General features: G+C 66.6%; 53 protein-coding genes and 1 tRNA gene (2 of these 54 cut by a window edge). 30 read left to right on the top strand and 24 right to left on the bottom strand.

Annotated features, from left to right (window positions below; genetic code table 11):
• From rplD to rpsL, 7 genes are all read right to left on the bottom strand, one after another.
• A protein-coding gene (gene rplD / locus ACWPWT_RS08935; protein ID WP_261269269.1) for a 50S ribosomal protein L4 crosses the window boundary here: on the bottom strand, window positions 1-18 show its 5' end (the start). Its footprint begins 609 nt before the window's first position; the window shows 18 of its 627 coding nt (coding positions 1-18); the start codon lies at window positions 16-18; the stop codon falls past the left edge of the window.
• A 3-nt stretch (window positions 19-21) separates the two neighbouring features.
• Window positions 22-756 carry a 50S ribosomal protein L3 gene (rplC, locus tag ACWPWT_RS08930; RefSeq protein WP_056430750.1) on the bottom strand — a complete coding sequence of 245 codons (735 nt, stop codon included), beginning with the start codon at window positions 754-756 and terminating at the stop codon, window positions 22-24.
• A gap of 284 nt (window positions 757-1040) precedes the next feature.
• Window positions 1041-1349, bottom strand: coding sequence for a 30S ribosomal protein S10 (rpsJ, locus tag ACWPWT_RS08925; protein WP_007406109.1), 309 nt, complete (start codon window positions 1347-1349; stop codon window positions 1041-1043).
• A gap of 561 nt (window positions 1350-1910) precedes the next feature.
• A complete protein-coding gene (tuf, locus tag ACWPWT_RS08920) occupies window positions 1911-3101 on the bottom strand; it encodes an elongation factor Tu (RefSeq protein ID WP_230481231.1) in 1191 nt (396 codons plus the stop codon).
• Between the two features lie 135 nt (window positions 3102-3236).
• Window positions 3237-5312 carry an elongation factor G gene (gene fusA, locus ACWPWT_RS08915; RefSeq protein ID WP_042491194.1) on the bottom strand — a complete coding sequence of 692 codons (2076 nt, stop codon included), beginning with the start codon at window positions 5310-5312 and terminating at the stop codon, window positions 3237-3239.
• A 147-nt stretch (window positions 5313-5459) separates the two neighbouring features.
• Window positions 5460-5930, bottom strand: a complete 471-nt coding sequence (rpsG, locus tag ACWPWT_RS08910; RefSeq protein ID WP_007406077.1) for a 30S ribosomal protein S7 — start codon at window positions 5928-5930, stop codon at window positions 5460-5462.
• A 66-nt stretch (window positions 5931-5996) separates the two neighbouring features.
• Complete coding sequence (rpsL, locus tag ACWPWT_RS08905) at window positions 5997-6368, bottom strand: 30S ribosomal protein S12 (RefSeq protein ID WP_007406072.1); 372 nt, start codon at window positions 6366-6368, stop codon at window positions 5997-5999.
• A gap of 306 nt (window positions 6369-6674) precedes the next feature.
• Here rpsL and ACWPWT_RS08900 point away from each other — a divergent pair.
• Window positions 6675-6750, top strand: a tRNA-Trp gene (locus ACWPWT_RS08900).
• A gap of 183 nt (window positions 6751-6933) precedes the next feature.
• Here the strand turns inward: ACWPWT_RS08900 and ACWPWT_RS08895 are convergent.
• From ACWPWT_RS08895 to ACWPWT_RS08880, 4 genes are all read right to left on the bottom strand, one after another.
• Window positions 6934-7254: a hypothetical protein gene (locus tag ACWPWT_RS08895; RefSeq protein ID WP_454279375.1), complete on the bottom strand. Its 321-nt coding sequence runs from the start codon at window positions 7252-7254 to the stop codon at window positions 6934-6936.
• A gap of 116 nt (window positions 7255-7370) precedes the next feature.
• Window positions 7371-8054: a DUF1013 domain-containing protein gene (locus tag ACWPWT_RS08890; RefSeq protein WP_261269271.1), complete on the bottom strand. Its 684-nt coding sequence runs from the start codon at window positions 8052-8054 to the stop codon at window positions 7371-7373.
• A 167-nt stretch (window positions 8055-8221) separates the two neighbouring features.
• Window positions 8222-8929 carry a hypothetical protein gene (locus ACWPWT_RS08885; protein WP_454279374.1) on the bottom strand — a complete coding sequence of 236 codons (708 nt, stop codon included), beginning with the start codon at window positions 8927-8929 and terminating at the stop codon, window positions 8222-8224.
• Window positions 8930-9025: 96 nt separating this feature from the next.
• Window positions 9026-10009 carry an NAD(P)H-quinone oxidoreductase gene (locus tag ACWPWT_RS08880; RefSeq protein WP_454279908.1) on the bottom strand — a complete coding sequence of 328 codons (984 nt, stop codon included), beginning with the start codon at window positions 10007-10009 and terminating at the stop codon, window positions 9026-9028.
• A gap of 127 nt (window positions 10010-10136) precedes the next feature.
• Here ACWPWT_RS08880 and ACWPWT_RS08875 point away from each other — a divergent pair, with 127 nt between their 5' ends.
• From ACWPWT_RS08875 to ACWPWT_RS08810, 14 genes are all read left to right on the top strand, one after another.
• Window positions 10137-10331: a DUF1192 domain-containing protein gene (locus tag ACWPWT_RS08875; protein WP_261269365.1), complete on the top strand. Its 195-nt coding sequence runs from the start codon at window positions 10137-10139 to the stop codon at window positions 10329-10331.
• 179 nt (window positions 10332-10510) lie between these two features.
• Entirely contained in the window at window positions 10511-12829 is a 2319-nt protein-coding gene (clpA, locus tag ACWPWT_RS08870; protein ID WP_261269273.1) for an ATP-dependent Clp protease ATP-binding subunit ClpA, read from the top strand.
• 188 nt (window positions 12830-13017) lie between these two features.
• Window positions 13018-14778: a sensor domain-containing diguanylate cyclase gene (locus ACWPWT_RS08865; protein ID WP_454279373.1), complete on the top strand. Its 1761-nt coding sequence runs from the start codon at window positions 13018-13020 to the stop codon at window positions 14776-14778.
• On the top strand, window positions 14778-14954 hold the full coding sequence (locus ACWPWT_RS08860) for a hypothetical protein (protein ID WP_261269275.1): 177 nt from the start codon (window positions 14778-14780) through the stop codon (window positions 14952-14954). Before ACWPWT_RS08865 ends, ACWPWT_RS08860 begins: the two co-directional genes overlap by 1 nt.
• 71 nt (window positions 14955-15025) lie before the next feature.
• A complete protein-coding gene (locus ACWPWT_RS08855) occupies window positions 15026-15265 on the top strand; it encodes an exodeoxyribonuclease VII small subunit (protein WP_007406073.1) in 240 nt (79 codons plus the stop codon).
• Window positions 15266-15269: 4 nt separating this feature from the next.
• Window positions 15270-16169: a polyprenyl synthetase family protein gene (locus tag ACWPWT_RS08850; protein ID WP_454279372.1), complete on the top strand. Its 900-nt coding sequence runs from the start codon at window positions 15270-15272 to the stop codon at window positions 16167-16169.
• The gene (coaD, locus tag ACWPWT_RS08845; protein ID WP_261269277.1) at window positions 16166-16669 is read left to right on the top strand and encodes a pantetheine-phosphate adenylyltransferase; all 504 of its coding nucleotides are present in this window, start codon (window positions 16166-16168) and stop codon (window positions 16667-16669) included. The genes ACWPWT_RS08850 and coaD overlap by 4 nt, the downstream gene beginning before the upstream one ends.
• A gap of 97 nt (window positions 16670-16766) precedes the next feature.
• Window positions 16767-17543, top strand: coding sequence for a peptidylprolyl isomerase (locus ACWPWT_RS08840; RefSeq protein ID WP_454279371.1), 777 nt, complete (start codon window positions 16767-16769; stop codon window positions 17541-17543).
• A complete protein-coding gene (queA, locus tag ACWPWT_RS08835) occupies window positions 17540-18577 on the top strand; it encodes a tRNA preQ1(34) S-adenosylmethionine ribosyltransferase-isomerase QueA (protein WP_454279370.1) in 1038 nt (345 codons plus the stop codon). Before ACWPWT_RS08840 ends, queA begins: the two co-directional genes overlap by 4 nt.
• Window positions 18574-19071, top strand: a complete 498-nt coding sequence (locus ACWPWT_RS08830; protein WP_454279369.1) for an EF-hand domain-containing protein — start codon at window positions 18574-18576, stop codon at window positions 19069-19071. The genes queA and ACWPWT_RS08830 overlap by 4 nt, the downstream gene beginning before the upstream one ends.
• Window positions 19068-20198: a tRNA guanosine(34) transglycosylase Tgt gene (gene tgt / locus ACWPWT_RS08825; protein WP_454279368.1), complete on the top strand. Its 1131-nt coding sequence runs from the start codon at window positions 19068-19070 to the stop codon at window positions 20196-20198. Before ACWPWT_RS08830 ends, tgt begins: the two co-directional genes overlap by 4 nt.
• 23 nt (window positions 20199-20221) lie before the next feature.
• Entirely contained in the window at window positions 20222-20434 is a 213-nt protein-coding gene (locus tag ACWPWT_RS08820) for a hypothetical protein (RefSeq protein ID WP_454279367.1), read from the top strand.
• A 25-nt stretch (window positions 20435-20459) separates the two neighbouring features.
• Window positions 20460-23312 (top strand): M16 family metallopeptidase, encoded by a 2853-nt coding sequence (locus tag ACWPWT_RS08815; RefSeq protein ID WP_454279366.1) that lies wholly within the window; start codon window positions 20460-20462, stop codon window positions 23310-23312.
• A 172-nt stretch (window positions 23313-23484) separates the two neighbouring features.
• Window positions 23485-24513 (top strand): cell wall hydrolase, encoded by a 1029-nt coding sequence (locus ACWPWT_RS08810; RefSeq protein WP_454279365.1) that lies wholly within the window; start codon window positions 23485-23487, stop codon window positions 24511-24513.
• Here the strand turns inward: ACWPWT_RS08810 and ACWPWT_RS08805 are convergent.
• The 3 genes from ACWPWT_RS08805 to uvrA form a co-directional block, all read right to left on the bottom strand.
• Entirely contained in the window at window positions 24501-24833 is a 333-nt protein-coding gene (locus tag ACWPWT_RS08805; protein ID WP_454279364.1) for a hypothetical protein, read from the bottom strand. The genes ACWPWT_RS08810 and ACWPWT_RS08805 overlap by 13 nt on opposite strands.
• A gap of 299 nt (window positions 24834-25132) precedes the next feature.
• Window positions 25133-25534, bottom strand: a complete 402-nt coding sequence (locus ACWPWT_RS08800) for a glycine zipper 2TM domain-containing protein (RefSeq protein ID WP_261269286.1) — start codon at window positions 25532-25534, stop codon at window positions 25133-25135.
• 227 nt (window positions 25535-25761) lie between these two features.
• The gene (gene uvrA, locus ACWPWT_RS08795; protein ID WP_454279363.1) at window positions 25762-28662 is read right to left on the bottom strand and encodes an excinuclease ABC subunit UvrA; all 2901 of its coding nucleotides are present in this window, start codon (window positions 28660-28662) and stop codon (window positions 25762-25764) included.
• A 191-nt stretch (window positions 28663-28853) separates the two neighbouring features.
• On the opposite strand from uvrA, the gene ACWPWT_RS08790 reads away from it, so the two are divergent.
• On the top strand, window positions 28854-30362 hold the full coding sequence (locus ACWPWT_RS08790; protein WP_454279362.1) for a S10 family peptidase: 1509 nt from the start codon (window positions 28854-28856) through the stop codon (window positions 30360-30362).
• Window positions 30363-30490: 128 nt separating this feature from the next.
• Entirely contained in the window at window positions 30491-31693 is a 1203-nt protein-coding gene (locus ACWPWT_RS08785; protein ID WP_454279361.1) for a M24 family metallopeptidase, read from the top strand.
• 228 nt (window positions 31694-31921) lie between these two features.
• On the opposite strand, the gene ACWPWT_RS08780 is transcribed toward ACWPWT_RS08785, so the two are convergent.
• Window positions 31922-32935, bottom strand: coding sequence for a 4-hydroxyproline epimerase (locus tag ACWPWT_RS08780; RefSeq protein ID WP_261269290.1), 1014 nt, complete (start codon window positions 32933-32935; stop codon window positions 31922-31924).
• Between the two features lie 45 nt (window positions 32936-32980).
• Here ACWPWT_RS08780 and ACWPWT_RS08775 point away from each other — a divergent pair, with 45 nt between their 5' ends.
• Both ACWPWT_RS08775 and ACWPWT_RS08770 read left to right on the top strand, forming a co-directional pair.
• Entirely contained in the window at window positions 32981-34246 is a 1266-nt protein-coding gene (locus tag ACWPWT_RS08775; RefSeq protein WP_454279360.1) for an NAD(P)/FAD-dependent oxidoreductase, read from the top strand.
• A gap of 435 nt (window positions 34247-34681) precedes the next feature.
• A complete protein-coding gene (locus ACWPWT_RS08770) occupies window positions 34682-38068 on the top strand; it encodes a chromosome segregation SMC family protein (RefSeq protein ID WP_454279359.1) in 3387 nt (1128 codons plus the stop codon).
• A gap of 219 nt (window positions 38069-38287) precedes the next feature.
• Here the strand turns inward: ACWPWT_RS08770 and ACWPWT_RS08765 are convergent, their stop codons facing one another.
• Genes ACWPWT_RS08765 through pdxH form a run of 3 tightly spaced genes read right to left on the bottom strand, consistent with a single transcriptional unit; the run spans window position 38288 to window position 40619 of the window.
• Window positions 38288-39091 (bottom strand): PhzF family phenazine biosynthesis protein, encoded by an 804-nt coding sequence (locus ACWPWT_RS08765; protein WP_454279358.1) that lies wholly within the window; start codon window positions 39089-39091, stop codon window positions 38288-38290.
• On the bottom strand, window positions 39091-40041 hold the full coding sequence (locus ACWPWT_RS08760; RefSeq protein ID WP_261269294.1) for a cation diffusion facilitator family transporter: 951 nt from the start codon (window positions 40039-40041) through the stop codon (window positions 39091-39093). Before ACWPWT_RS08760 ends, ACWPWT_RS08765 begins: the two co-directional genes overlap by 1 nt.
• A complete protein-coding gene (gene pdxH / locus ACWPWT_RS08755) occupies window positions 40038-40619 on the bottom strand; it encodes a pyridoxamine 5'-phosphate oxidase (RefSeq protein ID WP_454279357.1) in 582 nt (193 codons plus the stop codon). The genes ACWPWT_RS08760 and pdxH overlap by 4 nt, the downstream gene beginning before the upstream one ends.
• 163 nt (window positions 40620-40782) lie before the next feature.
• Here pdxH and ACWPWT_RS08750 point away from each other — a divergent pair, with 163 nt between their 5' ends.
• Complete coding sequence (locus ACWPWT_RS08750; protein WP_454279356.1) at window positions 40783-43251, top strand: circularly permuted type 2 ATP-grasp protein; 2469 nt, start codon at window positions 40783-40785, stop codon at window positions 43249-43251.
• The gene (locus ACWPWT_RS08745; RefSeq protein WP_454279355.1) at window positions 43248-44141 is read left to right on the top strand and encodes a transglutaminase family protein; all 894 of its coding nucleotides are present in this window, start codon (window positions 43248-43250) and stop codon (window positions 44139-44141) included. Before ACWPWT_RS08750 ends, ACWPWT_RS08745 begins: the two co-directional genes overlap by 4 nt.
• 64 nt (window positions 44142-44205) lie before the next feature.
• Here the strand turns inward: ACWPWT_RS08745 and ACWPWT_RS08740 are convergent, their stop codons facing one another.
• Entirely contained in the window at window positions 44206-44436 is a 231-nt protein-coding gene (locus ACWPWT_RS08740; protein ID WP_454279354.1) for a hypothetical protein, read from the bottom strand.
• 99 nt (window positions 44437-44535) lie between these two features.
• On the opposite strand from ACWPWT_RS08740, the gene ACWPWT_RS08735 reads away from it, so the two are divergent.
• The 6 genes from ACWPWT_RS08735 (at window position 44536) to ACWPWT_RS08710 (ending at window position 49545) form a co-directional block, all read left to right on the top strand.
• A complete protein-coding gene (locus ACWPWT_RS08735) occupies window positions 44536-45483 on the top strand; it encodes a DnaJ C-terminal domain-containing protein (RefSeq protein WP_454279353.1) in 948 nt (315 codons plus the stop codon).
• A gap of 7 nt (window positions 45484-45490) precedes the next feature.
• Window positions 45491-46462 (top strand): YihY/virulence factor BrkB family protein, encoded by a 972-nt coding sequence (locus tag ACWPWT_RS08730; RefSeq protein WP_454279352.1) that lies wholly within the window; start codon window positions 45491-45493, stop codon window positions 46460-46462.
• Between the two features lie 8 nt (window positions 46463-46470).
• Entirely contained in the window at window positions 46471-47262 is a 792-nt protein-coding gene (gene fabI / locus ACWPWT_RS08725; RefSeq protein WP_454279907.1) for an enoyl-ACP reductase FabI, read from the top strand.
• Between the two features lie 200 nt (window positions 47263-47462).
• Window positions 47463-48008 carry a GNAT family N-acetyltransferase gene (locus tag ACWPWT_RS08720; RefSeq protein ID WP_454279351.1) on the top strand — a complete coding sequence of 182 codons (546 nt, stop codon included), beginning with the start codon at window positions 47463-47465 and terminating at the stop codon, window positions 48006-48008.
• The gene (gene aroC, locus ACWPWT_RS08715) at window positions 48005-49072 is read left to right on the top strand and encodes a chorismate synthase (protein ID WP_454279350.1); all 1068 of its coding nucleotides are present in this window, start codon (window positions 48005-48007) and stop codon (window positions 49070-49072) included. Before ACWPWT_RS08720 ends, aroC begins: the two co-directional genes overlap by 4 nt.
• Before the next feature lie 62 nt (window positions 49073-49134).
• Entirely contained in the window at window positions 49135-49545 is a 411-nt protein-coding gene (locus ACWPWT_RS08710; protein ID WP_454279349.1) for a hypothetical protein, read from the top strand.
• A 153-nt stretch (window positions 49546-49698) separates the two neighbouring features.
• Here the strand turns inward: ACWPWT_RS08710 and ACWPWT_RS08705 are convergent, their stop codons facing one another.
• The 5 genes from ACWPWT_RS08705 to ACWPWT_RS08685 all read right to left on the bottom strand — a co-directional run bounded on the left by ACWPWT_RS08705 (window position 49699) and on the right by ACWPWT_RS08685 (window position 55592).
• Entirely contained in the window at window positions 49699-50988 is a 1290-nt protein-coding gene (locus ACWPWT_RS08705; protein ID WP_454279348.1) for an adenylosuccinate synthase, read from the bottom strand.
• Between the two features lie 113 nt (window positions 50989-51101).
• Window positions 51102-52208: an ATP phosphoribosyltransferase regulatory subunit gene (locus tag ACWPWT_RS08700; RefSeq protein WP_454279347.1), complete on the bottom strand. Its 1107-nt coding sequence runs from the start codon at window positions 52206-52208 to the stop codon at window positions 51102-51104.
• A complete protein-coding gene (locus ACWPWT_RS08695) occupies window positions 52205-52546 on the bottom strand; it encodes an endonuclease domain-containing protein (protein ID WP_454279346.1) in 342 nt (113 codons plus the stop codon). Before ACWPWT_RS08695 ends, ACWPWT_RS08700 begins: the two co-directional genes overlap by 4 nt.
• A gap of 162 nt (window positions 52547-52708) precedes the next feature.
• Window positions 52709-54286: a phosphoglycerate dehydrogenase gene (gene serA / locus ACWPWT_RS08690; RefSeq protein ID WP_454279345.1), complete on the bottom strand. Its 1578-nt coding sequence runs from the start codon at window positions 54284-54286 to the stop codon at window positions 52709-52711.
• Between the two features lie 151 nt (window positions 54287-54437).
• Window positions 54438-55592 (bottom strand): phosphoserine transaminase, encoded by a 1155-nt coding sequence (locus tag ACWPWT_RS08685; RefSeq protein WP_454279344.1) that lies wholly within the window; start codon window positions 55590-55592, stop codon window positions 54438-54440.
• Between the two features lie 318 nt (window positions 55593-55910).
• Here ACWPWT_RS08685 and ACWPWT_RS08680 point away from each other — a divergent pair, with 318 nt between their 5' ends.
• The 3 genes in view from ACWPWT_RS08680 to ACWPWT_RS08670 are tightly spaced (at most 42 nt apart) and all read left to right on the top strand, a layout consistent with a single transcriptional unit that may run on beyond the window.
• Window positions 55911-56417 carry a DUF2975 domain-containing protein gene (locus ACWPWT_RS08680; RefSeq protein WP_454279343.1) on the top strand — a complete coding sequence of 169 codons (507 nt, stop codon included), beginning with the start codon at window positions 55911-55913 and terminating at the stop codon, window positions 56415-56417.
• On the top strand, window positions 56417-56638 hold the full coding sequence (locus tag ACWPWT_RS08675) for a helix-turn-helix domain-containing protein (RefSeq protein ID WP_261269311.1): 222 nt from the start codon (window positions 56417-56419) through the stop codon (window positions 56636-56638). The genes ACWPWT_RS08680 and ACWPWT_RS08675 overlap by 1 nt, the downstream gene beginning before the upstream one ends.
• 42 nt (window positions 56639-56680) lie before the next feature.
• Window positions 56681-56789: the 5' portion of an extensin family protein gene (locus ACWPWT_RS08670; RefSeq protein WP_454279342.1), read on the top strand. 554 nt of this gene lie beyond the right edge of the window; only the first 109 of its 663 coding nucleotides appear in the window; it begins with the start codon at window positions 56681-56683; the stop codon falls past the right edge of the window.

The raw sequence follows: 56789 nt of genomic DNA, 5'->3' as shown, positions 1-56789 counted from the left end.
TTGAACCTTGACCTTCACGACTTAGCCCTCCTGGCTCTCGGTGGCTTCCGGAGCAGGCTCGGCAGAAGCGTTATTGTTGGCGGCCGCCTTGATGCTGGCGGGGAACGGGGCGTCCGCGTGGCGCGAAACCTTGACCGCGTCCTTGACGATCAGCCAGCCACCCTTCGAGCCAGGCACCGAGCCCTTGACGAAGATCAGGCCGCGCTCGACGTCGGTCGACACGATTTCCAGATTCTGCTGCGTGCGGTTCTTGTCGCCCATGTGGCCGGCCATCTTCTTGTTCTTGAAGACGCGGCCCGGATCCTGACGGTTACCGGTCGAACCATGCGAACGGTGCGAGACCGAGACGCCGTGGGTCGCGCGCAGACCACCGAAGTTCCAGCGCTTCATCGCACCGGCAAAGCCCTTACCCTGGGTACGACCCTGGATATCGACATACTGGCCGGGGACGAAATGGTCGGCGGAGATTTCCGCGCCGACGTCCAGCAGGCCGTCTTCGTTCACGCGGAACTCGACCAGCACCTGCTTGGGCTCGACTTCGGCCTTGCCGAAGTGGCCACGCTGCGGCTTGGCAACATTCTTGGTCTTGGCGACACCTGCGCCAAGCTGGACGGCGGTGTAGCCGTCACGATCCATCTCGCGGCGAGCGACAACCTGTACGCCTTCAAGCGCCAGGACGGTGACCGGCACGTGCCGACCGTCGTCCTGGAACAGGCGGGTCATCCCCAGCTTCTTCGCGATCACGCCGGTACGCATGATCCTGTTCCTTCCTCGACAGAGGCCCCCAAGAACCATTCAAGGGGGGCATATCCAGCCCGATTAAAGCGAAACGAGCCCCCGTCCCGGGCTGGCGACCGGCAAGCCGGTCAGACGGGGGACGCTGCCCCGGCACCATCTCGCTTGCGCGAGATCACCGGGCGGTATCCCTTAAGAGTGCCGGATCACGGGAGCGACCTCGGCGCGTTTTCCGGCAGCTTCAGGCCGGAGAAACGCCAAAATCCCGTGGGACGGAATCGTCGACCACGGGAATGCCGGCCCTCTTACGCCAGCTTGATCTCGACATCAACACCTGCGGCGAGGTCGAGCTTCATCAGCGCATCGACGGTCTGCGGGGTCGGCTGCACGATGTCCAGCATCCGCTTGTAGGTGCGGACCTCGAACTGCTCGCGCGACTTCTTGTCGATGTGCGGACCACGGTTGACCGTGAACTTCTCGATGCGCGTCGGAAGCGGGATCGGACCGCGGATAAGAGCGCCGGTGCGGCGCGCGGTGTCGGCGATGTCGCCGGTCGCCTGATCGAGCACGCGATGGTCGAACGCCTTCAGACGAATGCGGATATTGCTGTCCATGATCCCTACCGATGCGAAAGAGCGGGCCTTCGGGTTTTCCCCACCATGGATATCAAGTGCGATCGGCTGTCCGACCGGGCACTCGACCATCCACCGTGAAGGCGACCTTGGGCCGAAACAAACTCTGGGTTGCGACAGAGGCGAAAACCGACCCTGCCCTCACTAAAAGCAAACGGCCGACTCCGGTATTCCCGGTGCCAGCCGATTCCCTCAAGGCACGTGCCTATACGCATATGGCGGGGGTGCCGCAAGGGGCGGATGCGGGTTTTTGTTGGGACGGGTGGAACCGGTGCCCACCAACCAAAACACCAACCGTCGTTCGGCCTGAGCGAAGTCGAAGGCAGCAGGAAAGCGGAGACCGCGGGGCGGGCACTTCGGCTGCGCTCGGCGCGAACGGAGGCCCCTTCCCGGTCACCCCAGCAGCGGCCGGGACCTCTCACCTGGCGCGCTCCGCCGAGACAGGCACCAGTCTTCGCTGCGGCGACGGCCACACACGAAAAAGGCCGACCCCGTCGCCGGGGCCGGCCCTTTGCCGATAAGTTTCAGGCTTTCGCCCGAGGCTTACTTGTCGATCGCGCTGACGACGCCGGCGCCGACGGTGCGGCCGCCTTCACGGATCGTGAAGCGCTGACCGATGTCCATGGCGATCGGAGCGATCAGCTTCACGCCCAGAGCGACGTTGTCGCCCGGCATGACCATCTCGGTGCCCTCAGGCAGCTCGACGGTGCCGGTGACGTCGGTCGTGCGGAAGTAGAACTGCGGACGATAGTTCGCGAAGAACGGGGTGTGACGGCCGCCCTCTTCCTTCGACAGGACGTACACTTCCGACTTGAAGTCGGTGTGCGGCTTGATCGAACCCGGCTTGCAGAGAACCTGGCCACGCTCGACCTGGTCGCGCGCAACGCCACGGATCAGCGCGCCGATGTTATCGCCGGCTTCACCCGAGTCGAGCAGCTTGCGGAACATTTCGACGCCCGTGACGGTGGTCTTGCGGGTGTCGTTGATGCCGACGATCTCGACTTCTTCGCCAACCTTGACGATGCCGGTCTCGACGCGGCCGGTGACGACCGTACCACGACCCGAGATCGAGAACACGTCTTCGATCGGCATCATGAACGGCTTGTCGAGCGGACGCTCGGGCTGCGGGATGTAGTCGTCAACGGCCTTCATCAGCTCGAGGACGGCTTCCTTGCCGAACTTGTCGTTCGAACCCGACAGAGCGCAGGTCGCCGAACCCTTGATGACGGGGATGTCGTCGCCCGGGAATTCGTACGAGCTCAGCAGCTCGCGGATTTCCAGCTCGACCAGCTCGAGGATTTCCTCGTCGTCGACTAGGTCAACCTTGTTCATGAACACGACCATCGCGGGCACGCCGACCTGGCGGGCCAGCAGGATGTGCTCGCGGGTCTGCGGCATCGGGCCATCGGTCGAAGACACGACGAGGATCGCGCCGTCCATCTGCGCCGCGCCGGTGATCATGTTCTTCACATAGTCGGCGTGGCCGGGGCAGTCGACGTGCGCATAGTGGCGGTTCGTCGTCTCATACTCGACGTGCGCGGTCGAGATCGTGATGCCGCGCTCGCGCTCTTCCGGAGCCTTGTCGATGTTCGCGAAGTCGACGGCGGTACCGCCGGTCGTCTCGGCCAGAACCTTGGTGATTGCGGCGGTCAGCGAGGTCTTGCCATGGTCGACGTGACCGATGGTGCCGATGTTGAGGTGCGGCTTGTTCCGCTCGAATTTTGCCTTTGCCATTTTCCTACCTTCTGAATCGAATTCGGTGCCGCATCCGAGGCCACGCGAACGCGGCCCCATAGCGGGTGTTTCAAGTGATTGCCAGCCCCTAGCGTGCTCGCACCCCCAGGTCGCCCTGGGGGCACGATATACGCCTTAGGCCATCTTCGCCTTGACTTCGTCCGCCACGTTCTGCGGCACTTCGTCATAATGCGAGAACTGCATCGAGTACTGCGCACGACCCTGGGTGAACGAGCGGAGCGCGTTCACATAGCCGAACATGTTGGCCAGCGGGACCATCGCCTCGACCGTCTGCGCGTTGCCGCGCGTGTCGGTGCCCTGGATCTGGCCGCGACGGCTGTTCATGTCGCCGATGACGTCGCCCAGATAGTCTTCCGGGGTCACGACTTCGACCTTCATGACCGGCTCGAGCAGCGTGATGCCCGACTTCTGGGCCGCTTCGCGCATCGCGCCGCGGGCACAGATTTCGAACGCCAGCGCCGACGAGTCGACGTCGTGGTACGCGCCGTCATACAGCAGGACTTCGAAGTCGATGATCGGGAAGCCGACCAGCGAACCGGTTTCCGCGGTTTCACGGAAGCCCTTCTCGATCGCGGGGATATATTCCTTCGGAATGTTACCGCCCTTGATCTCGTCCTTGAAGACGAAGCCCGAACCACGCTCGCCCGGGGTCAGCTTGACCTTGACGCGGCCGAACTGGCCGGTGCCGCCCGACTGCTTCTTGTGCGTATAGTCGATATCGACCGGCTTCTTGAGGTATTCGCGATACGCCACCTGCGGCGCACCGACATTCGCCTCGACCTTGAACTCGCGCTTCATGCGGTCGACCAGGATCTCGAGATGGAGCTCGCCCATGCCCTTGATGATGGTCTGGCCCGACTCGGCGTCCGAGGTCACGCGGAACGAGGGGTCCTCACGCGCGAGACGATTGAGCGCGACGCCCATCTTCTCCTGGTCGGCCTTGGTCTTCGGCTCCACCGACAGCTCGATCACGGGCTCGGGGAATTCCATCCGCTCGAGGATGATCGGGGCGTTCTGCGCGCAGAGCGTGTCACCGGTCGTGGTATCCTTGAGGCCCGCCAGAGCGACGATGTCGCCGGCATAGGCTTCCTGGATGTCCTCACGGCTGTTCGCATGCATGAGCAGCATGCGGCCGATCTTTTCCTTCTTGTCCTTGACCGAGTTCAGGACCTGCGACGAGGTCTCGAGCTTGCCCGAATAGATGCGGGCGAAGGTCAGCGAACCGACGAACGGGTCGTTCATGATCTTGAACGCCAGCGCCGAGAAGGGCTCGGTGTCCGACGAAGGACGCTCGTCCGGCGTCTCGCCGTCGAGCTTCACGCCCTTGATGGCCGGAACGTCGAGCGGCGAAGGCAGATAGTCGATGACCGCGTCGAGCAGGGGCTGCACGCCCTTGTTCTTGAACGCCGAGCCGCAGACCACGGGGACGAACGCCATTTCCAGCGTGCCCTTGCGGATCAGCTTCTTCAGCTCTTCGACCGACGGCTCGTTGCCTTCCAGGTACGATTCCATCGCGGCATCGTCCTGCTCGACGGCCATTTCGATCAGGTCGCTGCGATACTTGGCGGCCTTTTCCTTCAGGTCATCGGGGATGTCCTGATATTCGAACTTCGCGCCCAGCGACTCTTCGAGCCAGATGATCGCGCGGTTCTCGACCAGGTCGACGAGACCCTTGAAGCCGCCCTCGATGCCGATCGGCAGATACAGGACCGCCGGACGCGCGCCGAGGCGCTCGATGATCGAGTTCACGCAGAAATAGAAGTCGGCGCCGGTGCGGTCGAGCTTGTTGACGAAGCACATGCGCGGCACGCCGTACTTGTCGGCCTGACGCCACACGGTTTCCGACTGCGGCTCAACACCCGCCACGCCGTCGAAGCAGGCGACCGCGCCGTCGAGCACGCGGAGCGAACGCTCCACTTCGATGGTGAAGTCGACGTGCCCGGGGGTGTCGATGATGTTGATGCGGTTGTCGTTCCAGAAACAGGTCGTCGCGGCCGACGTGATGGTGATGCCGCGCTCCTGCTCCTGCTCCATCCAGTCCATGGTGGCGGTGCCTTCGTGCACTTCGCCGATCTTGTAGGACTTGCCGGTGTAATAAAGAATGCGCTCGGTCGTGGTCGTCTTGCCGGCATCGATGTGCGCCATGATGCCGATGTTGCGATACTTCTCGAGCGGATGGCTGCGGGCCATGATCGATCTTCCTCAAGCGTAGGGGGGAGCCGGTTGGCCCGGCTCCCCCTTATATAGGCTGTTTGCGTGACCAGCGGAAGACCGCCGGCACCGCACCCTGAAAAGGTTGCGGCAGAGCGGAAATTATTCCGGTCCGCCGCAAGGCCCTTACCAGCGGTAGTGCGAGAAGGCGCGATTCGCTTCCGCCATGCGGTGCGTATCTTCGCGCTTCTTGACCGCGTTGCCACGGTTGTTCGCGGCATCCATCAGCTCACCCGACAGACGCGCCGCCATCGTGTTCTCCGAACGGGCGCGCGACGCGCCGATCAGCCAACGGATGGCCAGAGCCTGGGCACGCTCCGGACGGACTTCGACCGGAACCTGGTAGGTCGCACCACCGACGCGGCGCGAACGGACTTCGATGCCCGGCTTGATGTTGTTCAGCGCATCGTGGAACACGCCGATCGGATCGCGCTTGGCGCGCGTCTCGACGGTTTCCAGAGCACCGTAGACGATGGCTTCGGCCACGGACTTCTTACCGTCCAGCATGACCGAATTCATGAACTTCGACAGGACCACATCTCCGAACTTGGGGTCCGGCAGGATTTCCCGCTTTTCGGGACGACGACGACGAGCCATTCTCGTATTTCCTTACAAAACTTCAGCCTTTGATGGTCGAGGAGCCTGAAGACAGGCCCGACCGGCTTACTTCGGACGCTTGGCGCCGTACTTCGAGCGGGACTGCTTGCGATCCTTCACGCCCTGCGTGTCGAGAACGCCGCGCAGCACGTGGTAGCGCACGCCGGGAAGGTCGCGCACACGGCCGCCGCGGATGAGCACCACCGAGTGCTCCTGCAGGTTGTGGCCTTCGCCCGGGATGTACGAGATGACTTCGCGGCTGTTGGTCAGACGGACCTTGGCCACCTTGCGAAGTGCCGAGTTCGGCTTCTTCGGGGTCGTCGTGTAGACACGGGTGCAAACGCCGCGCTTCTGCGGGTTCTGCTCCATTGCAGGGACCTTGGACTTGGCCTTCTGCAGTTCGCGGCCCTTGCGGACCAGCTGGTTGATCGTCGGCATTGAAGCCTTCACCTTTCCATGAGGTTACTTTGCTGGAGCCATCACAGCACTTAGGAATACAAAAAGGGGCCATCGCAGCTGTCGCCCGGCCCATATTCGCATCCAGCAATGTTCAAGCTTGCCCGACGGACATGTCCCGATTCCCGAGAAATCCCCTTCGTGCAGCGGCGGCCTATACGCGTGAAGGCCTGTGCGGTCAACGTCACCTCGAAACACGGGAAACCGGGCGCCACGAACAAAGTTACGATTTTCGTCACACAGGCGCTTGCCCTGCCCGATCAGTCGGGCTAATGGCGGCCGCCTCGCAGGAGTGTAGCTCAGTTGGTAGAGCATCGGTCTCCAAAACCGAGGGCCCACGGTTCGAGTCCGTGCACTCCTGCCACTTTTCATGACATCGCTGGATCGACCCCACATCGTTCGCGGTGAGGGTGGTTTCGCCCATTCCTCCCCTGCAAAGCCCGGGGACCAGTGGAGCTGGTGGAGGGGCTTACCCCCTATCGGGAGCGCGACACGCCTTTGTCAGGCCCTCGCCTGCCCCCTGCCGTTGCAGGCGAGGAATAGCGGATCAGTTTACGGGGCGTACCCCCACACCCGGCGGCGTAGCCGGGTCGACTTCATCGATCTCGTCACCGCGATGGCCGCCGCCGGCCCCTGCCCCACTACCATGCACTTCGCCCGTTTCCGGGTCGATCGAGGGGCGGCGGCCATTATCGTTGGGCAGGCTCGTCTCGGCATTCCCCTCACCCTTGGCGGGTGGCGTGGTCGTCACGCGGCCCGACGGCTCCGCCCGACCCATCGCGGCCTCCTCGTCGCGGTGATAGTCCTGCCCCGAATAGCCGTTATCGCGGTCGAAAGGCTGGGGTGGCCGCTTGTCATTGTCGGACATGAATAATCTCCTCGGCCGTTCAACGGGATAGGAGAGCCCCCGTTCCCCCTCACGCAAAAGGGCGCCCGCCATGTCGACGGACGCCCCTTCACGATTGCGGGCAAATGCCCGAGCGATCAGCTGCGGAACAGCGAGTGCGGGTCGATCACGTCGTCGCCATGGCCATGCCCGATCGAATCGATGTCGCGGCTCTGCTGCTCGCGCTCGGCACGCAGCGAGGCGAGCAGCGCTTCGCGGTCGCCCTCCAGACGGGTGTCGGTCGGCTGCGCATCGGCGTTGCCCCCGGTCGACTTCGCCGCCTTGGCCACCGCCGAGTCGAGCTCGCGCTGCGTGGTCAGGCCCAGCGTCACCGGATCCTTCGGCGTGATGTTGGCGATGTTCCAGTGGCTGCGGTCGCGGATCGCGGCGATCGTCGTGCGCGTGGTGCCGATCAGGTTGGAGATGGCGCCATCCGAGATTTCCGGATGGTTGCGGATGATCCAGGCGATGCCGTCCGGCTTGTCCTGCCGCTTGCTGACCGGCGTGTAGCGCGGGCCCTTGGTACGGCGGACCTGCTCGGGGCCCTTGGTCATCTTCATGCGATAATCGGGATTGGCCTGCGCCTTCTCGATCTCGCTCTGGGTCAGTTCGTGCGCGCGGACAGGATCACGGCCGGTCAGCTTGGTGGCGGCCGTGTCGTCGGCGATCGCCTGCACTTCGAGGATGTGGAGGCCGCAGAAATCCGCGATCTGCTCGAACGAGAGCGACGTGTTGTCGACCAGCCAGGAAGCGGTCGCATGGGGCATGAGCGGCTGGGCCACGGGGATCACTCCAGTCGGAAAATAAAAGGGCCGCCCCTCACCGGAGCGGCCGTAGCTGCGACAAATCTAGAGAAAAGCGCCCCGAAGAGCAAGGTGCGCCGCCACAAACTGCCCGCGACGATCCGGCATGGCGAAGCCGCCGCGTACATCAGCCCCGGCGAGGCGGCTCAATCATCGTCGAATCGGCCAAAGGGAAGGAGCTGCGACGCGAGCCTGCGCGCGGTCTGCGCGTCCCCGGCCCGAAGCGGAACCAGCACCTGTGCCGCGCCGCGCTGAAGGATGCGATCGAGCGCGGTGGGCGCCTCGGCACGCATCGCCTGTTCGGCCAGCGCGCGACCGCGCGGATCGCGGGGGTCCAGCTCCAGCCGCAGCAGCGCGGCCAGTCCCGGAAACAAGGCGCGGTCGCCACCCAACGCCACGGCGCGCTCCAGCGCGGACATCCCGATCGATCGCTGCGCTCCCAAAGCGGCGCGGCCGACAATGGCGCCCAGCTTCTTCACCGCGCCGATATGCCACGCCCCCAGCGCCGCCTGCGCTTCCGCGTCGCGCGGGTTCTGGGTGATCAGCGCCTCGAACTGGCGTCGCGCGGCCACCGCGTCGCCGCGGTTGCCGGTCAGCTTCGCCCGATAGCCGAGCGCGGTGGCACGCATCAGCAACGCCTCCCGGTCATCGGGCTCACGGCGAAGCGCATTGCCCGCCGCAGCATAGGCGTTGCCCACCCGGCGAAGGGCGCTGGCCTCATCCGCATCGCCGAACGAGGCCTGAGTCAGGATGTCGCGCGCGGACTGCGCTTGGGCAGGAGCCAATGGCACGGCCCCCACCGTGACGATGGTGAGGACGAACCCGGCCCGACCCCATTGCTGCGCCATCATCATCCCCCCGAATCTCTCTTATCGATACCGGGAAACAGCCGGACCGGATATAGTATCCGTCGCAATCTTTGCAGCGGCGATCAAGCCGTCATCGCCGCGTCAGCGGTTCAGGGTCAGGATGATCTTGCCCAGATGATCGCCCGCCTCCATCCGGCGATGCGCCTCGGCGGCTTCAGCCAGCGGGAAGCTGCGATCGATCAGGGGGCGAAGACGCCCTTCCTCGACATGCGGCCAGACGATGCGCGCGATCTCGTCGGCCACCATCGCCTTGAACTCGCGATCCCGTCCGCGCAGCGTCGACCCGGTCAGCGTCAGTCGGCGGCGCATGACCTCCCAGATCGGAATCTCGGCCTTGGCCCCGCGCTGGACCGCGATCGAGACGTGCCGCCCATCCTCGGCCAAGCATTTCAGGTTGCGGGGCAGATAATCGCCGCCGACCATGTCCAGCACGATGTCGACGCCGCGCCCGTCGGTGAAGTCCTTCACCGCTTCGACGAAATCGACCGATTTATAGTTGATCGCCCTGGCCGCGCCGAGCTTTTGCGCGGCGGCGCATTTGTCATCGGACCCGGCGGTGACGATGACCGTCAACCCGAACAGCTTGCCCAGCGCGATCGCCATCGTACCGATGCCGCTGGTGCCGCCATGCACCAACAGCGTCTCGCCATCGCGGGCATAGGCGCGTTCGAAGACATTGGTCCACACGGTGAACAAAGTTTCGGGCAGCGCGGCCGCCTGCTCCATCGACAGGCCGTGCGGCACGGACAGGCAATGGTCGGCGACCGCGACCGCATATTCGGCATAGCCGCCGCCGCCGATCAGTGCACAGACCGGCTGGCCCAGCATCTCGAACCCGACGCCCGGCCCGACCGCGACGATGTCGCCCGCGATCTCAAGTCCCGGGATGGACGGCGCGCCGGGCGGAGGCGGGTAAAGCCCCTGGCGCTGCATCACATCGGGCCGATTGACCCCGGCGGCGGCGACGCGGATCAGCACCTCCCCCTCGCCAGGGGTCGGGGTAGGCCGCTGCGTCGGGACCAACACCTCGGGTCCGCCCGCCGCCTCTGGGTCGATGGCGGTCATCATTTCGGGAATGTCGACGATTCCCATCACATCGCTATCCGCGCGCACCGATCACCGCCCCCTATTGGCCCATATTGGGAACCCGTTATTGACATCGGCGGCCACCGGGTCAACGCTGCATCCCGAGATGGAACAGGATGATTCCCCCTTCCGCACCCCGGACAGCCTGACGGCGCTGGTCCAGGCCGACCTCGATCCGCTCTCGCTCGCCGAGCTGGAAGCACGGATCGCGGTGCTGGAAGCGGAAATCGACCGGACCCGACGCCATATGGAGCGCGCCTCGCTCCACCGCGCCAGCGCCGACGCGTTGTTCAAGCGGTGATGACACGGGGATCGGCCGGGCGACCCTACGCCTTTCGCCGATCTTCGGGCTCGTCGCCATCCGCACGATGCGCTTTGTTGAAGCGCCGTTCGTTACCCCCGCTTGATGCCGGGGCCATCCATCCCGACATTGTTCGAAACGGAACGCATGTCCCATGCGCTCCGCCAGGAGTATCGTAGATGCCATCTTTCGCCCCCGCGCTCGAGACCACGCTTCACAAGGCGCTGGAAGCCGCGACCGTGCGGCGCCATGAATATGCCACGCTGGAGCACCTGCTGCTCGCGCTGATCGACGACGAACATGCCTCCAAGGTGATGGAGGCATGCCATGTCGACCTGGGCGAGCTGAAGGCCACGGTCGCCCAGTATCTGGACGCCGAACTCGACGCCCTGAAGGTCGACGCGGCGACCGACCCCTCCCCCACCAGCGGGTTCCAGCGCGTCGTCCAGCGCGCGATCCTGCATGTCCAGTCGTCGGGCCGCGACGAGGTGACCGGCGCGAACGTGCTGGTCGCCCTGTTTTCCGAACGCGAATCCTACGCCGTCTATTTCCTGCAACAGCAGGATATGAGCCGCCTGGATGCCGTCAGCTTCATCAGCCACGGCGTCGGCAAGGGTGGCGCGACCAGCGAAGCCACCCCGCCCAAGGGCGCCGAGGAGGAAAAGCCCGCCAAGCCCGCCGAAAAGGGCAAGGGCGAGAGCGCGCTCAAGCAGTTCACCGTCGACCTCAATGAAAAGGCCAAGGCGGGCAAGGTCGATCCGCTGATCGGGCGCGGGCCCGAGGTGGACCGCACCGTCCAGATCCTGTGCCGCCGGTCGAAGAACAATCCGCTCTATGTGGGCGATCCCGGCGTCGGCAAGACCGCCATCGCCGAGGGCCTGGCTCGCAAGATCATCGAGGGCAACGTCCCCGAAGTGCTGCTGAACGCCGTCATCTACTCGCTCGATATGGGCGCGCTACTGGCGGGCACCCGCTATCGCGGTGATTTCGAGGAGCGGCTGAAGGCGGTCGTCAACGAGCTGGAGAAGCTGCCCCACGCAGTCCTCTTCATCGACGAGATCCACACCGTCATCGGCGCCGGCGCGACCAGCGGCGGGGCGATGGATGCGTCGAACCTGCTCAAGCCCGCTCTGTCGGGCGGCACGATCCGCTGCATCGGCTCGACCACCTACAAGGAGTTCCGCAACCACTTCGAAAAGGACCGCGCGCTGCTGCGCCGGTTCCAGAAGATCGACGTGAACGAGCCGACGATCGAAGACACGATCAAGATCCTCGCCGGTCTCCGTTCGGCGTTCGAGGATCACCATCAGGTCAAGTATACGCCCGATGCGATCAAGTCGGCGGTCGAGCTGTCGGCGCGCTACATCAACGACCGCAAGCTGCCCGACAAGGCGATCGACGTGATCGACGAAGTGGGCGCGATGCAGATGCTGGTGCCGGTCAGCAAGCGCAAGAAGACGATCACGCCCAAGGAGATTGAGGCTGTGATCGCCACCATGGCGCGCATCCCGCCGAAGAGCGTGTCGACCGACGACCGCCAGCAGCTCGAGACGCTGGAGACCGATCTGAAGCGCGTGGTGTTCGGCCAGAATGCCGCGATCGAGAATCTGTCCTCGGCGATCAAGCTCAGCCGGGCGGGTCTGCGCGATCCCGACAAGCCGATCGGCAACTATCTGTTCACCGGCCCCACCGGGGTCGGCAAGACCGAGGTTGCGCGCCAGCTGGCGACGATCCTGGGCATTCCGCTCCAGCGGTTCGACATGTCCGAATATATGGAGCGTCACTCGGTCAGCCGTCTGATCGGTGCCCCTCCGGGCTATGTCGGATACGACCAGGGCGGCCTGCTGACCGATGCGGTCGACCAGAATCCGCATTCGGTGTTGCTGCTCGACGAGATCGAGAAGGCGCATCCCGATCTGTTCAACATCCTGTTGCAGGTGATGGACAATGGGAAGCTGACCGATCACCACGGCAAGACGGTCGATTTCCGCAACACGATCATCATCATGACGACCAATGCGGGCGCCGCCGACATGGCGCGCGAGACGGTCGGGTTCGGCAATCTCACCCGCGAGGGCGAGGATGAGCAGGCCGTGCAGAAGATGTTCACGCCGGAATTCCGCAACCGCCTCGATGCGATCGTGCCCTTCGGCTATCTGCCGCCGGAAGTCGTGGCGCGGGTGGTCGACAAGTTCATCCTCCAGCTCGAACTCCAGCTGGCCGATCGTCACGTCCATATCAGCCTGGACGAGGCGGCGAAGAGCTGGCTCACCGAAAAGGGCTATGACCGCCTGTACGGTGCGCGTCCGATGGGCCGCCTGATCCAGGAGAAGATCAAGCAGCCGCTCGCCGAGGAATTGTTGTTCGGCAAGCTGGTCCATGGCGGCGAGGTGACGGTGAAGATGAAGGACGGCGCATTGTCCTTCGCAATCGAACCCGCCGCGCCCAAAAAGCCGCGCAAGAAGGGTGGCAAGCCCGCATCGGTCGACGCCGAATAAGCGCAACAACATCCAGATCGGACAAAGGCCGGGTAGCAATACCCGGCCTTTTCTATGTCGCATCGAAGCGCGATGCGATAAAGGATCGCCCGAAATCTAGGCCTCAACCCTGGCCTTAACCGATTTTTCGTCGTTTTGCAGACACATCATTGGTTATGAACGGAACGGTTCCGATCAGGAAACTTGCATTGGCGATCGCACTGCTGATGGTCTTCTGGCCATTTGCGGTTGCGCGTGCCGATGTCGGGCTGCCGATCCGGACCTGCATCCTGCCGATCGCATCCGGCCAGACGCCGTCGGCCCTGTTCGCCGCGCCGCAGCGTTTCGACTGCACGCGCGATCCGTCATCCTACGGTGCGGGCGACTTCTGGGTCATGTCGCAGCCCCTGCCCATCGTTCCGGGCGATCCTCGCGATCAGCTGAGCGTCAGCTTCGCGAGCGCCTGGCAGGATGCGACCACGCTCTACTTCCTTTATGCCGATGGCAGCATTCGACGCGTCTCCTACACCAGCGCCACCACCTCGCCCTATCTGCGACTGGGTGCGATGATCGCGGTACCGATCCCCCGCGAGGAGTCGCGCCCGGTACGCGTCCTGTGGGAGGTGCATGGCGCGGCCAATATGCGTGGCGTGGTGCGCGGTGCGAAGATCGAACATTATAGCCAGGCCCGAGCCGCCGAGGCGTCGCTGGGACTGGTCTATGGCATCATCATGGGGCTGGTCGTCGGCCTGGGCGTCTATAATCTGGCGCTTTGGCCCGCGCTGCGCCAGCCGCTGCAACCCATTTACTGCCTGCTGCTGTTCTTCATCACCGGCTATACGCTGTCCTCATCGGGGCTGATCGGCCAATGGCTGCCCGGGCTCGACAACAACGAACGTCATCGGTTGAACGCGATCATGCTGGGCGGCGTCGCGCTGACCCTGGTCGTGTTCGCGCGCCACTTTTTCGAGCGCAAGGTGTTCGAGAAGTGGCTGGATCAATGGGCCATCGTCACCTTCGTCCTGGTTGCCCTGCCCAATATCGCCTTCGCCTTGCTTGCCCCCTATTGGATCCGCACGCTCGACATGGCGGTGGTCATGGGCTTCCTGATCCTGCTGGTCTTCCTGGTCGCCGTGCTGGTGAACGCCTGGCGCCATCGCAGCAACTTCCTATGGGCCTTCGCCATCGCCTGGGGCACACCGATCGTCCTGGCGATGTTCCGCGTCCTCCATGCGCTTCACCTGATCGAATGGCGGCCATGGATCGACCAATCGACGGTCCTGTCGATGGGAGCGGAGGCCTTGATCGCCAGTCTCGGCGTCGCCTATCGCATCTATCTGCTCAGTCGCGAACGCGATCTGGCGCGCGAGGACGAGCGCGTCGCGCGACGGCTGGCCGATACCGATCCGCTGACCGGCCTGTTCAATCGCCGCGCCTTTCTCGACCAGGCGATCGGTCGCAGCGGCCCGCAGACGCTGATCCTGGCCGATATCGATCACTTCAAGCGGATCAACGATCTGCTGGGCCATGACGGCGGCGACGATGTGCTGCGCATCTTTGCCAAGGCGTTGGCTGGTGCGTTGGGTCCCGACATGCTGGTGGCGCGAATCGGGGGTGAGGAGTTCGCGCTGCTGGCCGATGCCGCCCGCGCGCCCGATGCCGACACGCTGCTCGCGCGCCTGCGGGCCGCCACCTATCCCACGGGGGCGAAGGTCACCGCCAGCCTGGGCCTGTGCACCGGCCCGATGCGCAATGAGGAGGATTGGCGCCTGGTCTATCGCGAGGCCGACCAGGCGCTGTTCGCCGCCAAGAATGGCGGGCGCGACCGTGCCTGCTGGGGCGTCACGGTGCCGGGCGGCCAGGGCCCGGCCGCCGATGGCGCCTACCCCGCCCCCCTCTTGCCCGCCGCCCGCACCCGGCGTAAGTATCGGCGAGGGGAGAAGGGCGTGTGCGCGAACGGCGGATTCTGATGGCCATGACGGCGCTGGCGCTGCTGGCACTGGCCTATCGTCACCCGACCGCGGATATTCGCCTGATCACCCATGACCTGACCGACCGATCGCCGCGCCGCGTACAGGCCGCGATCGATCTGGGCGTCTTCGGCGTCTCGTTTCTCTACACCTGGACGGTCCGCCGCCTCCGATAAGCATCTATTTGGCTTGCAACGATTGCGCGAGCATCCTTGCGCCCGTGCGACACGTGCCGCATAGCGACGTCATGGATACGCCCATCGAAGAACTGACGTTCGAGGACGCCCTCAAGGAATTGGAGAGGATCGTCGGCCGACTGGAAAGCGGCGAAGCGACGCTCGACGAATCGATCCGCCTCTATGAGCGCGGCGACCGTCTGCGCCAGCGTTGCGCCGAGCGGCTCGACGCTGCACAGGCCCGGATCGAGGCGATTCGCCTGGATGCCGAGGGCAAGGCCGCCGGCACCCGCCCGTTCCAGGCAGGCTGATCGCGTGACGCTGAACGCCGCAACGTTGTCCGACGCGCTGATCGAAGTCGCCGAGGATATCGACCAGCGCTTCGCCACGCTGCTCGCCGATCCGGGCGATCCGCGCTCCTCGCTCTACGCCGCGATGCGCCATGCCGCGATCGGCGGGGGCAAGCGGCTTCGTCCCCTGCTCGTCTTCGCCACTGCGCATCTGTTCGACGTGGACCGCGATTGCGCGGGCTGGGTCGCGACCGCGCTGGAGGCGATCCATGTCTATTCGCTGATCCATGACGATCTGCCCGCGATGGACGACGACGACATGCGTCGCGGCAAGCCGACCGTCCACAAGGCGTTCGACGAGGCGACGGCGATCCTGGCGGGCGACTGCCTCCACGCGCTGGCCTTCGAGATTCTGGCCGATCCGGCGACCCATGCCGATCCCTTCGTCCGGTCCGAGTTGATCCTCGACCTCGCACGCGCCTCCGGCCCCAGCGGCATGGCGGGCGGGCAGCAGATGGATCTGGAGGCCGAGCGCCAGACCTTCGACCTCGCCACCGTCACCCGGCTTCAGCAGATGAAGACCGGCGCGCTGATCTGCGCGGCGGTGGAAGCGGGCGCGATACTAGGCCGCGTACCCCCCGAGGGCCGCACCCATTTGCGCGGCTATGCCCATGATCTGGGCCTCGCCTTTCAGATTGCTGACGATCTGCTCGATGCCGAGGGCGACGAGGCGGTGGCGGGCAAGAAGCTGCGCAAGGACGAGGATGCCGGCAAGGCGACCTTCCTCAGCCTCCTGGGCGTCGAGCGCGCGCGCGAGCAGTGCCGGATGCTGGTCGCCCAGGCGATCGAGCATTTGCGGGATTACGGCTCTGAGGCCGACTTGCTACGCGCCATCGCCGCCTATGTCGTGGAGCGCGACCGGTGACCCGGATCGGCGTCTATCCGGGGACCTTCGATCCCGTCACGTTGGGCCATATGGACATCATCCGGCGCGGTGCGAAGCTGGTCGACCGGCTGGTGATCGGAGTGACGACCAACCCGTCCAAGTCTCCCATGTTCACCCTCGACGAGCGCATGGAGATGGTCCGCCGCGAAGTCGCCGAGGTGGCGGGCGAGATTCACGTCGTCGCCTTCGATTCGCTGCTGATGGACTTCGCCGAGCGCGAAGGGGCGAAGGTGATCGTCCGGGGCCTGCGCGCCGTCGCCGACTTCGAATATGAGTACCAGATGGCGGGCATGAACCAGCAGATCAATCCGCGGGTCGAAACCGTCTTCCTGATGGCCGATGTCGCGCTGCAACCCATCGCCAGCCGCCTGGTCAAGGAAATCGCCATCTATGGCGGCAACATCGCCAAATTCGTGACCCCCGCCGTCCGCGAGGACGTGGTCCGGCGCGTCGAACTGGTCGGACGCAAGGGATCCTGACCCGCAAAGCGAAGGAATTCGGCGCGAAGGTTCAGATTGGCGCAAGGGGCGATTTGCTCTACAGCCACCCCATTCCTTTCCTTGTCGTAGAGATGTGATGCGCGTTCTCGCCGCTCTTGCCATGATGATGGCCAGCCTGATCGCCGTTCCGGCACAGGCCCAATCCCAGTCCCAGCCCAAATTCACCACCCCCGCCAAGGCGGCACAGGTGCTGGAGGTCAACGTCGCCGGCCGTCCGACGCCGCCGCCGGTGACCGACAAGGAGAATCTGTGGTTGCTCGACCTGTCCACGGGTGGCCGGGTCACCATCTGGCTGCGCCCGGATGTCGCGCCCAAGATGGTCGAGCGGATCAAGACGCTGACCCGTCGCCATTTCTATGATGGCCTGACCTTCCACCGCGTGATCGACGGCTTCATGGCGCAGGGCGGCGATCCCAAGGGCGATGGCACCGGCGGTTCGGACCTGCCCAACATCACGGCCGAGTTCAACTATCTGCCGCATGTGCGCGGATCGGTGGCGGCGGCGCGGGCGGACGACCCCAACAGCGCCAACAGCCAGTTCTACATCGTCTTCCAGCCGCGCTTCGCGCTCGACAAGAAGTACACGGTGTTCGGCCGGGTGATCGACGGCATGCAATATGTCGACGGGATCGAACGCGGTGAGCCGCCTGCGAACCCGAGCAAGATCGTCCACGCCTATATCGCCGCCGACAATCCCCCCGCCTATGTCCCGATGGCCCCCGCCGCCGCCCCCAATCTGGGCGCGCCGGTGACGCTGCCGGGCGCCGCCCCTGCGAAGCCCGCGGCGGCGGCGGTTCGCCGTCCCGCGACCAAGGCGGCTCCGGCCAAGAAGGCGGCAACGGCGACCAAGTGAACGTAGATTATTTCGACTTCGCGCTGCCGCCCGAGCGGATCGCGCTCTATCCGGCATCCCCGCGCGATTCGGCGCGGATGCTGGTCCTGGACGGCGACGTCACCCGTGACGAGCGGGTAAGCGACCTGCCCGCCTGCCTACGCGCGGGCGATCTGCTGGTGTTCAACGACACCCGCGTCATCCCCGCGCAGTTGCAGGGGACACGCGGTGACGCGAAGATCGGCGCGACGCTGCACAAGCGCGAGGGCACGCGTCGCTGGCGTGCCTTCATCCGCAACGCCAAGCGATTGCACGAGGGCGATGCGATCGACTTCGGCGTAGGCGTTACCGCCATCGCGCGCGACCGGGCCGAGGATGGCAGCTTCGCGCTGGACTTTGCCGGGGACGAGCCGGTCGAGCTGCTGCTGGAGCGGGCGGGCACCATGCCCCTGCCCCCCTATATCGCGCAGAAGCGCGGCGTCACGGAGAAGGACGCCGAAGACTATCAGACGATGTTCGCCAACGAGCCCGGCGCGGTCGCCGCGCCCACGGCGGCGCTGCACTTCACCCCCGGCCTGCTGGACTCGCTGGCGGCGGCGGGTATCGAGCATGCGACACTGACACTGCATGTCGGCGCGGGCACTTTCCTGCCGGTCAAGGCGGACGATACCGTCGATCACAAGATGCACGCCGAATGGGGCCGCATCGACGCGACGACCGCCGACCGGCTCAACGCCGTCCGGCGGCGGGGCGGCCGGGTGATCGCGGTGGGCACCACCTCGCTGCGCCTGATCGAAAGCGCGGCGGGCGAGGACGGCGTGATCCGCTCGTTCGAAGGGGATACCGCAATCTTCATCACCCCAGGCTATCGCTTTCGCGGGATCGACGGGTTGATGACCAATTTCCACCTGCCGCGCTCGACCCTGTTCATGCTGGTCTCCGCGCTGATGGGGCTGGACCGGATGCAGGCGGCCTATGCCCATGCGATCGCCCAGGGGTATCGCTTCTACAGCTATGGCGACGCCTCGCTGTTGCTGCCCGAGCGCACGGCATGATGGTGCTGGCGCTGCTGCTTCAGGCGGCGACGCCGGGGGCGAACGAGACGGTCACCGTCACCGCACGCCCCACCCCCTTCGCCCAGACGCCTGCGACCATGGTCGTGGAGCCGGTAGCGATGATGATCGCTGCGTTCGATTCCGATGCCGACGGGCGGACCACGCGTGAGGAGATGGAGGCCGGGGTCAAGCGATCCTATGACCTGATCGACACCGGGCATCAGGGATCGATCGGCTATCTCCAGTTCGCCGATTGGGCGGAGCGCTGGCTGGGCGACCGCAATGCGCTGCCCAGCCCGTTCGACGTCGACAAGAACAATGACAACCGCATCACCCTGCCCGAATTGCAGGCGCATTTCTCGCGCCTCTTCTCCCGCTTCGATCGCGACCATGACGGCGCGATCAGCCGGGCCGAGGCGCTGACCATCCGCACCATTCCCGCCGACGCCAATGGCCCGACCGGCCCGCTCGCGCCCCGAGACAGAAGAAAATGACCGCCCGCTTCTCCTTCGCCATCCACGCCACCGACGGCCGCGCCCGCACCGGCACCATCACCATGAAGCGCGGCGAGATCCGCACCCCCGCCTTCATGCCCGTCGGCACCGCCGCCACCGTCAAGGCGATGAAGCCGGGCGATGTGCGCGCGAGCGGTGCCGACATCATCCTGGGCAACACCTATCACTTGATGCTGCGCCCTGGCGCCGAGCGGGTCGACCGGCTGGGTGGCCTGCACGGCTTCATGGGCTGGGACCGGCCGATCCTGACCGATTCGGGCGGCTATCAGGTGATGAGCCTCGCCGAGCTTACCAAGCGGTCCGAGGACGGTGTGGCGTTCAAGAGCCATCTCGACGGCACCCGCCATCTGCTCAGCCCCGAACGCTCGATCGAGATTCAGCGGCTGCTCGGCAGCAATATCGTCATGGCCTTCGACGAACTGGTTCCGACCACCTCGACTCGCGAGGTGCAGGCCAGCGCGATGGAACGCTCGATGCGTTGGGCGAAGCGCAGCCGCGACGCCTTCGACGCGGGCGGCCAGCATGCCGAGGACAATGCGATCTTCGGTATCCAGCAGGGTGCGCTGGACGAAGGATTCCGCAAATCGTCGGCGGATGCGCTGGTCGATATCGGGTTCGACGGTTACGCGATCGGCGGCCTGGCGGTCGGCGAAGGACAGGAGGCGATGTTCGGCTGCCTTGATTTCGCGCCCGGCCAGCTTCCCGCCAGCAAGCCGCGCTACCTGATGGGCGTGGGCAAGCCGACCGACATTGTGGGGGCCGTCGAGCGCGGAGTCGATATGTTCGACTGCGTGCTGCCGACACGTTCCGGGCGGACTGGGCAGGCCTTTACCCGCTCGGGCCCGATCAATATCCGCAACGCACGCTTCGCCGAGGATCAGGGGCCGCTCGACCCCGCCTGTGGCTGCCCGGTCTGTGCGACCTGGAGCCGTGCCTATCTCCATCATCTGGTCCGCGCCGGGGAAATCCTGGGCGCGATGCTGATGACCGAGCATAATATCTGGTTCTACCAGCAAATGATGGCCGACCTGCGCGCCGCCATCGGTGAAGGCCGCCTTACAGCCTTTGCGGACGACTTCCGGGCGCGCTACGCTGCCAAGAAATAAGCTGGTCGAGTAGGAGAGTAACCATGACCGATCGTACCGAAGATGCGCCCAACGAAATCCTCGCCGCCGCCAAGGAGGCCAAGGAGCATGCCGTCGCCGCCGCCGAGGCCACTGCGGAGTCGGTGAAGGAACAGACGCGTAACTGGCCGCTGGGCAAGATCGGGCTGGGCGTCGGAATCGGCTCGACCGCGATCGCCGCGGCGGTGCTGTACGGCACCCGTAACAAGTCCAAGTAACCCGCACTCCATAACGAGGGTCTTCATGCGCCTTATCCGTGCCGCGCTCCTGCTCGGCGTCGCCGCCCTTCCCTCGCTGGCGGGGGCACAGACCGCCGCTGCTCAAGGTGAACAGGGGGGGCGCACGGAAAGCGTGAAGCCCATCGATTTCACGACGCGTACCCTGCCCAATGGGCTGCGCGTCTATGCCATTCGCGATACGACGACGCCCAACGTCTCGGTCCAGGTCTGGTATGACGTCGGGTCGAAGGATGACCCCAAGGGCCGCTCGGGCTTTGCGCATATGTTCGAGCATCTGATGTTCAAGGCGACGCGCAACCTGGTCCCCGAACAGATGGATCGCCTGACCGAGGATGTCGGCGGCTATAACAATGCCTCCACCGCCGACGATTACACCAATTATTTCGAGGTGGTGCCCGCCAACCATCTGCAACGCCTGCTCTTCGCCGAGGCGGACCGTATGGCCGCGCTGGTGGTCGAGCCAAAGAGCTTCGCCAGCGAACGCGACGTGGTGAAGGAGGAACTGCGCCAGCGCACGCTCGCCCAGCCTTATGGCAAGCTGTTCTCCATCTATTACCCCAAGCTCGCCTATAGCGTGCACCCCTATGCGCGGCCGGGCATCGGCAGCCTGGAGGAACTGGAATCGGCGGGCATCGAGGATGTCCGCGCCTTCCACGCCACCTATTACCGGCCCGACAATGCGGTGTTGGTGGTGTCGGGCAATTTCGATCCGGCGCAGTTGAACCGCTGGGTCGACCAATATTTCGCGGGCATCCAGCGTCCCGCCAATCCGATCCCGCGCGTGACGGTGCAGGAACCGGAGCGGACCCAGGCCGTATCCCGCACGGTCTATGAGACCAACACGCCGCTGCCCGCCATACTGATCAGCTATCACATCCCGCCCGAGCGGAGCGCCGACACGCCCGCGCTGATGGTGCTGAACGCGATCCTGTCGGCAGGCGAAAGCTCGCGGCTGTACGAGGATCTGGTCTATCGCGACCAGTTGGCGCAATCGGCCTCGACCTTCCTCGACACCAAGCAATCGACCGGCAACCTCGTCGCCTATGCGATGATGGCCAGCGGCAAGCCGGTGGCCGAGGGCGAGGCCGCGCTGAAGAAGGAAATCGCCCGGCTGCGTGATACGCCCGTCTCCGCCGCCGAACTGGCCGAGGCGAAGAACGAACTGCTCACCTCCGCGCTGAAGCAGCGCGAGACCGCCGAGGGTAAGGCCAGCCTGATCGCCAACAGCGTCATCATCGACGGCGATCCCGGCGCCGCCGATCGCCAGATCGCCGCAGTGCAGAAGGTCACCGCCGCCGACATCCAACGCGTCGCCCGCGCCTATCTGAACGACCGGCAGAGCGCGACCATCCGCTATCTGCCCGATAGCGATCGCCCAGCGAATGTCCGTGAAATGCCGATCGAGATCGCCCCCAGCGTGCAGGTCGCCGCGCTGACCCCGCCCGCCAATATCCCGGTTGTTACACCCGCCCCCGAGGGCGAGCGCATCCTGCCCCCCGCCCCCGGCCAGGCGATCGCTCCCACCCTGCCCCAGCCCGTCACCGTCACCCTGCCCAACGGCCTGCGCGTCGTGACGGTCGAGCGGCACGACCTGCCCCTAGTCACCGCCTCGCTGGTCGCGCTCGGCGGGGCCGCGACCGATCCGGCGGGCAAGGCGGGCGCGAGCAGCCTGTCCGCCGAATTGATGACCAAGGGAACGCAGTCCCGTTCCGCCACGGAGATCGCCCGCGCGGTCGAAAGCCTGGGCGGCTCGATCGCCAGCAGCGCGACCGATGACGGCGCGAGCATCGACCTGACCGTCCCCTCGGCCCAGGCGGATACGGCGATGACGATCCTGGCCGATGTCGCCACCCATCCCGCCTTTGCCCAAAAGGAAATTGACCGGGCGCGAACCCAGTCGATCGACAGCCTGAACGTCGCGATGAAGAATCCGGCGCAACTCTCGGTGATGGTCGCGGACCGGGCGGTCTATGGCGCCCGGGCCTATGGCCAACCGCTGTCGGGGACGCCGAATTCGCTCAAGGCGCTGACCCGCGCCGACCTGACCGCCGCCTATGCGCGAAGCTGGAAGCCGGGACAGGCGACCCTGTTGCTGGTCGGGGACGTCACGCCCGCCCAGGCCCGCACGCTGGCCGAACGCCATCTGGGCGGTTGGCGCGTCGCGGGGGCCGCCACCGCCGCGACCAGACCCGCCGAACCCGCCTTCCCCGCCCCGCGTGTCATCGTCGTCGACATGCCCGATGCCGGACAGGCGGGCGTGGTCGTCGCGCGTTCGGGCATTCGCCGCGCCGACGACCGCTATTACCCATTGGCCGTCGCCAATACGGTGCTGGGCGGCGGCTTCTCGTCGCGGCTCAATCAGGAGATCCGTATCAAACGCGGCCTGGCTTATGGCGCGGGCAGTTCGGTGGCGACCGGTCGCGACATCGGCCTGATCTCCGCCCGGACCCAGACCAAAAATCCATCCGCGGCCGAAGTGGTCGGCCTGATCGATGCCGAGATGCGCAGGCTGGGCAGCGCCCCCGTCTCGCAGGATGAATTGTCGACGCGGCAGGCGGTGCTGGTCGGCGGCTTCGGCCGGACGATCGAGACCACCGACGGCATTGCCGACATCCTTGCCAGCTACACCCTTCAGGGTGTGCCGCTGGAGGAACTGAGCCGGTACATACCGCGCGTGCAGGCGGTCGACTCGACGGCGGTCCGGTCGGTCTCTGCGGCGCTGCTCGATCCCCAGGCGGCGAGCATCGTCGTGGTGGGCGACGCCAAGCAGTTCCTGCCCGCATTGCGTCAAGGCCATCCGCAGGTCGAGGTGATCCCGGCGGAATCGATCGACCTCGATTCCCCCAAGCTGCGCTGACGCCAATCCCTCCCCAGGCTCGGCTTGGGGAGGAGCACCGCCCGAAACTCGGTGGTGGGCCGGGCCCGGCACGACGCAAAATTCTTAACCCTCTCGGGTATAGCCACAAACCGGATATGCTATAGCGGGAGGAGTCCCCATTTTGCGGGTGGCGAGGCAGACGGTAAGACGGATGGTACAGGTCTGGCTGGCGCTGGTCGGCCTGATGCTGACGTTCGGCCTGATGCTAGCGGCGCAGGGAGCCCGGCGACACTCGGAGCAACAGGCGGCGGCCCCGTCTTTGCCTCCACCAGCCACCCCGCCCACAGTGACCGGTGGATTGCCCGCCCTTGATGGCAGCACGGGGACGGTTGCCCTGCCCGCACTACCTATCCCGCCGGGCGCGAGTCCCGCGGATCAGTTCATGGTCGCCGCCCGCCCCTTTCGCTGGGGATCGGCCACCGCGATCGATCGCGCCCGCGCGATGCAGTGCCTGACCGCCGCCATTTATTACGAAGCCAGCGGCGAGAGCATCGACGGCCAGCGCGCCGTGGCGCAGGTGGTCCTGAACCGGGCGCGCCATCCGGCCTTTCCCGGCACGGTGTGCGGCGTCGTCTATCAGGGGATGGAGCGGGCGCATTGCCAGTTCAGCTTCGTCTGCGATGGCGCGCTGGCCCGCAGGCCCTCGGTGGACGGTTGGGCGCGGGCGGCCCGGATCGCCGCCTCGGCCTTGTCGGGCAACGTGTTCGCCGCGATCGGGCTTGCCACCCATTACCATACATTCGCGGTCGCCCCGTCCTGGAACCGGGCGATGGTGATGACCGACATGGTCGGCGCGCATCTGTTCCATCGGTGGAAGGGGTATTGGGGCACCGCCGCGGCGATGAACCGGGCCTATAGCGGCGGGGAAGTCCTACCAATCCCGCCCGCCACCGACAGCAAGGCGGCGACGGCGAGTGGCGCGCCTTCACCCGATCCCAAGGCACTGGCCGTTCCCCCAACGCTCGCGATAAACGCCAGCGTCGCCGCTCCGCCCGCCCCGCACGGCAGGACAAGCGCGCCCTCGCCAGATGCGACCAGTGGTACGGTCATCAGTGACCGGCTGGCCCGGTCCGGCGAGATACTCGACAAGTGGAAGGATAGCGGCCGCCCGATCGAGCGGCCGGACGGACCGCGCCCTAGCTTGGCGGGCGCGCCCCCCGTCACCGATCAACGGCGGTGATGACGGTCGAAGCGGTCATGCTTTTCGAAGCGGACCTGACGGCTGAGCACCGCATAGCGGCGGTCGAGATCGCTGCGCTCCGATGCGCTCAGCCCGCCGCCCGAACGGCGATAGCGATATTCGAGCTGGCTGAGATCGCGCAATTGCGAACGCAGGCGAACCGCCTCACGCCGGTCCAGCGCGCCCGAGCGAATGCCCTGATCGATCCGCGTCTGGAGCCGGCCCTGGCGCTGGGCGATCGGGGTCCAACGCTGCGCATCGGCGACCGACGGAACGGCGATGGTGGCGAACCCCAAGCCTGCGAGAATCATGGCCTTCATGACGTTACTCCCATTACAAAGCGGGCGATTACTGGCCCGAACGCAAAAATGGGGGGCGGTGATCGCAGAGCTGTCCCAATCACTTAACGAAAGTGTCACCAAGTGTCGCAAGTGCGCGAGCTTCGTTCATCTTCACTCGGCAGGCAGCGCGCCACAGTTGCAAGCCTACCCGATTAACGGACACGCTGGTCGGCTTGCCGTGCCCATGGACTGGATCGCCGCACCCCATAAAGAGGGGCCGGTCCGTCGCGTCCGAATGGAGGCGACAAACCGACCCGTTTCCTCATACGCCGACCGGCTCAGCGGCAGCGCACATTATTCCGCTCGATCGCACGTCCGGCCAGTGCGCCACCAGCGGCGCCCAGCAGCGTACCGAGCGTCTGCGAGCCACCCGAGGTGATCGCAGCGCCCAGCGCACCACCCGCGATCCCGCCGACGATCAGGCCGGTGGTGCCGTCGTTGCGGCGGCAATAATAACGGCCGTCCTGCCCGACATAGACACGGTCGTTGCGCCCCAGGCGCCGCTCGCGATAGCGCTGATTATCGACATAGTAGCGGTCGGCATAATAGCCGCCATAAGCGGGATCGGGGCGGTTATAGTCATAGGCGTAACGCGGTCCGCCGAAGTCGCCGCCGCCATAGGTGGAGCATCCGGAAACCAACGTCGCGGCTGCAACCAGACCGAGTGTCATTGCACGCATTGCATCCTCCCTCATGGGTCGTGCGGGGAGAATCGCTCGGTCGCGCGAAAAGTTGCGATACGTTAAATATGGCCTACGGATCGTCCCAAAGGGCTTGGGATTCGCTTCGCTCAGGCGGCGTGACCGTGGCGTTGGGACTGCCGGTCCGAGCCACCCTTCACCCCAGCCGTCTTCGGCCCAAGCGAAGGCGAAGGCCTTGAGACCACCGGTCCCATGGCCCCGAAACGCTATTCGGCCGCCTGCGCCTGTCCCTTATCGAGCAACGGCTTGAGATACTTGCCCGTAAAGCTGCGCGGTTCGGCCGCGACGACTTCAGGGGTGCCGACCGCGACGATCTCGCCGCCCTTGACGCCGCCTTCGGGGCCCAGATCGACGATCCAATCGGCGGTCTTGATGACATCGAGATTATGCTCGATCACCACCACCGTATTGCCTTGCTCGACCAGCGCATGCAGCACTTCGAGCAGCTTGCGCACATCCTCGAAGTGAAGCCCCGTGGTCGGCTCGTCGAGGATGTAGAGCGTGTTGCCCGTCGCTCGGCGCGAGAGTTCCTTGGCAAGCTTCACCCGCTGCGCCTCGCCGCCCGACAGGGTGGTCGCCTGCTGGCCGACCTTGACGTAACCCAGCCCCACCTCGACCAGCATCGCCATCTTGTCGCGGATCGGCGGCACCGCCTGGAAGAATTCGGCGGCGTCCTCGACCGTCATGTCGAGCACATCGGCGATCGAGTGGCCCTTGAACTTCACCTCCAGCGTCTCGCGATTGTAGCGCGCGCCGTGGCAGACGTCACAGGTGACATAGACGTCGGGCAGGAAGTGCATCTCGATCTTAAGGACGCCATCGCCCTGGCACGCCTCGCACCGGCCGCCCTTGACGTTGAAGCTGAACCGGCCGGGCTTGTACCCGCGCGCCTGCGCCTCGGGCAGCCCCGCGAACCAGTCGCGAATCTGGGTGAAGGCGCCGGTATAGGTGGCCGGGTTCGACCGGGGCGTGCGGCCGATCGGCGACTGGTCGATGTCGATCACCTTGTCGAGATGTTCGAGCCCGCTGATCTTTTCATGCTTGCCCGCCAGGATGCGCGCGCCGTTGAGCGTCCGCGCGGCGGCGGCATAGAGGGTGTCGATGGTGAAGCTCGACTTGCCCGACCCCGACACGCCCGTGATGCAGGTGAAGGTGCCGAGCGGAATGCTCGCGGTCACGCCTTGCAGGTTGTTGGCGGTCGCCTTGTGCACGGTCAGCTTCTTGCCCGATCCCTTGCGGCGCTTGGCGGGCACCGCGATCTCGCGCGTACCGTTGAGGTAATCGGCGGTGATGCTGGTCTTGGACTTGAGCAACTGCTTGAGCGTGCCGTGCGCGACGATCTGGCCGCCATGCACGCCCGCCCCCGGCCCCATGTCGATGACATAATCGGCGGTGCGGATCGCATCCTCGTCATGCTCGACCACCAGCACGGTGTTGCCCAGGTCGCGCAACCGCCGCAGCGTCGCCAGCAACATGTCGTTGTCGCGCTGGTGAAGCCCGATCGACGGCTCGTCCAGCACGTACAGTACGCCCGACAGGCCCGAACCGATCTGCGACGCCAAGCGAATCCGCTGGCTCTCGCCACCCGACAGCGTGCCGCTGGTCCGGTCGAGATTCAGGTAATCCAACCCGACATTGTTGAGGAAGCCCAGCCGCTCGATGATCTCCTTCAGGATCGGCTGCGCGATGGCACGCTGCTGGTCGGTCAGATGCTCAGGGAGTCCGGTGAAGAAGGCCAGCGCATCGACCACCGACAGCCGCGTCGCGTGGCTGATGTCCTGCATCGCGATCTTGACCGCCCGCGCCTCGGGCTTCAGCCGTGCGCCGTGGCAGACTTCGCAGGGCTGCGACGACTGATAGTTGGACAATTCCTCGCGCATCCAGGCGCTCTCGGTCTGGAGCATCCGGCGGTTGAGATTGCCGATCACGCCCTCGAACGGCTTCTTGACGTCGTAGGACTTCTTGCCGTCGATGAAGGTCAGCGTGACCGCCTTGCCCTTTGTGCCGTGCAGGATCACCTCCTGCACCTTGGGGTCGAGGTCCTTCCACGGCGTCTCCAGCGAAAAGCCGAACTCGCGCGCGAGGCTGCCCAGCACCTGCATATAATAGGGGCTGGGCGGATTGGACTTGGCCCAGGGCACGACTGCGCCCTTCTTGATCGACAGCTCGTGATTGGGGACGACCAAGTCTTCGTCGAAGATCAGCTTTTCGCCCAGGCCGTCACAGGCCGGGCACGCCCCCTGCGGCGCGTTGAACGAGAAGAGGCGCGGCTCGATCTCGGAGATGGTGAAGCCGGAGATCGGGCAGGCGAATTTCTCCGAGAACACGATCCGGCCATCGGGCGCATTGTCGCCCAGCACCGCCGACTTGGGCGTGTGCGGCTCGACCGGATCGGCGGGATCGACATAGGCCAGGCCATCGGCCAGCTTCAGCGCGGTCTCGAAACTGTCGGCAAGGCGCGTGGCGATATCCTCGCGCACCACCAGGCGATCGACCACCACCTCGATGTCGTGCTTGAACTTCTTGTCGAGCGCGGGCGCCTCGTCGATCTCGTAGAGCTGGCCGTCGATGCGGACACGGGTGAAGCCCGCCTTCTGCCACTCGGCCATTTCCTTGCGATACTCGCCCTTACGGCCGCGCACGACGGGCGCGAGCAGATAGAGGCGCGTGCCCTCGGGCAGCGTCATCACCCGGTCGACCATCTGGCTGACCGTCTGCGCCGCGATCGGTTCGCCGGTGGCGGGGCTGTAGGGAATGCCGACGCGCGCCCAGAGCAGGCGCATATAGTCGTAAATCTCGGTGACCGTCGCCACGGTCGAGCGCGGATTGCGGCTGGTCGTCTTCTGCTCGATCGAGATGGCGGGCGACAGTCCCTCGATATGGTCGACGTCCGGCTTCTGCATCATCTCCAGGAACTGGCGCGCATAGGCCGACAGCGACTCGACATAGCGGCGCTGCCCCTCGGCATAGATGGTGTCGAAGGCGAGTGAAGACTTGCCCGACCCCGACAGGCCGGTGATCACCGTCAGCGTGTCACGGGGAATGTCGATATCGACATCCTTGAGATTGTGCTCGCGCGCGCCGCGGACGGAAATCTTAGTCAGCATAGGGCGGGTTCTACTTCTGTTCCGGGATAAATGCCAGAGGCGAGATAGGAAGCGAGGCTCTCACTTTCGAGAGCCGAGACTTGCGGTAACGTACGGCAATCGCCCATGATCCCGGCCGGGGCATGGGGATTGCACTTCTCGATGGCTCCATGTGATATAGTATCACATCCTGTTTGTGGAGACCTTCCATCTTGTCGAAGACCCTGCATCTGTCCGCGCTGTTGCTGCTCGCCGCCGGTACGACCCCGGCATTCGCGCAAAAGGCGGAGAAGACCGAAACCAAGACGACGACTACCGAGAAGAAGGACGACGAGGCCAAGCGCCCGCCCCTCCCCGACGACAAGACGATCACCCAGACCGCGCGGATCGGCGGCAGGGTCGTCAGCTACAAGGCGACCATCGGCAAGATTCCGGTGCGCGACGACAAGGGCAAGGAGATCGGGCAGGTCGTCTACACCGCCTATACCGTGCCCGGCGGCGATGTGCGGCGGCCGGTGACCTTCGCATTCAATGGCGGGCCGGGTGCGTCGTCGGTCTATCTCAACATGGGCGCGGTGGGGCCGAAGCGGGTGCCGTTCGGTGCGCAGGGCGATGCCCCCTCCGACGCGCCGATTACGACCGACAATCCCAATAGCTGGCTGGATTTCACCGATCTGGTATTCATCGATCCCATCGGCACGGGGTTCAGCCGCAGCCTGGTTGACGAGGCGGAGACGAAGAAGGCCTTCTACGCCAACGATCCCGACATCAAATATCTGTCCAAGGTCGTCTATGACTGGCTGGTCAAGGAAGGGCGGTTGCGCTCGCCCAAATATGTGATGGGCGAAAGCTATGGCGGCTATCGCGCACCGCGCATCGCCTATGAGCTTCAGTCGCAGATCGGCGTCGGGGTGAACGGGCTGGTGATGGTGTCGCCCTATCTCGATCCTGCTTCGGGCGATGACGCGACGGCGCTGTCGCCCTTGCCGTGGATGATCGACCTGCCCTCTATGGCGGCCGCGCAGCTGGAGCGGCAAGGCAAGCTCAATGCCGAGTCCATGGCCGGCGTCGAGGCCTATGCGCGCGGCGATTACCTCCGCGATCTGATGCGCGGGCGGTCGGACACGCAGGCCGTCGACCGTCTGGTCACGCGGGTGTCGGAACTGACCGGGCTTGACCCGGCGCTGGTGCGCAAGCTGGGCGGGCGGGTCGATACGCGCACCTATCTGCGGGAAATCCACCGCAACGATTCTACGATCGGCAGCATCTACGACTCAAACGTCACCGCCTTCGACCCCTTCCCCTGGTCGTCGCAGCAGCGCTCGAACGACCCGTTGCTCGACTCGCTGATCGCCCCGACGACCAGCGCGATGGTCGATTTCGTGACGCGCGAAGTGGGTTGGAAGACCGACGCCCGCTATCATGCGCTGTCCTATGAGGTGAACAGCGCCTGGGATCGCGGAAAGCCCGACGACACACCCGTCACCGACCTGCGCAAGGCGATCGCCAACGATCCCAAGATGAAGGTGATGATCGTCCATGGCTGGGACGACCTGTCCTGCCCCTATTTCGCGTCTCGACTGATCGTCGACCAGATGCCGAGCTATGGCGTGGCGCAGCGTGTGCACCTGAACGTCTATCCGGGCGGGCACATGTTCTACAGCCGCTCGGACAGCGGCGCGGCATTCCGGCGCGATGCGATGGCGATGTACGGGGGGTGAGTCTCCCACCTCTGCGGAGACATATCCACCGCCGTTCACCCTGAGCGCGGTCGAAGCCCACGCCCCGTCTGGCGCCTCAAGCCAACCCGCGCTAACACGCCAACCGTATACGAAACGGAGCGAATAGCATGGCAGGAATGATCGGGGGATCAACGGCGGAGCGCGAACTGGCGAGCCTGTCGCTTTGGGCGAACCCCGCTCCGGTCATCACGTCGGAGGAGCGCGCACAGAGGCTGGCCCGTGCGCGCGAATTGATGGGGCAGATGGGGGCCGATACGCTGCTGATCGGCGCGGGTGCCAGCTTGCGCTACTTTACCGGTGTCGCCTGGGGCGCGACCGAACGGCTGGTAGCGATGCTGTTGCCGATCGCGGGCGATCCGGTCTTCATCTGCCCGGCCTTCGAACTCGGGTCTTTCGAGGCGAGCCTGGCCATCCCCGCGACCGACATCCGGCTGTGGGAAGAGGATGAAAGCCCCTCCGCACTGGTCGCCGATGCCTTGACGGCGGCGGGCGCGAAGACATTGGCGATCGACCCGGCCATGGCGTTCCTGTTCGTCGAGCGTATCCGCGCCGCCGCGCCGGGCGTGGCGCTGGTCGATGCCGGACCGGTGGTCGATGGCTGTCGCATGATCAAGTCGGCGGCCGAAATCGCGCTGATGAAACAGGCCATGGCAATGACGCTGGAGGTCCACCGCCGCGCCGCGCGCATCCTGCACGAGGGCATTCGCGCGTCCGAGGTGATCCGCTTCATCGACGCGGCGCACCGGGCGCTGGGAGCGTCGACGGGCAATTATTTTTGCGCGGTGCAGTTCGGCCGCTCGACCGCCTTTCCGCATGGCTTGCCGCAGGACGATGTGCTGCGCGACGGCGATGTGGTGCTGGTCGATACCGGCACGCTGATCGACGGCTATCATAGCGACATCACCCGCACCTATGCGTTCGGCGATGTCGGCGACGAGGTCCGTCGCATCTGGGATATCGAGAAGGAGGCCCAGGCCGCCGCCTTCGCCGCCGTCCGGCCGGGCGTGCCGTGCGAGGCGGTCGATTACGCCGCGCGGGCGGTTTTGGAGCGCGCCGGGCTCGGTCCCGATTACCGTCTGCCCGGCCTGCCGCATCGCACCGGGCACGGCATCGGCCTGTCGATCCACGAGCCGGCCTATCTGGTGCGCGGCGACCGGACGCCGCTGACCCCCGGCATGTGCTTTTCCAACGAGCCGATGATCGTCGTACCGGAGCGTTTCGGCGTACGGCTGGAGGATCACTTCTACGTCACCGAGACGGGCGCGGCGTGGTTTACCGAGCCGCAGCCCGCGATCGACGATCTCGGGTAAGGCGTGACCCCGGCTGAGGCCGGGATTGGTTCACGCGAAGACGCGATGCCGCGAAGGATTTTGTTCGCGCGGAGACGCGGAGGCGCGAAGATGATCGCCCGCGCGGCAGCGCTCTGGGATCAGCAACGTATGGAGATTGGAGGGCCGCTGGCGCGGCGAGTCCCTCCGTCTCCGCGCCACCGCGCGAACCTCTTCTTCGCGCCCTCGCGCCCTCGCGCGACGATCGCCTCAAACCACGGTGAACCCGGCCCAGAACGGGTCCTCGCGATCGATCCAGATCGTGTTGAACCCGGTCGCGATCGCCGAGCCCTGGATCGACGGCACGATTGCGGCCTGACCGCCCAGTTCGGTCGCTTCCTCGACCCGGCCGATGAAGCGGCTGCGGATATAGCTTTCGTGGACGAAGCGGTCACCGACGCGCAAGCGCCCCTTGGCCGCCAGATGCGCGAGGCGCGCCGAGGTGCCGGTGCCGCAGGGGCTGCGATCGATCGCCCGCTCGCCATAGAAGACCGCGTTGCGCCCATCGGCATCCTCGGCCGAGGGCTTGTCCGCCCAGAGCACATGGCTAACCCCCCGGATCGAGGGTTCGAGCGGATGCACCGGCTCGAACTTCTCGCGAACCAACTCGCGGATCGTGCGGCTGAGTTCGACCAGCTTCGACGCGCCCAGATCGTCCAGCCCGGTATAGGCCCCCTGCGGCTCGACAATGGCGTAGTAGTTGCCGCCATAGGCGACATCCAGCGTCAGCGGCCCGAAGCCCGGCACGTCGATCTCGATCCCCTCGGCCGCCAGATAGGCGGGGACGTTGCGAATGCGGACGGCGGTGACTTTTGCGCCTTCCTTCTCATATTCGATATGGATGGTGCCGGCGGGCACTTCGACCTTCAGCTTGCCGGGTTCGCGCGGGGTGATGAGCCCATGTTCCAGGCCGAAGGTGATCATCCCGATCGTGCCATGCCCGCACATGGGCAGGCAGCCGCTCGTCTCGATGAACAGTATCGCGGCGTCGCTATCGGGCTCGCAAGGCGGATAGAGGAAGCCGCCCGACATCATGTCATGCCCGCGCGGCTCGAAGCACAGGCCGGTGCGGATCCAGTCGAACCGCTCCAGAAAATCTAGCCGCCGCTCGGCCATGGTCGATCCGCGCAGCAGCGGTGCGCCGCCCGCCACCAGCCGGACGGGATTGCCCGCGGTGTGGCCATCGATGCAGAAAAAGGTATGGCGGATCGTAGGTGACGTCATCGGGATTCCCTTGCTGTAAATTCCGTATACGATATGACCCACCCCATGCCCAAGTCCGAAAATCACGCTAGTCCCTCGGATCGTCGCAGCGCCATCGTCGTGGGCGGCGGCGTCATCGGCACCACCACCGCGCTGGCCCTGCAACGCGCCGGTTGGGCGGTGACGCTGATCGAGGCGGAGGACAGCCCGCGCGCCGCCTCTTGGGGCAATGCCGGCCATATCGCGACCGAGCAGGCAGAGCCCATCGCCTCGCCCGCCATGGTACGCGGTTTCGCCAAACGGCTGTTCTTTCGCGGCGGCGCGCTCGCCCTGCCGCCGCGCGAGATCGCGACCTGGCTGCCCTTCTCGCTGCGCCTCCTGAAAGCGGCCCGGCCCGCCCGGTACGAGCGCGCGCACGAAGCGCTGGCGGGGCTGCTCGCCCAGGCCATGCCCGCATGGCAGCGTCATGTCGCCGCGCTCGGTGCGCCGGATCTGCTGCGTCCTGACGGCCATGTCGTGCTCTGGGAAACGCCGGAGAGCGCCGCGCGCGGCTTGGCGAACTGGCAAGCGGCCGACACCGGCACCGCGCGCTTCCGCTCGCTGACCGAAGCGGAGTTGGACGACTGGCGGACCCGAGTCCGCGCGCCCATCGCGGGCGGCATCCGCTTCGAGGGCAGCGGCCAGATCGCGGACCCGACCCGCCTCGCCGAAATCGCGACCGCGCGCTTCCTGGCGGACGGCGGCACCCGCATCGTCGCCCGCGTCGAGACGATCGGCGACGGCGAGGTCCGCATGACCGACGGCCGCGGCCTATCGGCCGACCAGATCGTCGTGACGGCGGGCGTGGCGAGCGCTGCCCTGCTCCGTCCCTTCGGCCTGAGGGCCCCGATCATCGCAGAGCGGGGCTATCACCTTCAGACCGGCCCGAACGTCGACTGGCCCGCCGACCTGCCTCCGGTGGTGTTCGAGGACCGCTCGATGATCGTCACCCGCTTCGCCGGGGGCTTACGCGCCGCCAGCATCGTCGAATTCGCCCGCGCCGAGGCCAAGCCCGATCCCGCCAAGTGGAACCGCCTGCGCCACCACATCGCGGCGCTGGGCCTGCCGATCGGCGAGGACGCCAAACCCTGGATGGGCGCCCGGCCTACCCTGCCGGATTACCTGCCCGCGATCGGCCGGGTGCCGGGGACGCGGGGGGTGTCCTATGCTTTCGGGCACAATCACTTGGGGCTGACGCTCGCGCCGATTACCGGCGAGTTGGTGACGGCGATGCTGGATGGGGCCACGCCGTCCATGCCTCTGAACGCTTTTGACCTGGCGAGATTTGTCTGAACCCGCGCGACCAACGCGGCATGCTCTTTTTTAAAGAAGCAATCGTGATCCTAGCTTACCAGCGTTTCCCAGATAGCGCGTAAGATGACAAAAAGCAGAATTGCCATGCCAACCACCCCTGCGGTCACGTAAAGACCGACACTCCACCAAAACAAGAAGGGCCGACCATATCTTGTGATCGGCTTGAACGGTCGCCTCGTAGGGAGTTCGTCATTCAGCCACGCCGGGATGAGGTGAAAAGCACTTACAAATAGCAGCCCGCCAGCTGCCAAAATATCTTGTCGCATTCATCCGCCCCTTCTCCCCTCTTATACTACCAAAGGCTGCGAACGTCAGCGTAGGATGACGCCAACTCGATACCCCGCCCCCCTCGACATCCCGCCCCCATCCGCTATCGGTTAACCACAGCGCATCGGGGGAGCGGCGACCGGGTCCGTGCAGATCAAGCGGCTTCGCATTTCGGGTTTCAAGAGCTTCGTCGATCCGGCCGATCTGGTCATCGAACCGGGGCTGACCGGTGTTGTCGGGCCCAATGGCTGCGGCAAGTCGAACCTGCTCGAAGCGCTGCGCTGGACGATGGGTGAGAACAGCGCGCGGTCGATGCGCGGCGCTGGCATGGAAGACGTGATCTTCGCGGGCACCGCCACCCGCCCGCCGCGCGACTTTGCCGAGGTCACCATCCTGGCCGAACGCGACGGCGACGAGACCGAGATCGTCCGCCGGATCGAACGGGGCGCGGGCTCCGCCTATCGCATCGACGGGCGCGACGTGCGGGCCAAGGACGTGGCGCTGCTCTTCGCCGATGCCGCGACCGGTGCCCATTCGCCCGCGCTGGTCAGCCAGAACCGAATCGGCGCGGTCATCGCCGCCAAGCCCGCCGAGCGCCGCGCCATGCTGGAGGAGGCGGCCGGTATTGCGGGCCTGCACGTCCGCCGCCGCGATGCCGAGTCGAAGCTGCGCGCGACCGAGACGAACCTGACCCGGCTGGACGAGGCGATCGCCGACCAGGATGCGCGCATCGCGACGCTGCGGCGACAAGCGCGGGCGGCGGAGCGCTATCGCCTGCTCTCCGACCAAATCCGCGTGGCCGAGGCGCGGATGATCTTCGCCCGCTGGCGCGACGCGGCCGAAGCGGCGACCACCGCCAAGACCGAGGCCGAGGCCGCCGAACGACAGGTGGCCGAAACCACCGCCGCCGAACGCGCCGCCGCCAAAGCGCAGGAGCAGGCGGTCGCGCAGGCGGCCAGGGCGCGCACCGCGTCGCTAGCTGCACGGGATGGCTTGAGCGAGGTCGGCCATGCCTTGTCCCGTGCGCGCGACCGGCGTCATGGCCTGCAACGCCGGATCGAGGAACTGGCGGGCGCGCGGACCCGGATCGGCGAGGATCGCGCGCGCGAGGATGCGCTGGCGCATGACGCCGCCGCCGCCATCCAAAGGCTAAACGAGGAATGCGAGGATCTGGAGGCGCGCATCGCCCATGCGGTGCAGGCCATGCCCCGGCTCGACGCGCTGCTGGCCGAGGCGGAGACGAAGAACCGCGATGCCGAGGTCGCGCTGGCCCGTGCGCTGTCCGCCCAAGCCGCCGAAGCAGCCGAGCGCCGGATCGCGGAGGCCGCCCTCGCCGCCGCCCGCGCCCGCCATGCCCGGGCCGAGCGCGACGCCCGATCCGTCGCCTCCGCCATCGACGCGCTGCCCGACATGGCCGAGCAGGACGCGGCGCGCGAGGCGGCGATCGCGACCCAGCTTGCCGCACGGATCGACGCCGACAAGGCGCGCGCCGCCCTGGGCTGGGCCGAGGAAAGCGAACGCACCGCCGCGGGCGAACGCGATGCGGCGGAGACCGCAAGGGCGCAGGCCATCGCCGCGCTGGCCGCGTTGCAGGCCGAGATGACGGCGCTGACCCGCGCGACCGAGCGTAAGGGGGGCGACCGCCTGCTCGACGAGGTGCAGGCCGAACCGGGCTTCGAACGCGCGCTGGCGGCGGCGCTGGGGGACGAACTAGATACACCGCTGGCCGACTGGCACGGATCGCCCATCGCGGCGGACGATCCTCCCGCGCCGGTCGGGACGCTCCGGCTGGGCGAGCGGATCGCGGCGCCCCCGGCGCTCGCCCGGCGGCTGTCGCAGATCTTCCTGGTCGAGGCGGATTCGGGTCAGGCGCTGGCGGTCGGACAGCGGCTGGTCACGCGCGAGGGGCGGCTGCGGCGCTGGGACGGCTATGTCGGCGAAGGCGGCGGCGCGGCGGCGGCCGAGCGGATGGAGCGGCGCAACCGCCTGACCGCGCTGGAAGCCGAACGCCCGGCGGCGGAGGCGGCGGTGCAGACCGCGACCGAGGCCAGGACCACCATCGACGACCGGATCGCCCGCGCCCGCGCCGCCGCCGCCAGTGCGCGGACGCTTCATGCCCAGGCCGACGCCGCCCTGCGCGACGCCCAGCGTGCCGAGGACCGGGCGCAGGCGGTGATCGAGCGGCTGTCCGCGCAACGTGCCGACCTGGCTATGCGGGCGGAGCGGATCAGTGCCGAAATGGACGAGGCGCAGGCCGAATGCGTCCGCGCGGAGGCCGCGCTGACCGCACTTCCCGATGGCTCCGCCAGCGCGGCGGAGACGACGCGGCTTCAGGGCGAGACGCAACTGGCCCGCTCGGCGGTCGCGCTCGCCCGATCGGAGCGGACCACGCTGGAGCGCAGCCTTGCCCAGACCCGTGACCGTCTGGCGGCGGCGCGGGCGGAGGCGGAAAGCTGGAACCAGCGTGCCGGGCAGGCGGCGGGGCGGATCACGGAAATGGACACGCGCGCCGCGACGCTGGAGCGGGATGCGGCCGCGCTGGCCGACCGCCCGGCGCAACTGGCCGAGGAGATCGCCAGCCTTGCCGCCGCGCATGACGCGGCCAAGCAGGAGGCGGAGCGGACCCAGGCCGAGGAGGCCGAGACCGAACGTACCCAGCGCGGCGCGGAGGCCGCCCATGCCCAGGCCAACGCGCTTCTGTCGACCGCGCGGGAGGCGCGGGCTGGGGCACTGGCGCGGGTGGAGAATCACGAACTGCGCCGCGTCGAACTGGGCCGGGTCTCGGGCGAGCGCTTCGCCTGCCCCGCGCCGGTGCTGCCCGAGAAGCTGAGCTTCGACAGTGCCGGCGTCGGTTCTCCGCAGGTCGAGGCGGCGGCGCATGACAAGCTGTCCGCCGATCGCGAGCGGATCGGGCCGGTCAACCTCGTCGCCGAACAGGAACTGGCCGAACTGGAGGCCAGCGGCGCGGCCAGTGCCGCCGAACGCGAGGATCTGGTACAGGCGGTGGCGCGGCTTCGCGGCTCGATCGGGCTGCTCAACCGCGAGGGGCGGCAAAGGCTGCTGGCGGCGTTCGAGGCGGTGAACGGACATTTCCAGACGCTGTTCGCGACGCTGTTCGACGGCGGCTCGGCGCATCTGGCGCTGATCGATTCGGACGATCCGCTGGAGGCCGGGCTGGAGATCATGGCGCAGCCGCCGGGCAAGCGGCTCCAGTCGCTGACCCTGTTGTCGGGGGGCGAACAGGCACTGACGGCGGTGGCGCTGATCTTCGGGCTGTTCCTGACCAACCCCGCCCCGATCTGCGTGCTGGACGAGGTCGATGCGCCGCTGGACGATGCCAATATCGATCGCTTCTGCGGGCTGCTCGACCGCATGACGCGCGAGACGGACACGCGCTATCTGATCGTGACGCACAATGCGGTGACGATGAGCCGGATGCATCGATTGTTCGGCGTGACGATGATCGAACGCGGGGTCAGCCGGCTGGTCTCGGTGGATTTGCAGGCGGCGGAGACTTTGCTGGCGGCGGAGTGAGGACGCGTTTCAAAACGCCAACCTGGCGAATCTATGGCCGTTCCCCGGCGAAGGCCGGGGTCCAGTTGCGATGCGCTATCGCAGGCGCGGAGCATTTGCCTCCCCCGCATTGAATAGCGCGCCACCGACTTGGCGGAGTCTGGGCCCCGGCCTTCGCCGGGGTACGGCTGCATCTTCAAAACCTCCGTTCAGCCTGAGCGAAATCGAAGGCCCCACCGCTCACGGCAGCAGGAACGTCCCCTCGATCACCGTGACGCACCCGCCGCCCAGCACCACCCGGTCGCCCACCAGTCGACAGGTCAAACGCCCGCCACGCGCGCTCGCCTGCTCCGCCACGAACGACTCGCGCCCCAGCTTTTCCGTCCAGTACGGCGTGATGACCGCATGCGCCGAACCCGTCACCGGATCCTCATCGATGGCGAAGGCGGGCACGAAGACCCGGCTGACGACATCCGCCTCTCCCTCACCGCCACGCGCGGTCAGGATGACGACATATCGGCCCGCATCGGCCAGTGCGGCAAAGTCCGGCGTACAAGCCCGAACCCTTTCCGCATCGTCCACGACGATAACGGCATAGCCCGCCGGATGACGCAACGTCTCCACGACGCCGTGCACGCCCAAAGCCTCGACCACATCCGGCAGCGCCTCGGGCAACGGCGTACGCTCGGGCAGCGACAGGCTATAGCCCAGCCCGTCACGCGCCACCTCCAACACTCCCGCATGGCGCGTCGCAAACCGCACCCGCTCACGCACGGTATCGGACGACAGCACGACATGGCCGCTCGCCAGCGTGGCGTGGCCGCACATCTCCACCTCGTCGCCCGGCGTGAACCAGCGCAGTTCGAAATCCGCCTCGCCGCCGTCCGCCGGGACCAGAAAGGCGGTTTCCGACAGATTATTCTCCTGCGCGATCGCCAGCAACAAGGCATCGTCCGGCCAGCCGGAAAGCATCATCACCGCCGCCGGATTGCCGCCGAACGCGGCCGAGGCGAAAGCGTCGACCTGCGCGAACGGAATGCGCATCAATAGACCCGCTTGCCGAACCAGTGCGGCGTCACGTCCGCCTCGACCAGCGGATTGTCGGTGTCGACATGGCCTTCGGGATCGAGGTGGATCAGCACCTCCACCTTGGGGAAGGCGCGGCGGAGTGCGCGCTCGACCCCCTCGACAATGTCATGCGCGGCGGCGACGGTCAGCTCGCGCTCCACTTCCATATGGAATTGCGCGAAGTCGTGACTCCCCGAGCGGCGGGTGCGGAAGTCGTGAATGCCCTTAAGCCCCGGCTGGCGCGCGGCGACATCGAGGAACGCGGCGCGCTGGTCGTCGGACCATTCCTTGTCCATCAACTGGTCGATCGCGGTCGAGGACGCCTGGAACGCGCCCCAGGCCAGCCACAACGCGATGGCGATGCCGAAGACCGGGTCCGCGCCGTGCCAGCCGAAATACTGGTCCAGCACCATCGCGACGATCACCGATCCGTTGAGCAGCACGTCCGACTGGTAGTGGACATTGTCGGCCAGGATCGCGACCGACCCGGTGCGGCGGATCACGCTGCGCTGATAGGCGAGCAGCACCATCGTCGCCAGGATCGCGACCACCGACACGCCGATGCCGAATTCCGCGTCGCTGGTCGGATTGTCCGCGCCCAGCGCCATCACCGCGCGCCACGCGATGCCCGCCGCCGAAGCGGTGATCAGCGCCACCTGGAACAACGCCGCCAGCGCCTCCGCCTTGCCATGGCCGAAGCGATGGTCATGGTCGGCGGGCGTCGCCGCCAGCCGGACGCCGTACAGGGTCACGAGGCTGGCGAGCAGGTCGAGCGCGGTGTCGGCGAGCGACCCCAGCATCGCGACCGATCCGGTCCGCCACGCCGCAAAGCTCTTGAGCGCCAGCAGGAACAGCGCCATCGCGACGCTGGCCAGCGCCGCCCTGGTGGCGAGCGGAATGACCTTCTTGCGTTCGTCCTGGGTCACGGGAACAACAGCCCTTCCTCCCAGCCGTCCTCGCCGGTGCGGGCGAAGACGCGGCGCTCATGCAGGCGATGTTCGCGGTCGAGCCAGAATTCGATCCGCTGCGGGGTGACGCGATAGCCCCCCCAATGCGGCGGGCGCGGCACGTCGCCACCCTCGAACCGAGCGCGCATCTCTTCGAACCGCGCCTCGAAGGTGGCGCGATCGGCCAGCGGGCGCGATTGCTCCGACGCCCAGGCGCCAAGCTGCGAGTCCCGGCTCCGGCTCGCAAAATAGGCATCGGATTCGGCGTCGGTCACGCGGCTCACCGGCCCCTCGATCCGAATCTGGCGGCGCAGCGATTTCCAGTGGAACAGCAATGCGGCCTTGCTCCCCTCGCCCAGTTCCTGCGCCTTGCGGCTTTCGCGGTTGGTATAGAAGACGAAACCCTGCGGGCCATGGCCCTTGAGCAGCACCATCCGCACCGAAGGCTGGCCGGCCGCATCGACCGTCGCCAATGCCATCGCGTTGGAGTCGTTGGGTTCGCTGCGCCGCGCTTCGGCGTACCAGAGATCGAACAGGGCAAAGGGATCGTCGGCCATGCGCGCGTCCATACGCCCGTGACGGCCGAAAACCAATGTCGCGAACGGAAACGCTGAATCGCCTATGCGCCACCGCGGGCAACCATGATTTTATGGCGCCGTCGTCATGTTTTCCCAATCATCTGTTGCAACCTGGGGCCGATGCGGCGATTTTCCGCCCCCCATGGACTTCAGCGTCACGCCCTCCGAGGATAGCCCTGCGCAAGCCGCCGCCTGGATCGCGGCCTATCGCGACACCGCGGCCGGTGCGGACGTGCTGGCGGGATCGGGCGATCCGGCCTGGACGGCGATGCTGGAGGAACTGGCCGCCGTCGCCAGCAACCTGGCCCATGCCCGCGAGCGCGTACAACGGCACGCGGCGGACATAGGCACCGGCTTTCGCATCATCGGCGAGACGGACGAACGCCCCTGGCCGGTCTCCCCGGTTCCCCTGTTGATCGACATCGGCGAATGGACGGGGATCGAGGCAGGGGTCAAGCAACGCGCCACGCTGCTGGAGACGATCCTGGCCGATCTTTACGGCCCCGGCGACCTGGCGGAACGAGGCCATATTCCCGCCGCGCTGGCGACCGGCAGTCCCTATTTCCTGCGCCCCATGGTCGGGGTGATGCCGCCGGGCGGCCATCATCTGAGCTTCGTCGCCTTCGACCTGGCGCGCGGCCCCGATGGCGAGTGGCGGGTGCTGGCCGATCATCTGCGCAATCCGGCGGGGGCGGGCTATGCGCTGGAGAACCGGCTGGCGGTCAGCCGCACCCTGGGCGGCCTGCAAAACCGGCTGAACGTGCAGCGGCACGCGCCCTTCTTCGCCGCCTTTCGCGCCGGGCTCGCCGCGCAGTGCCGCCGGGCCGACCCGCGTATCGGGCTGCTGACGCCGGGGCGTTTCAACCCCAGCTATCCCGAACAGGCGCATCTGGCGCGCTATCTGGGCCTGTTGCTGGTCGAAGGGGCCGATCTCGCCGCGATCGAGGGACAGGTCTATGTCCGCACCGTCGCCGGGTTGAAGCGGATCGATGCGCTGTGGCGGCGGCTCGACCCCCGGATGCTCGATCCGCTGGCGTTCGACAGCCATTCGCAGATCGGCGTGCCCGGCCTGATCGACGCCTATGTCGAGGGGCAGGTGGTGATCGCCAACGCACCGGGGGCGGGCGTGCTGGAAAGTCCGGCCTTCTCGGCCTTTCTGCCGGTACTGGCGCAGCAGATACTGGGCGAGCCGCTCAAGCTGCCGACCATCGCAACCTGGTGGTGCGGCGGCTCGGCGCAGGCGGCGCATGTCACCGCGAATCTCGACCGGATGCTGATCGCGCCCGCCTTCGGGCCGAGGCCGCTCGGACTGCCCGACGGCGCCCGGGCGGGAGCCGGCTTGTCCGTCGAGGCGCGGGCCACGCTCCTTGCCGATATGGCCAAGCGCCCGCAGGATTATGTGGGGCAGGAGATGGTGCACCTGTCCACCATGCCCGTCGTCATCGACGACCGGCTGGAACCGCGCCCCTTCACGCTGCGGGTCTTCGCGGCGCGCGATGCCGACGGGCAATGGGTGGTCCTGCCCGGCGGTTTCGGGCGGATCGGCGACCATCCCGAGGCGACCGCCGCGATGATCGGCGAAGGCCTATGGTCCGCCGATGTCTGTATCCACGGGCCGGAGCCGGTGGCGCCGATGTCGCTGCTCGCCGCCCCCGATTCGCTGCATGTCCGGCGCAATCCGGGAACGTTGCCCAGCCGGGTGGCGGACAATTTCTATTGGCTGGGACGCTATCTGGAACGCGGCGAGGCGTTGCTCGCCGCGATCCGGGTGATGCTGGGCAATTCGATCGATGTGGATGGCGGCGCGGCACTCGACACCCGTACGGTCGGGCGGCTGGTCGGCCTGATCACCGGCGCGGGCGCGGCACCGCATCCCGACAGCCTGCACCGCGCCGCCCTGACCCAGTTCGCGCGCACCGCGATGGAGGATGAAGGCTGGCATTCGGTCGCCCGCATCAACCGGCTGGCGCGCGGGATCAGCGAGGGTTCGCGCGATCGCCTGTCCGCCGACATGGTGCGATTGCTGGAAGCCCCCTTCCCCAGCCATGCCGGGATGCTCGACCGGGCGGGCTCGCTGCAACGCCGCTATGCCGCGATCGCCGGTCTGTCCGCCGAGCATATGGTGCGGACGACCGCGTGGCGGTTTCATGATCTGGGCCGCCGGGTCGAACGCGCGATCGCCGTCGCCCGCGCGACGCGGCTGTTCGGCATGGCGGGAGCATCGGCGGACGATCTGTCCACCCTGCTCGACCTCGCCAACAGCCAGATCAGCTATCGCCAGCGTTATCCGACCGGTCTGGCGCGCATCGCGGTGGTCGATCTGGTCGCGCTCGATCCCAACAATCCCCGTGCGCTCGCCTATCAGACCGCGCGCATCGCCGACTGCCTGTCGCGTCTGCCGGTCCTGTCCGACGACGACATGGCCGAGCCGCAGCAGGCGCAGGCCATCGCCATCCGCGCCGCCGTGGAGACGGCGGACGCCCGCACGCTCGACGCCGACATGCTGGGCGATGTCGAGCGGCGGCTGGGCCTGTTGTCGGAGGCGATCGCGCGCCGCTATTTCCTGCAAGGGGCGGAGCCGTTGCGCGCCGGGGGACTTACCCTCGCATGATCTACGACATCCGCCACATCACCCGCTTCGATTACGGTGCGCAGGTCAAATATGCGCGGTGCAATCTGCGCCTCAAACCCATCGACTGGCCCGGCCAGACGCTGGAAAGCTATGACCTGATCGTCGAGCCGGTCGGGCGCACCCGTTCCGCCCGCGCCGAGGCGGGACTGGCGCATGTCACCCGGCTGGTGGTGGATCGCCCGGTGCGCAGCCTGACGATCGAGAGCCGGGCGCGGATGCTGGTCGATCGACCCGTCCCGATCCCTTCGTCCGACGATCCCACGCTGGCGGAGGTGTCCGCGCTGGCGCGGTCCAGCCGCGACCTGTCGCCGGCGGGCCCGGCCAATTACATCTTCCCCTCGCCGTTGATCCCGCTCGACCCCGCCATCGCCGAATGGTGCTCCGCCGACCTGTCACCGGAGCGGGGTGCGCTGGAGGCGGGCTTCGCGCTGGCGAACCGCATCCAGCGCGAATTCGCCTTCGATCCCGCCGCGACTCTGGTCGACACGCCCCCGGCCGACGCGTTCCACCAGCGTCGCGGGGTGTGCCAGGACTTCGCGCAGATCATGATCACGGGCCTGCGCGCGGCGGGCATCCCGGCGGCCTATGCCTCGGGCTATATCCGCACTTTGCCGCCCCCGGGTCAGGCGCGGCTGGTCGGTGCGGACGCGACCCATGCCTGGGTGCTGATCTGGGGCGGGCCGGCCCGTGGCTGGGTCGGGGTCGATCCCACCAACGGCATCTGGATGGCAGGCGACCACATCATCGTCGCGGTCGGCCGCGACTATGCCGAGATCGCGCCGGTCGACGGCGTCGTGCTGGGCTCCGGCGCCCAGAAGATGGACGTCAGCGTCGATGTCGCACCGCTGGGGGAGTTGGTGGCCGGGTAGCGGATGCCCCTTCGCCCTTCCCCGCCCTCCATTCGATCTGAACGGAGGGCGGAGTAAGAAGCGTCTACCCGTCCTCGGTCACTGCGTTGGGATTGTCCTTGTCCGGGTCGGGGCGGCCACCCGATCCGTGATAGGCCGCTCCGCTCTGGCCGCCATGGAAGTCGCCCTTGCGTTCGGGCACGCCTTCATATCCGCCGCCCTGGCTTTCGCCGCCATGTTTGCCGGGCGCGTCCGAGACGCCGTCGGGGGCACCCTTCTTTCCGTCCTTATCGACGGCCTGCATCGGCTGGGTCATGATCCGTCTCCTTCCCGGCTGCAACGCACGGGGCACGGATTGCGCTCCGGCGCGGACTGCCCCACATAGATCGATAAGACACTGCCAACGGGGAAAAGAGTGGCCGATCCATATCAGACGCTGGGCGTGAGCCGCACGGCCAGCGAAGCCGATATCAAGAAAGCCTATCGCAAGCTGGCGAAGGAACTGCATCCCGACCGCAATAAGGATAATCCCAAGGCGGCCGAGAAGTTCAGCCAGGTGACCAATGCCTATGACCTGCTGAACGACAAGGACAAGCGCGCCCGGTTCGATCGCGGCGAGATCGACGGTGACGGCAATCCCACCTCGCCCTTCGGCTATGGTGGCGGCATGGGTGGCGGCGGCCCGCGCCCCGGTTCGGGCAGCGGCGGCTTTCGCCAGCAATTCGACTTTGGCGGCGAGGGTGCCGACATGTCCGACATCTTCGAAGGGATGTTCGGCGGGGCCGGACGCGGCGGGTTCAGCGGCGGCTTTGGTGGTTTCGGCGGCGGCCGCCGGCCCGCGCAGAAGGGCAACAACATCGCCTATGCGCTCAAGGTCCCCTTTGCCGACGCCGCGACGCTCAGCGCGCAGCGGGTGACGCTGGGCGATGGCAAGACCATCGACCTGAAACTGCCCGCCGGGGTCGAGACCGGTACCCAGATGCGACTGGCCGGCAAGGGCGAACCCGGCGCGGGCGGCGCGGGCGATGCGATCGTCACGATCGAGGTCAGCCCCCATGCCTTCTTCACGCGTGACGGCGACGATGTCCGCCTGGACCTGCCCATCTCGCTGACCGAAGCGGTGCTGGGCGGACAGATAAAGGCCCCCACCGTCGAGCGCCCGGTCATGCTGACCGTGCCCAAGGGCACTACGTCGGGCAAGACGCTGCGCCTGAAAGGCAAGGGCTTTCACAAGAAGAATGGCGGGCGCGGTGACCAGTTGATCACGTTGATCATCGACATCCCCGCCGATGATGCAGCGCTGCAACGCTTTGCCGCCGAATGGACCGATGGCAGGAACCCGAGGGCCGCCATGGGCGTCTGATCGTTCCATGAGCGATGCGACCGGCCTGACCCCTGAAGAACGTGCACATTATCATGGCAAGGCCCGTCGACGGCTGGACCGGCAGATCGCCAAGGTCCGGCCGGGTTCCTATGCTTTCGAGGTCCTGAAACGCACCAGCCTGGGCGTGTTCAACGACGGCTTCATCCATGCCGGGAACCTGGCCTATCTGGCGCTGATGACGCTGTTCCCCTTCTTCATCACCACTGCCGCGCTGCTTTCTCTGTTCGGACAGAGCAACGAGACGCAGCATGCGGTGGAAAGCTTTCTCCATGTGCTGCCGCCCGATGTCAGCGACCTGTTGCGCAAGCCCATTTCCGATGTCTTGGCGGCGCGGACCGGTTCGCTGCTCTGGCTGGGCGGACTGGTCGGACTGTGGACGGTGGGCGGTTTCATCGAGACGATCCGCGACATCTTCCACCGCGCTTACGGGGTGAAGGCGACGGCGGCTTTCTGGCGCTCGCGGCTGTCCTCGACGCTGGTCATCATCGCCTCGGTCATCATCGCGCTGCTATCCTTCCTCGCCGCCGGTATCCTGACCGCGGCGGAGCAGTTCATCTATCGCCTCGTGCCCTTCGCGCAGGACGTGGCGGGCTGGGTCGGCCTGTCGCGCTTCATTCCCGGCGCCGTGATGTTCGGCGCGCTCTACATGCTCTTCTATTCGGTCACGCCCTCCAAATATCGCGAAAGCGACTGTCCCAAATGGCCCGGCGCGCTGTTCACCGCCGCCTGGTGGGTCAGCATGACGGCCTTGCTGCCCGTGGTGCTGGCGCAACTGGGCGGGTACGACCTGACCTATGGCAGCCTGGCGGGCGTGGTCGTGATGCTGTTGTTCTTCTATCTCATCGGCCTGGGCCTAGTTTTCGGCGCGCATTTGAACGCGGCACTGGCGGAACCACCGGAAACGGCGCTAGAGAGGGCGATTGAAGACAGTGAACCGGCAGGAGCGGTAACGGCGTGAACGGATTGATGGCAGGCAAGCGGGGGCTCATCATGGGCCTGGCCAATGACAAATCGCTGGCCTGGGGCATCGCCAAGCAGCTTTCGGAGGCGGGCGCGGAGCTCGCCTTTTCGTATCAGGGTGCAGCGATGGAGAAGCGGGTGCGCCCGCTGGCGGAACAGCTTGGCGTGGCGCGCCTGTTCGACTGCGACGTCTCCGAGATGGAGTCGCTCGACAAACTGTTTGAGGACCTGAAGGCGGAATGGCCGACGATCGACTTCGTCGTCCATGCCATCGGCTTTTCCGACAAGTCGCAGCTGCGCGGGCGCTATTACGACACCACGCTCGACAATTTCCTGATGACCATGAACATCTCGGCCTATTCGCTGGTCGCGGTCGCCCAGCGCGCGCGCACGATGATGCCCGCGGGCGGCTCGATCCTGACGCTGACCTATTATGGCGCGGAAAAGGTCATTCCGCATTACAACGTCATGGGCGTGGCCAAGGCGGCGCTGGAGACGAGCGTGAAGTATCTCGCGGTCGATCTGGGTCCGGAGAATATCCGCATCAATGCGATCTCGGCGGGCCCGATCCAGACGCTGGCGGCGCGCGGCATCGGCGACTTCAACTATATCCTCAAGTGGAACGAGCTGAACTCGCCGCTGCGTCGCACCGTGACGATCGAGGATGTGGGCGGTGCTGGCCTGTACATGCTGTCCGACCTGTCGTCGGGCGTGACGGGCGAGATCCACCATGTCGACGCCGGGTATAATGTCATCGGCATGAAGGCCGAGGACGCGCCGGACATCGCGCTGGCGTAACTAGCTCTTCCTCCCCTGCAAGGGGAGGGGGACCAGCGAAGCTGGTGGAGGGGTTTCCCCGCTCGCGAGCGAAACCCTTCCGCTCCACCGGCTACACCCCTCCGTCAGGGCTTCGCCCTGCCACCTCCCCTTCCAGGGGAGGAATAGCGGCCAACATTATCTATCGCGCCTAGCGCTCCGGCGACGCTAAAGACGAACCCATGTCCGAACAGCCCAACGCTGCCATCACCATCCGCCCTGCGCAGGGGCAGGACGTCGCCGCGCTCGACGCGCTGCTGGTCGCCAGCTTCCCCGCCCCCGCCGAAGCCGCGCTGGTCCGCGACCTGTGCGTCGAAGGCGACATGGTGCTGATGCTGGTCGCGATCGACGAGGCGACGGACGCGCTGGTCGGCGCGATCGCCTTCAGCCGCATGAGCGTCGAGATCGGCGGCAAGCCGATCAACGCGGTCGCGCTCGCCCCGATCGCCGTCGCGCGCGACTGGCGGCAACAGGGCGTCGGCGAGGCGCTGGTCGCCGCGGGGATCGAGCGGCTGGAGCAGGAGGGCGTCGTCCTGTGCTTCGCGCTGGGCGATCCCGCCTTTTACGGTCGCTTCGGATTCGCGGCGGACGTAGCGAGCGGTTTCGACAGCCCCTATGCGGGCGACTATTTCCTGGCGGTGCCGCTACAGGGCGGATTGATCCCCTGCGGCGTGCGGGGCGCCGCCGCCCATGCCCCCGCCTTCGCCCGGCTTGGAGACGCAGCGTGAGTTTCAACAGTTTCGGTCGCCTGTTCCGCTTCACCACTTGGGGCGAGAGCCATGGGCCTGCCCTGGGCGCGGTGGTCGATGGCTGTCCTCCGGGGATCGCGCTGTCCGAGGAGGACATCCAGCCTTGGCTCGACAAGCGCCGCCCGGGCACCAGCCGCTTCACCACCCAGCGGCGTGAGCCCGATCAGGTCCGCATCCTGTCGGGCGTGTTCGAGGGCAAGACCACCGGTACCCCGATCAGCCTGATGATCGAAAATGTCGACCAGCGCTCGAAAGACTATTCCAACGTCGCCCTCGCCTATCGCCCCGGCCATGCCGACTATGCCTATGACGCGAAATACGGCTTTCGCGACTATCGCGGCGGCGGGCGCTCCTCGGCGCGCGAGACGGCGGCGCGGGTTGCGGCGGGCGCGGTCGCACGCGCGGTGATCCCACAGGTCCGCATCCGCGCCTGGGTCGAATCGATCGGCGGCGACCGGATCGACTATGATGCCTTTGACGATGCGCAGATCGACGCGAACCCGTTCTTCTGCCCCGATGCGGCGGCGGCGGAACGCTGGGAAGCGATCGTCGATGGCGCGCGCAAGTCGGGTTCGTCGGTCGGGGCGGTCGTCGCGTGCGAGGTGACCGGCGTGCCGGCTGGCTGGGGCGCGCCGCTCTATGCCAAGCTGGACAGCGAACTCGCCTCGGCCTGCATGAGCATCAATGCGGTCAAGGGCTTTGAGATCGGCGACGGGTTCGCTGCCGCTGCGCTGACCGGCGAGCAGAATGCCGACCCGATGCGGATCGGTGACGGCACCCCGCAATTCCTGGCCAATCATGCCGGCGGCATCGCGGGCGGGATCGCCACCGGCCAGCCGGTGACGATGCGCGTCGCGTTCAAGCCGACCAGCTCGATCCTGACCCCCGTCGACACCATCACCCGCACCGGCGAGGAAACGCAGATCGCGACCAAGGGCCGTCATGATCCCTGTGTGGGCATTCGCGGCGTTCCGGTTGTGGAGTCGATGGTCGCGCTGGTTTTAGCCGATCAGGCGTTGCTTCATCGCGGTCAGTGTGGTTAAGTAGAGGAACGGACGTTCTCCTGCCTCGTTAACCAAGACGAGAACATAGCAGGAGAGAATCGATGCGTATCAAGCACATGATCGCCGCCGGCGCCCTTTTGATACCCGCCGCCGCCTTTGCGCAGGTATCGGGCGGTGCGACCGGGACCATGTCGGGCCAGACCACGGTACCGGGCCAGACCATGCCAGGACAAACCACCTTGCCCGGCCAGACCATGGGCCAGTCCGGTGACACGCTGACGACGCCGAGCACTACGACGCGTTCGACCACCCGCTCGAAGAGCCGTGCGCGTACCACCACGCCGGACAGCACGGTAAACACGCCGTCGACCCTGCCTGACGCGACCGGTTCGTCCACCACGACCGGCAGCGGCTCGCTGGGCAGCGACGCGACGACCAGCGGTTCGGTCGGCAGCGGGACGAGCGGCGGCACCACCACTCCGCCGACCAGCAGCGGCGGCGGCATGCGCTGATCCCCTTCGGGTGAGTCACTACGGGAAAGGCCCGGTCGCGGAAGCGGCCGGGCCTTTTATTTGGGTGTGGGCCGTGGCCTGAGCCAAGTCGAAGGCCAAGGGACTCCGCCTGAAAAGAAAAAAGGCCCCGACTCTCACCGGGGCCTTCGCAAATCAATCCGCGAACGGATCGCGAACCAGGATCGTGTCCTCCCGCTCCGGGCTGGTCGAAACCAGCGCCACCGGGCAGCGGATCAGTTCCTCGATCCGCCGGATATATTTGATCGCCTGCGCCGGAAGGTCGGCCCAGCTCCGCGCGCCAGCGGTCGATTCCTGCCAGCCTTCCATCGTCTCATAGACGGGGACGACCTTGGCCTGATCCGCCGCATGGGTTGGATAATAATCGAGCGTCTGGTCGCCCAGCTTGTAGCCCACGCAGATCTTCACCTCGTCGAACCCGTCGAGCACGTCGATCTTGGTCAGCGCGATGCCGGTGATACCGCCGACCGCCGCCGACTGGCGCACCAGCACCGAGTCGAACCAGCCGCAACGCCGCTTGCGGCCCGTGACGGTGCCGAACTCATGCCCGCGCTCGCCCAGACGCTGGCCAGTCTCGTCCTCCAGCTCAGTCGGGAACGGACCCGATCCGACGCGGGTGGTGTACGCCTTGGCGATGCCCAGCACGAAGCCGACGCCCGACGGCCCCAGGCCCGAGCCGCCCGCCGCGGCCCCCGCGATGGTGTTGGACGAGGTGACGAAGGGATAGGTGCCGTGATCGATGTCGAGCAGCACGCCCTGCGCACCCTCGAACAGGATGCGCTTGCCGCCGCTACGCGCCTCGTTGAGGTCGCGCCACACCGGCTTGGCGAAGGGCAGGACGAAACCCGCAATCTCGCGCAGATCGGCCAGCAGCCGCTCGCGATCGATCGGCGGCTCGCCGAACCCGGCGCGCAGCGCGTCATGATGCGCGCAGAGGCGGTCGAGCTGCGGCCCCAGGTCATCCAGATGCGCCAGATCGCAGACGCGGATCGCGCGACGGCCGACCTTGTCCTCATAGGCCGGGCCGATGCCGCGCCGCGTGGTGCCGATCTTGCCCGCACCGCTCGCATCCTCGCGCAGACCGTCGAGATCGCGGTGGATGGGGAGGATCAGCGGACAGTTGTCCGCGATGCGCAGCGTGTCCGGCGTGGCCTTCACGCCCTGCTCGCCCAGCCGCTCGATCTCGGCCTTCAGCGCCCAGGGGTCGAGGACGACGCCGTTGCCGATGACGCTGGGGGTGCCGCGCACGATGCCCGAGGGAAGCAGCGACAGCTTGTAGACATTCTCGCCGACGACCAGCGTGTGACCGGCATTATGCCCGCCCTGGAAGCGGACGACCATGTCGGCGCGCTCGGCCAGCCAGTCGACGATCTTGCCCTTGCCTTCGTCGCCCCATTGCGCGCCGATGACTGCTACATTTGCCATGGATGCTATGCTCCGCCTGCCGGACGGACCCCATGCGCCCTTCGACAGGACTCGGCGCGAGGGGGGTTTCCAATGATGTGCGGGGCGCGCCTAGCGGGACGCGGCCCCTGATGTCAACCGGCGATGGCGCGCGGCTCACCATCGTCGAGGATATGGGTGCAAAGCTGTGCCTGCGGGGTGTCCCCCTCCTCCAGCGCCTGCACCGTCACCCAGCCCTGCGCGCGCAGCGAGGCGCCCGTCGCAGACTCGGTGCCGAAGGGGAGGAACAGCCGCCGCCGCTCGGTCGGCGGGGCGGTGGCGACGATGGCGTCGGCATAGAGCGAGAAGCCGGTTGCCTTCTCCTCCGCGCCATCCTCGTGGAAGATCGTATAGGTGCCGCCGCGTCCCACCTCGCGCGGGGGCCCCGCGACGAAGAGCGAGAAGCCCAGCCAGCTCTGGAATTCGAAACCATGCCGCTCGGTCGGATCGAGCGTCATCGACACCCCCTCGCCCAGCGCGGCCGCGATGGCCTCCAGTGCATCGAGACGGCTGACCAGCACACCCTGGGCATCGAAGGCGCGGAGACGCGCGATGGCGGTTGCGAACGGCCCGGCGGCCTCGACCAGCGGCAGATAGGCGGGTGCGATCGCCGCGACACCGCCCGCATCCTTGGCATCCAGCCGATCGCGGAGCGCCGCCACTTGGTCTCCCGCGACCGGCAGCGGCCCGGTGGCCAGCAGGTCGACCAGATCGGGCAGGGTGAAGTCGATCGAAATGCCGGTCGTGCCCGCCGCGACCAAGGCCTCGACCGCGACCCTCACCACTTCGGTGGCGGCGGCGGTCGAGTCGAGCCCGATCAGCTCCGCCCCGATCTGCCGCCACTCGCGCGCAGGGGCGAGTTCGGAGCCGCGCAGGCGCACGACGGTGCCGGCATAGGACAGACGCACCGGGCGCGGGTGATGCCCCATACGCGTGGCCGCGATCCGCGCCACCTGCGCGGTCAGGTCGGGCCGGATGGCGAGCGTGCGCTGCGACACCGGATCGACGAAGCGCACCGCATCATGCAGCCCCCCGGCCTTCAGCCGCGAGCCCAGCGCCTCGGCGAACTCGATCGATGGCGGATCGGCGCGCTCATAGCCATGCAGCCGCGCCGCCTCCAGCACCCGCGCCTCGACCGATGCGGCGGCATCGGCATAGGGCGGAAGACGGTCGTGATAGCCTTCGGGAAGGAGCGCGGTCATCGGGTAAACCTGTTCATCAGCGTGTGCGCCACGCCGTCGGGGTTGGTCATCACATCCGCGTTTTGAAAGCGGATCACCGCATATCCATGCTGCGCCAGCGTGGAGGTGCGATGGGCGTCGCGTGATTGGTCGCTATGCGTATCGCCGTCAACCTCTATGACCAGCTTGTGGGACCGCGCGGCGAAGTCGGCGATATAGGGGCCGATCGGGACTTGGCGGGAGAATTTGATGCCGTGGAAGCGCCGGTCGCGCAGGATGAGCCAGAGGCGTTTCTCTGGTTCGGTCATCTCACGGCGCATGGCGCGGGCACGATCTCGAAGGATCGGATCCGTCTTCATGTCGATAGCTCCCCCTCGTCAAGAGAGCATACCACTCCCTCTCCCCCTCGGGGAGAGGGTCGGGGTGAGGGGCAGGGGCGAGGCGAGACATTTGTGCCCAGCCCCCACCCCTCACCCAACCCTCTCCCCGAGGGGAAGAGGGCTTTTTTTTACCTCAACCGATCAGAACACCAGGCCCATCGCGGTCTTCACGCCCGGCAGCGCCTTGACCTTGGCGAGCAGATCCGCGTCCACCGCCTCGTCGACCGAGAGCAGCAGCACCGCCTCGCCGCCCGCCGAGCGGCGGCCGAGGTGGAAGGTGCCGATATTGACGCCCGCCTCGCCCAGCGTGGTGCCCAGGCGGCCGATAAAGCCCGGCGCGTCCTCGTTGACGACGTAGAGCATCGGCCCGGCCAGATCGGCCTCGACCTTGATGCCGAACAGCTCGACCAGGCGCGGGGCCTGATCGCCGAACAGCGTGCCCGCGACCGAACGCTCGCCGTCCGCCGTCTTGACCGACACGCGCAGCAGCGTGTGGTAGTCGCCCTCGCGCTCGGTCCGCACTTCGCGCACCTCGACGCCGCGGTCGCGGGCGAGCAGCGGCGCGTTGACCATGTTGACCGTATCGGTCTGGTTGCGCAGGAAACCGGCCAGCACCGCGCTGACCATCGGCTTGGCGTTGAGGTCGGCCGCCGCGCCCTCGGTATGGACCGAGATGCGCGCGATCGCGCCCGTCGTCAGCTGGCCGACCAGCGCGCCCAGCTTTTCGGCGAGCGCCATGTACGGCTTCAACTTGGGCGCTTCCTCGGCCGACAGGCTGGGCATGTTGAGCGCGTTGGTGACGCCGCCCGACACCAGGAAATCGGCCATCTGCTCGGCGACCTGGATCGCGACATTGACCTGCGCCTCGGTGGTCGACGCGCCGAGATGCGGGGTCGAGATGAAGTTCGGCGTGCCGAAGAGCGGGCTCTCCTTGGCGGGCTCCACCTTGAACACGTCGAGCGCCGCGCCCGCGATATGACCCGAATCGAGTCCGGCCTTCAGCGCCTCCTCATCGACCAGACCGCCACGCGCGCAGTTGATGATCCGCACGCCCTTCTTGGTCTTGGCGAGATTCTCGGCCGACAGGATGTTGCGGGTCTGGTCGGTCAGCGGCGTGTGCAGCGTGATGAAGTCGGCACGGGCGAGCAGCTCGTCCAGCGTCACCTTCTCGACGCCCATTTCCACCGCGCGCTCGGGCGTCAGGAACGGGTCGAAGGCGACGACCTTCATCCGCAGGCCCAGTGCGCGGTCGGCGACGATCGAGCCGATATTACCCGCGCCGATCAGGCCCAGCGTCTTGGACGTGAGTTCGACGCCCATGAAGCGGTTCTTCTCCCACTTGCCGGCCTGGGTCGAGGCATCGGCCTCGGGCAGCTGGCGGGCGAGCGCGAACATCAGCGCGATGGCGTGTTCGGCGGTCGTGATCGAGTTGCCGAACGGGGTGTTCATCACCACCACGCCCTTGGCGCTGGCGGCAGGGATGTCGACATTGTCGACACCGATCCCGGCGCGGCCGACGACCTTCAAATTCGTCGCGTGCTCCAGGATCTCCTTGGTGACCTTGGTCGAGCTGCGGATCGCCAGGCCGTCATACTGGCCGATGATCGCCTTCAGCTCGTCCGGCGTCTTGCCGGTGATCTCGTCCACCTCGACCCCGCGCTCGCGGAAGATCTGGGCGGCCTTAGGGTCCATTTTGTCGCTGATGAGAACTTTGGGCATGGGGATTGCTCCGGGAATAGGGGAATTTCTCCCTCTCCCCGCTGGGGAGAGGGTCGGGGTGAGGGGTTGGGGCTGGGCGATCCATCTGCGGATCAGCCTAGTGCCGCCCCTCACCCAACCCTCTCCCCGGCGGGGAGAGGGCTAAGAAGGGTCAGGCCTTGGCGGTGGCGTAGGCCCAGTCGAGCCAGGGGCCGAGCGCCTCGATATCGGCGGTCTCGACCGTGGCGCCGCACCAGATGCGGAGGCCCGCGGGCGCGTCGCGGTAACCCGCCACGTCATAGGCGGCCCCTTCGGCCTCCAGCAGCGCGGCCATCTTCTTGATGACCGCCTCGTCCGCGCCCTCGACCGTCAGGCAGACGCTGGTGGTCGAGCGGATCGCCGGATCGGCCGCGAGATGGCCCAGCCAGTCGCGCTCTTCGACGATCTTGTTCAACGCCGCCGCATTGGTGTCCGAACGCTTGACCAGCGCCTCCGCGCCGCCCAGCGCCTTGCCCCATTCGAGCGCGAAGATCGCGTCTTCGACGGCCAGCATCGACGGCGTGTTGATCGTCTCGCCCTTGAACACGCCCTCGGTCAGCTTGCCCTTCGACACCAGGCGGAACACCTTGGGCAGCGGCCAGGCGGGGGTGTAGGTTTCGAGGCGCTCGACCGCGCGGGGGCCCAGGATCAGGACGCCGTGCGCGCCCTCGCCGCCCAGCACCTTCTGCCACGAGAAGGTCGCGACATCGATCTTGTCCCAGGGCAGGTCATAGGCGAACACCGCGCTGGTCGCGTCGGCGAAGGACAGGCCCTCGCGGTCGTCGGCGATCCAGTCGCCATTGGGCACGCGCACGCCCGAAGTGGTGCCGTTCCAAGTGAAGAGCACGTCGTTCGACCAGTCGACCGCGTTCAGATCGGCGATCTGGCCGTAATCGGCGCGCAGGACGGTGGGATCGAGCTTCAACTGCTTGACCGCGTCGGTCACCCAACCCTCGCCGAAGCTTTCCCAGGCCAGGGTGGTGACGGGGCGCGCGCCCAGCATGGTCCACATCGCCATCTCGAACGCGCCGGTGTCGGAGCCGGGGACGATGCCGATGCGGTGGGTGTCGGGGAGCTTGAGCAGCTCGCGCATCAGGTCGATGCAATATTGCAGCCGCTGCTTGCCCAGCTTCGAGCGATGCGAACGGCCGAGGCTGTCCGTCGCGAGCTTGGCCGCTTCCCAACCGGGAGGCTTGGCGCAGGGACCGCTGGAGAAATAGGGGCGCGCCGGTTTGGTGGCGGGCTTCGCGGGCGCAAGAGTGGCGTCAGCGGCAATCGTATCAGTCATTTAAGACTCTCCTCACAGAGAGCACGCGCGGCGTTGGGACCGCGTGGCCCGTCGACGGCCCTAGCGATGTCGATCGAAGATGACAACCAGAATTAGGGTAGCGCAATTTTTGCATTCCCTAAGCGCCGGCGCGTGGAGGTTTTACAAAGTCCAGTGGCTCCATGGCTTACCGGACGATCGTAACGCCCACGGCGCAGATCACTCCACCCCGTTGGCTCCGACATTCCTACATATCGTTTTTCAATATCTCTATTGATCGAAAATCAATATATCCTTATTGAATATCAATATTGATTCGGAATGGGAGGACAGAACGTCATGACACGCTTCGCCAGTCACATCAGTACCTTGCTGTACGCCGCGCTGCTCGCCATTCTGGCGTTTGTCACGGCCGTCATCCTGGCGTCGGTCGGCGTGCTGATCGTAGATGCGATTTCGCCGGGGGCGCTGGGGGCGGTGCATGTCAATGCGCAGGCGATCGACACCAAGACTCCCGCCGTGGTCGCCGCCGCGCTGGCGGTCATGCTGATGGTCTTGGGCCTCGCCTGGGCCGCGCTGCTGCCGCTGATCCAGATGTTGCGCAGCACGGCGGCAGGCGCGCCCTTTACCCTCGCCAACGTCAAGCGGCTCAACTGGATCGCGGGGACCATCGCGGTCGCCTATGTGCTGCAAATCCTCCTGCCCCCTATTCTGCCCTTCGAGTCGCAGGGCATGGTCAAGCCGATGGGTGTGGACGGTGTGTTCGCGGTCCTGCTGACCCTGGTGCTGGCGCAAATCTTCCGCGAGGGCGTGCGCCTGCGCGAGGATGCCGAGGGCACGATCTGATGGCGATCCGCATCAATCTCGACCGGCTGCTGCTCGACCGGCGTATGTCGCTGACCGAGCTGGCAGAGCGGGTCGACCTGACGCTCGCCAATCTGTCGATCCTGAAGACCGGCAAGGCGCGGGCGATCCGCTTCACCACGCTGGATGCGATCTGCACCGCGCTCGGCTGCCAGCCGGGCGACATATTGGAACATGTCGCAGACACGCCTCCGCATGGCTGATCGGGGCTGACAAAAGCGAAGCGGCGAGGAACAAGGGGGCATATGGTTCGCGTCCCCCTGTTTCTCGTCATTCCGATTCTGGGGGCTATGCTCCTATCTGCCTGCGGCCGTCCCGACCGACCCGTTCAGCAGGCCACGCGTCCAGAACCCT

Source organism: Sphingomonas sp. Marseille-Q8236, from assembly GCF_965112005.1.
Note: the sequence above shows the minus strand (reverse complement) of the source record. Positions and strands in the feature narration are given on the sequence as shown.

Bases quoted from the DNA above. Each gene is read 5' to 3' on its own strand.
- rplC (WP_056430750.1), bottom strand. From the start codon at position 756: ATGCGTACCGGCGTGATCGCGAAGAAGCTGGGGATGACCCGCCTGTTC.
- rpsJ (WP_007406109.1), bottom strand. From the start codon at position 1,349: ATGGACAGCAATATCCGCATTCGTCTGAAGGCGTTCGACCATCGCGTG.
- tuf (WP_230481231.1), bottom strand. From the start codon at position 3,101: ATGGCAAAGGCAAAATTCGAGCGGAACAAGCCGCACCTCAACATCGGC.
- fusA (WP_042491194.1), bottom strand. From the start codon at position 5,312: ATGGCCCGCAGCCATCCGCTCGAGAAGTATCGCAACATCGGCATCATG.
- rpsG (WP_007406077.1), bottom strand. From the start codon at position 5,930: ATGGCTCGTCGTCGTCGTCCCGAAAAGCGGGAAATCCTGCCGGACCCC.
- rpsL (WP_007406072.1), bottom strand. From the start codon at position 6,368: ATGCCGACGATCAACCAGCTGGTCCGCAAGGGCCGCGAACTGCAGAAG.
- ACWPWT_RS08895 (WP_454279375.1), bottom strand. From the start codon at position 7,254: ATGTCCGACAATGACAAGCGGCCACCCCAGCCTTTCGACCGCGATAAC.
- ACWPWT_RS08885 (WP_454279374.1), bottom strand. From the start codon at position 8,929: ATGATGATGGCGCAGCAATGGGGTCGGGCCGGGTTCGTCCTCACCATC.
- ACWPWT_RS08880 (WP_454279908.1), bottom strand. From the start codon at position 10,009: ATGACCGCCATCGACCCAGAGGCGGCGGGCGGACCCGAGGTGTTGGTC.
- ACWPWT_RS08875 (WP_261269365.1), top strand. From the start codon at position 10,137: ATGGAACAGGATGATTCCCCCTTCCGCACCCCGGACAGCCTGACGGCG.
- clpA (WP_261269273.1), top strand. From the start codon at position 10,511: ATGCCATCTTTCGCCCCCGCGCTCGAGACCACGCTTCACAAGGCGCTG.
- ACWPWT_RS08860 (WP_261269275.1), top strand. From the start codon at position 14,778: ATGGCCATGACGGCGCTGGCGCTGCTGGCACTGGCCTATCGTCACCCG.
- ACWPWT_RS08855 (WP_007406073.1), top strand. From the start codon at position 15,026: ATGGATACGCCCATCGAAGAACTGACGTTCGAGGACGCCCTCAAGGAA.
- ACWPWT_RS08840 (WP_454279371.1), top strand. From the start codon at position 16,767: ATGCGCGTTCTCGCCGCTCTTGCCATGATGATGGCCAGCCTGATCGCC.
- ACWPWT_RS08830 (WP_454279369.1), top strand. From the start codon at position 18,574: ATGATGGTGCTGGCGCTGCTGCTTCAGGCGGCGACGCCGGGGGCGAAC.
- tgt (WP_454279368.1), top strand. From the start codon at position 19,068: ATGACCGCCCGCTTCTCCTTCGCCATCCACGCCACCGACGGCCGCGCC.
- ACWPWT_RS08820 (WP_454279367.1), top strand. From the start codon at position 20,222: ATGACCGATCGTACCGAAGATGCGCCCAACGAAATCCTCGCCGCCGCC.
- ACWPWT_RS08815 (WP_454279366.1), top strand. From the start codon at position 20,460: ATGCGCCTTATCCGTGCCGCGCTCCTGCTCGGCGTCGCCGCCCTTCCC.
- ACWPWT_RS08810 (WP_454279365.1), top strand. From the start codon at position 23,485: ATGGTACAGGTCTGGCTGGCGCTGGTCGGCCTGATGCTGACGTTCGGC.
- ACWPWT_RS08805 (WP_454279364.1), bottom strand. From the start codon at position 24,833: ATGAAGGCCATGATTCTCGCAGGCTTGGGGTTCGCCACCATCGCCGTT.
- ACWPWT_RS08800 (WP_261269286.1), bottom strand. From the start codon at position 25,534: ATGCGTGCAATGACACTCGGTCTGGTTGCAGCCGCGACGTTGGTTTCC.
- uvrA (WP_454279363.1), bottom strand. From the start codon at position 28,662: ATGCTGACTAAGATTTCCGTCCGCGGCGCGCGCGAGCACAATCTCAAG.
- ACWPWT_RS08785 (WP_454279361.1), top strand. From the start codon at position 30,491: ATGGCAGGAATGATCGGGGGATCAACGGCGGAGCGCGAACTGGCGAGC.
- ACWPWT_RS08780 (WP_261269290.1), bottom strand. From the start codon at position 32,935: ATGACGTCACCTACGATCCGCCATACCTTTTTCTGCATCGATGGCCAC.
- ACWPWT_RS08775 (WP_454279360.1), top strand. From the start codon at position 32,981: ATGCCCAAGTCCGAAAATCACGCTAGTCCCTCGGATCGTCGCAGCGCC.
- ACWPWT_RS08765 (WP_454279358.1), bottom strand. From the start codon at position 39,091: ATGCGCATTCCGTTCGCGCAGGTCGACGCTTTCGCCTCGGCCGCGTTC.
- pdxH (WP_454279357.1), bottom strand. From the start codon at position 40,619: ATGGCCGACGATCCCTTTGCCCTGTTCGATCTCTGGTACGCCGAAGCG.
- ACWPWT_RS08750 (WP_454279356.1), top strand. From the start codon at position 40,783: ATGGACTTCAGCGTCACGCCCTCCGAGGATAGCCCTGCGCAAGCCGCC.
- ACWPWT_RS08745 (WP_454279355.1), top strand. From the start codon at position 43,248: ATGATCTACGACATCCGCCACATCACCCGCTTCGATTACGGTGCGCAG.
- ACWPWT_RS08740 (WP_454279354.1), bottom strand. From the start codon at position 44,436: ATGACCCAGCCGATGCAGGCCGTCGATAAGGACGGAAAGAAGGGTGCC.
- ACWPWT_RS08730 (WP_454279352.1), top strand. From the start codon at position 45,491: ATGAGCGATGCGACCGGCCTGACCCCTGAAGAACGTGCACATTATCAT.
- fabI (WP_454279907.1), top strand. From the start codon at position 46,471: ATGGCAGGCAAGCGGGGGCTCATCATGGGCCTGGCCAATGACAAATCG.
- ACWPWT_RS08720 (WP_454279351.1), top strand. From the start codon at position 47,463: ATGTCCGAACAGCCCAACGCTGCCATCACCATCCGCCCTGCGCAGGGG.
- ACWPWT_RS08710 (WP_454279349.1), top strand. From the start codon at position 49,135: ATGCGTATCAAGCACATGATCGCCGCCGGCGCCCTTTTGATACCCGCC.
- ACWPWT_RS08705 (WP_454279348.1), bottom strand. From the start codon at position 50,988: ATGGCAAATGTAGCAGTCATCGGCGCGCAATGGGGCGACGAAGGCAAG.
- ACWPWT_RS08700 (WP_454279347.1), bottom strand. From the start codon at position 52,208: ATGACCGCGCTCCTTCCCGAAGGCTATCACGACCGTCTTCCGCCCTAT.
- ACWPWT_RS08695 (WP_454279346.1), bottom strand. From the start codon at position 52,546: ATGAAGACGGATCCGATCCTTCGAGATCGTGCCCGCGCCATGCGCCGT.
- serA (WP_454279345.1), bottom strand. From the start codon at position 54,286: ATGCCCAAAGTTCTCATCAGCGACAAAATGGACCCTAAGGCCGCCCAG.
- ACWPWT_RS08685 (WP_454279344.1), bottom strand. From the start codon at position 55,592: ATGACTGATACGATTGCCGCTGACGCCACTCTTGCGCCCGCGAAGCCC.
- ACWPWT_RS08680 (WP_454279343.1), top strand. From the start codon at position 55,911: ATGACACGCTTCGCCAGTCACATCAGTACCTTGCTGTACGCCGCGCTG.
- ACWPWT_RS08675 (WP_261269311.1), top strand. From the start codon at position 56,417: ATGGCGATCCGCATCAATCTCGACCGGCTGCTGCTCGACCGGCGTATG.